Genomic DNA, 56,177 nt, shown 5'->3' on the forward strand with positions numbered 1-56,177 from the left:
CAACTCCATCCGCCTGTCCGCAGAGGACCTACAGGACGTCATCATAGAGTTTCAAGACTTTGAGCTGAGTGAGGACACCGAGGCCATCGCGGATCGCACCCTGCACCGCCCTGCACTGCTCGACCTCGACTGCGCTTCCCCGGAAATTGAGGCTTTTCACTTCGACCTCGCCGGTGCACGGCGCTTCCTACGCCGGCTCAACACGCGGCTACAGTTCTCTAGCGTCACCAATGATGAGCTAGAAACCCTGCTTAAAGTCACTGACAAGCGCGCCGCAGAGCTCAAGGACAGCTGGCTTTTGGCCCGCAAGGCGGCGCTTGCCTTAGGCACAGACTACAACCGCCGCAAGAACCAAGACTAAAGGCTCGTTTGGCCCTCGGCCACTATTTTCGAAGGCCCGGTCAGCCTAGATCCGCCATCGAAAATATCGACCTGCACTTGGCCGCCTGGGACGTTGACGGTGACGCTTCCGGTTCCAAAGCCGCCGTCGGCAAGCGCGGCGCGAGCTGCAGCAACGGTGCCTGTCCCGCACGAGCGAGTCTCCCCGACCCCGCGCTCGAAGACGCGCATGTGCACCTGCCCCTCCTCCAAGGGGGTAAGAACCTCCACGTTGACGCCTGCAGGGAAGAAGTCTGCATCATAGTCGGGTTGGACAAAGCTCAGTTCTCCCAGACGGCGGGGCGTCAGGCCGGGCACGACGGCAGCCAAGTGCGGGTTGCCCATATCGACGCCCAAGCCGGCGAAGCGCTCGCCCGCCATCGACGCCGTAGAGACACCCGTGACCTTGGCTTCTCCCATTTCCACGCTGACGACGGCGTCATTAGCATCCCACGATTCCACCACGACTGGCTTGGCACCCGCGCGCGTGCCCACGGTAAACGCATCTGAGGACACCAGCCCGCGCGAGCGCAACCAATGAGCGAAGACGCGCGTGCCGTTGCCACACATTTCGGCAACGGAGCCATCGGCGTTGCGATAGTCCATGAACCAGTCATCCTCAGCGATTCCGGGAGCCAGGGCGGAAACCTCGCCCGCCTGCAGGAGCGCGCCCGCGCGCACGACGCGCAAAAGCCCATCTGCACCTATGCCTGCTCGGCGGTCACACAGCAGGGCGACGCGCTCCGGCGCAAGCGGGCGCTCCGCTGCATAATCCTCAACGATAATGAAGTCATTTTCGGTTCCGTGGCCTTTTGCAAATTTCATGCGCGCAATCCTACCCCACGATTTTTAGGGCCTGCGCCGCAGTATCTCCTTGCGCGTCGAGCCAATGAACTCTTCGATCGCGGTTGAACCATGAACGCTGACGCCGCACGTAGCGCCGGGTGCCGTAGATGGTCTGTTCCAGGGCTTCTTCCCAGGTCAGCTCACCGGTGAGGAAGGAAAGAACCTGCGCGTAGCCGATGGCACGCCCGGCGGTGGACTGGGCCACCAGGCCGCGCTCTTGCAGCAAACGCGCCTCATCTTCCAGACCGCGCTCGAACATCTGCCGCGTACGCAGCTCGATACGCGGGTTGAGCCACTCCCCCGTAGTTTTTAGCCCCAGTATGCGCGTACCCCACCGCGGTTCGGCGTCCTTGGGAGGCTGGCTGGCTTGGAAAGGCTTCCCGGTGAGCTCGATGACCTCCAGAGCCCGCACAGTGCGGCGCGGATCATTGTCCTCGATGATCAGCGCGGCGGCAGGGTCTACCGCGGCTAGCTCCGCGTGTAGTTCTGCAGTACCAATCTCACGCCGCCGCTGCTCATACTTCGCCCTGACCTGTGGATCAGTCGGCGGGAACTGCCAGTCATCGATGAGGGATTGGACGTAGAGCATGGACCCGCCAACGAGCAGCGGTACCTTGCCGCGGGCCATGATGTCCTCGACGTCGCGGATGGCGGCTTCTTGGTAGCGCGCCACCGACGCCGGTTCGGTGACATCCCACACGTCGAGCTGATGGTGTGGTATCCCCTCGCGCTCGTCCGGCATCAACTTCGCGGTACCAATGTCCATCCCCCGGTAGAGCTGCATGGAATCGACGTTTACTACCTCGCCGTCGAGCGCGTGCGCCAGGGCCAATCCCAGCGCGGACTTTCCCGAGGCCGTGGGCCCGACCACGGCAATAGGTTTTATCATCTCAAAGCTCCCATCCGGCTACGTAGCGACCCACGCCGAGGGTGGCATCTGCGGCTACAAGCTCCGCACTACGCGGACCCAGCCGCGCAAGCTCCTCCCACAGTTGGGGCTCTTGCACACCCGCGGCCGCAAGCGCATCCTTGTCACAGGGCTCGACATCTCGCCCGGCGCATACCTTTTGGCACCAGTGGTGGGTGTGTACTGCGCCTTCGACAAGCGCAAGCGGCGCCCGCTGTGTCAACCCGGCACTACCGTCAACGACGACGACGGTGAGCGTATCCTCGCGCGGCACCCCCAGGTTCGCGCGCGATTCCTCGACGCCCAGTCCTGGCACGAAGCTTAAAACGTAGCGCGCCAAAAGCTCCGGCAGGAAGATCCCCGCGCCCACGCTAAGCGACGCCGCCCCCCACGCCCGGAAACTCCCCTCAAGGCCCGTGCGCCAACGCTTATCCCGCGAGCCCACAATATCCACTTTCTCGATACCCGCCTTCATGGCCGAACGCGCGCACTGTACGGCAGCTTCGAGCAGGATGCGGCTGGGGGCGTCCGCAGGGGAAAGCTCGCGGACGAGGGCGGGGCTGGAGGGCATCACCAATATTCTTCTCATTGATTGACCATCTTAGCCGCGGGGAAGGAACATAATTAAAAGTTCCTCCTCCGCGAGCAAGTGGTTCGCGGTAGGGTAAAGAGTCGAATGTGACGTAATCATTGGCAGCCGTGTCGCGCGGCGTATGTGTATTTTATAAGGACGGTTCAAGATGACCCCCATCCCCAGCCCAGGTGCAATGCCCAAGAAGGGTCCGCGCCAGAGCGCCCAGTCTGCGATAGTCTCCACTCCTGCTCGCAGCAATCCAGCTGATTGGGGCCGCGTGGCCGAAGACGGAACCGTGTACGTCACGGGTTCCGAGGGAGAGCGCAAGATCGGACAGTGGCAGGCTGGCACGCCGGCCGAGGGTTTGGCGCACTATGGATCCCGCTATGACGATCTCGCCACGGAAGTCGAGCTTTTGGAGGCTCGCCTCAAAGCGCACCCTGCGGAGGCGGAATCGATCAAGGCCAGCGCCAAGGAGCTGCAACTAGGCCTCCCTGAGGCGGCAGTCATCGGTGACATTGCGGCTTTGGATACTCGCCTTTTAGACATCATCGAGCACTCCGTTAAGGCCGGAGAAGTCGCGGCACAGCAGCGCCAAGAGCGGCGCGCCGAGGCAATCGCGGCCAAGGAGAAGCTCGCCAACGAGGCGGAGGCCATTGCGGCAGAATCCACCGAATGGCGCGCGGCCGGCGATCGCATCCGTGAGATTCTTGAGGAATGGAAGCAGATCAAGGGCATCGATCGCAAGAGCGATGACGCGCTGTGGAAGCGCTACTCGCGTGCCCGTGATTCCTTCAATCGTCGGCGCGGCGCACACTTTGCCGAACTTGATCGCAACCGGGCCACGGCGCGGAAGAAGAAGGAAGACCTCGTCGAGCGAGCACGCGCGCTCCAGGAATCCACGGATTGGGCCGAGACCGCCCGTGCATACCGCGATCTTATGACCGAATGGAAGGCAGCCGGGCGCGCCCCCCGCGAGGTCGATGACAAGCTGTGGGCCGCATTCCGGGCCGCCCAAGATCACTTCTTCGATGCCCGCAACGCCGTCAACGATGAGCGCGACAAGGAATTTGCCTCCAACGCGGCAGCCAAGGACGCGCTTATCGCTGAATATGATGCGCAAATTGATCCTGCGCATTCGATCGATGCAGCAAAAGCCAAGCTACGTGAGTTGCAGGAAAAGTGGGAAGAGATTGGTTTCGTCCCGCGCGCCCAGGTTCGCGAGTACGAGGCTAAGATCGAGGCCCTAGAAAAGCGCGTCTCCGCGGCAGAAGAGCAGCAGTGGCGCCGCACGGATCCTGAGGCGCAGGCTCGTGCCGCCCAGTTCCAGGCCAAGGTCGATGACTTCCTGGCCCAAGCGCAAGCCGCTGAGGCGAAGGGAGACTCTTCACGGGCCGCCTCCCTGCGTGCGCAGGCTGAGCAATGGCAAGAATTCGCTGACGTGGCTGCACGCGCAATTAACGACAACTAAGTGCAACTGGTGCAAATAGCGCCGCCCCCTCTAGGGGCGGCGGAGCCGGGCGATTGCATCCGCACTTTTGTATTTTGCGCGAACTTGGCAGCCCAAGAAGCATGTGGCGACGCGGCGGCATCAACCACCACCCACCGCGTGCTTCAGGGTCTGCGCGGATCGAGCGAGTATCGCGGATACTTATTCGGGGTCGTTGCCCACCCTCCCACCCTCGGGGAAGTGTCTTCTCTGGGATTCGTTTCCGTTCCCGCAGCCGCTCCTTCGCCGGAGTTGGACTGCGAAGGATTCATCAATATCTCCTTGCCGCTCAAGGAAGACACTTCCACCGCAGAGATCGAGCTTGTCTTTGCTCCTGAATATTTGCCCTTGCCCGGTGAAGAATTCGACCCAGATGCGCGCGAGCTTGCGCTGTGGATGGCGCGCACAGCCCTAGATCTCGTGCGCCGTCTTGGACGCGACATAGCCCAGGTGGGTCTTCTGCACCCGCCAGACCTCTCACCCCAGAAGGACGCGCTAGCGGGCGTATACGCGGAGCTGGGCTTCGAACTGCGACATAGCGAGCAGCAGCTGGTCAGTGAGATTGCCTCGAACCCAGTCACCCCACTCATCACACCGGGGCTGAGCGCGCAGGTATGGCCGGACTATGATATTCCCGAGCGCTACCTCGACGATGTCACGCGCCTCCTTACCCTCGCCACCGCAGACTCTCATCACGGAAAACTGACGGTCGCGCCCCAGCCCTGGGACCGCGAACGCTTGGCTCAGGCACGCTCTCGCATCCGCGTCCGCCGCGCGCACACTCTCTTGGCCGCTGTGCTCGACTCCGATGGGCAAGTCCTAGCTTTGACCGAGCTGGCGCGCCAAGAAGATGCCGATCCCCAAGTATGCGAGTGGACGCTGACCGTGAGCGACCGCTCTTATCGCGGCCGTGGGCTGGCCATGTTGGCCAAGCTAGTCGCACTCCACAAAGTAAACGCCTATTGGCCACACGTGCGCCGCGCCTACTTCTCCCTAGCGGCCGAGGATAAGGCCATGGCAGCCATCTACGCTCACCTTGGGGCAAAAGTCATCTCCCAGGCCTCGGCGTGGGAGAAGAAGTTGCGCTAGCTAGTCTTGGTGTCGGTGGCGGGCTGCGGCTTGGCGGCGCCTATCGTCGACAAGCAGGGGATTCTCCTCGGCGGGGGCGTTAAATGCCACCTCGGACTGCAGGCGCGCTACGGAATCGAGTTCCCCAGCCGCCGCGCGAGCTCGCGCTTCCGCCTCCTGCTGAGCTGGGCTGCGACGCAGCGCGACCAGGCTATAGGCCAAGAAAGCAGCGCCGCTTGCCACCACCGCCAGCCACATGCCGATACCAGGGCCGTCACCAGTGGATCCGCGGAACCAGAAACCCCACAGCGAGATGAAGAAGGCTACCGTCACCATCATCCACGCCACTAGACCAAGGTTGGTGCGGTGAGTAAGAAGGGTGAGGGGGGTGAGGATACCCAGGCCAAGAAGCCGCAACCACGCCGCAACAACTTCCATCAGCGAGATTTTGACCCCTTCGCTGCCTACCCCAAGGAGCAATGCCTCCCAACCGTGGGCTGAGCCCGCGTAGGGAAGAACCAGCGAGAGGTAGAAGGCCACCGCCGCAACCGCCAAGGTGATCGATTGATTGCGCAAATCCATCTTCTTGGCGGCCTGACGCTCGGCCTCGTGGGCACTCTTTTCACTCATAAAGCACTACCCTACTCCGTGCAGCAACCCGAGCCGGTGGCAGCGGAAGCCCGTATCGTGGGCAGGCCAAGCCCCACGCCGACGGGCGCGGTCGTGGGTGTCTTCCCCGCGGCCGACATATCTCCGGCCTTGGTGCGCCTATGCCCGGTTATTCCCGAGTCGGCGACGAGGAAGAAGGAACCCGCGTCGGTGACGCGCGTGTGCACTACGTCTCCCGGGCGAATCTCCCCCGCCATCTCCTTCCCCTCCACGGTCGCGGGTGCGAAGTGGACCAGCCTGCCATCGCGAGCGCGACCACTGAGGCGGTGGGTCTCATCGTTCTTGCGGCCGCCCTCGGACTGCACAAGCAGCTCTACGTCGGTGCCGATGAGGCGGGAGTTCTCCTCCGCCTGAATACGATCCTGCAGGGCCACTAGGCGCTCGAAACGCTCTTGAACCACCGCTTTGGGTACCTGCTCTGCCATATCTGCGGCAGGCGTGCCCGGACGCGGCGAATACTGGAAAGTATAGGCGGAGGCGAAACGAGCGCGCTCAACTACATCGAGCGTAGCCTGGAAGTCTTCCTCCGTCTCGCCCGGGAATCCGACGATGATGTCCGTGGTAATGGCGGCGTGCGGCATCTTCTCCCGAACTTCCTCGAGGATCCCTAGGAACTTGCGCGAACGATAGGAACGGCGCATTTCCTTAAGAACCCTGTCGGATCCGGATTGCAGGGGCATATGCAGCTGGGGACATACCGCGGGAGTCTCGGCCATTGCCTCGATGACATCCGAGCTAAACTCTGCCGGGTGCGGGGAGGTAAAACGCAGCCGCTCCAGGCCTTCAATCTGGCCAACTGCACGCAAGAGCTTGGAGAAGGCAAACTTGTCTCGTGGCAGATCCGGATCGGCAAAGTTCACGCCATAGGCATTGACGTTTTGACCCAGCAGCGTGATTTCGGAAACCCCCTGCTCCACGAGAGCTTGCACCTCAGCCAAGATGTCGCCGGGGCGGCGGTCCTCTTCCTTGCCGCGCAGGGAAGGAACGATGCAGAAGGTGCACGTATTATTGCAGCCTACCGACACAGAGACCCATCCTGCGTAGGCCGATTCACGCTTGGCGGGCAACACCGAGGGGAAGGCTTCGAGGGAATCGACGATCTCGACTTGGGCCTCATTGTTGTGGCGGGCTCGCTCGAGAAGCGCCGGCAGCGCCCCCATGTTGTGGGTGCCGAATACGGCGTCGACCCACGGGGCGTTATCTAGAACAGTGTCCTTGTCCTTTTGCGCCAAGCAGCCGCCGACGGCGATCTGCATGCCGGGGTGATTGTCCTTGACCTTCTTTAAGGCGCCCAGGGTGCCGTAGAGCCTTTTGTCAGCATTGTCGCGGACGGCGCAGGTATTAAAGACCACGAGGTCTGGGTCCGAGTCCTTGGCCGCGCTGTAGCCGGCCTGCTCTAAGAGGCCGGAGATTCGCTCGGAGTCGTGGACATTCATCTGACAGCCAAAGGTTCGCACCTCATAGGTGCGAGGTGCTGATGGGGTATTTGACGCGCTCACGCTTGGCCATTCTAACGGCCAGATCTTTCAACTCATAACACCCTTCCTTCCGCCTCAATGCGCGTATGGTTTTGCACCAGCAAGCGATTTATCTATAGAGTAATAGAAAGGTGCTTTGCCTCCCCACGGCTCAATCATCGACACTTAAGGACCTTAGAGATAAATCACTGGTCAACGACCACTTTATTTATAAGGTTCGGATTGTTATTCATCCGTTACCGGAACTAGCGCCGTAGCAGCTCGAAAGTCACCTACTATCCCAATATGTTTCAGTTCACAATAGACAAGGACATGTGAAATGAATGATTCTGTGCTCAACCCCGCTGGTGACGCAGCGGTCGGCACTCCGATGATAAAGATTGAGGGCGTCAATAAGTACTTTGATGACTTCCATGCTCTCACCGACATCAACTTGGAGATCGGACACGGGGAAGTCGTAGTCGTTCTTGGTCCTTCGGGCTCCGGCAAGTCAACACTCTGCCGAACCATCAACCGCCTCGAGACCGTCGAGGAAGGCACCATTTCGATCGACAACAAGATTCTGCCCGAGGAGGGAAACCAGCTGGCGAAGCTCCGGGCGGATGTCGGAATGGTTTTCCAGCAATTCAATCTCTTTCCTCACCTGAGCATCAAAGAGAATGTCACTCTCGGCCCCATCAAGGTACGCAAGATGAAGAAGGCCGAGGCCGACAAGCTGGCTATGCAATTGCTTGATCGCGTCGGCATCGCCACCCAGGCGGAGAAGTACCCGGCGCAGCTTTCGGGCGGCCAGCAGCAGCGTGTGGCCATCGCCCGCGCGCTGGCCATGAGGCCCAAGGTCATGCTTTTCGACGAACCCACTTCGGCCCTCGACCCTGAAATGGTCAACGAGGTCCTCGACGTCATGACTGACCTGGCAAAGGAAGGCATGACGATGGTCGTGGTCACCCACGAGATGGGCTTCGCCCGCAAGGCCGCGGACCGAATCCTGTTCATGGCTGATGGCGAGATCGTCGAGGATACCGACCCCGAGTCCTTCTTCAACAATCCTCAGTCCAGCCGTGCCAAGGATTTCTTGGGCAAGATCTTGCATCACTAAGACCTCCAGTCGAATTTCCTCCCTCCAGCTCATCCAACCCACTCATCAAGGAGAAAATCTCATGTCTCGTTCTTTCACTCGCATCGCCGCCACCGTCGCCGCCCTTGCTGCTACCGGCTCAGTCCTCGTAGCCTGCGGTTCTTCCGACGACGGAGAGGGCCTGCTCTCCAAAATCGAATCCGGCTCCGTGACCATCGGTACGAAGTTTGACCAGCCCGGCCTCGGCCTGCGCGAGGGTGACGGCAAAATGACCGGCCTCGACGTCGACGTCGCCACTTACGTGGTCAATCAGATCGCCAAGGACAAGGGCTGGGCAGAGCCCACCATCGAGTGGCGTGAGTCGCCCTCGGCTCAGCGCGAGACCCTCATCCAAAACGGTGAGGTCGATATCATCGCGGCTACCTATTCCATCAACGCCTCGCGTGCGGAGAAGGTCAACTTCGGTGGCCCTTACCTGCTCACCCACCAAGCGTTGCTGGTCTCCAAGGACAACACTGACATCACCGGCCTAGATGGACTCGACGGCAAGATCCTCTGTTCGGTCACCGGTTCCACCCCGGCTCAGAAGGTCAAGGAATCACTCCCCACCGTGCAGCTGCAGGAGTATGACACCTATTCTTCCTGTGTCGAGGCACTCGGCCAGGGCAATGTCGATGCTCTGACCACAGACGCCACCATCCTCAACGGCTACTCGGCTCAGAACGAGGGCAAGTTCAAGCTCGTCGAGCTGGAAAAGGACGGCGCTCCCTTCACAGATGAGTACTACGGCATTGGCCTGAAGAAGGACGATACCGAGGCCACCGACGCCATCAACAAGGCCCTCGAGGAAATGCAGACCTCGGGCGAGTTCGACGAAATCGTCTCCGCCAACCTTGGCGATGGCGGCGGAATTGAGCCAGGCAAGGTCGGCGACCTCTCCTTCATCAAGTCCTAAAAGCGCCGGCAGGGAGAAATCCGCTGAATGCGGCTCCCTGCCTTAACCGTTTTCTACACCTCACCCGCAAAGGAAAATCATGAGTTCAATGTGGACTCAGCTGGGCCCGGCCCTCTGGCCGGCTTTCTGGCTGACTATTCAGCTCACCCTTTGGTCCGCCCTCGGCTCCATGGTGTTGGGCACCATTCTCGCGGCGATGCGTGTTTCCCCCGTCTCGGTTCTGCGCTGGTTCGCCACCACCTACATCACGATCCTGCGCAACACTCCGTTGACACTGGTCATCCTCTTCTGCTCTTTCGGCCTCTATCAGAATCTAGGTTTGGCTCTGGCCAGCCGCGATTCAGCCACCTTCCTGGTTGATAACAACTTCCGCCTCGCTATCTTGGGCTTCATCGCCTATACCTCGGCCTTCGTGGCGGAGTCGCTACGCTCTGGTATCAACACAGTCGATTTTGGCCAGGCCGAGGCTGCGCGTTCGTTGGGGCTGACGTTTAATCAAACTTTCGGCAAAATCGTCTTCCCTCAAGCCCTTCGCGCGGCAATCGTGCCGCTGGGCAATACCCTTATTGCTTTGACCAAGAACACCACCATCGCTTCTGTCATCGGCGTCGCGGAAGCCTCGCTGCTGATGAAGTCCACCATCGAGATGCATGCCAGCCAGCTATTTATCATCTTCTTCATCTTCGCGCTCGGCTTCATCATCTTGACCCTGCCGATGGGACTTGGCCTAGGCAAGCTATCTGAGAAACTGGCGGTGCAGAAATAATGTCTGTACGCGCAACAGTCCTCTATGACGCGCCCGGCCCCAAGGGACGGCGCAACAACCGGATCTATACCGCGATAGTTTCCCTCATTCTCTTAGCTATCTTCGGGTGGATAATAGCCACTCTTAACAGCCGCGGCCAGTTTGCTAGCGACCTGTGGACTCCCTTCCTCAAGGCTCAGACATGGACGACCTACCTGCTGCCTGGCCTGAAGGGAACGCTGTTTTCGGCCATCGCTTCAATCTTCTTGGCCATCGTCTTCGGTGTCCTCTTCGGATTGGGACGCCTGAGCGAGAACATTTTCGTTCGCAAGTTCTGTGGGGTAATAGTGGAGTTCTTCCGCGCCATCCCCGTGCTGCTTCTGATGATCTTTGCCTATCAGCTCTTCGCCATCTACAACATGGTGCCCTCTCGGCACCTGGCGTTTAGTGCGGTAGTCTTGGCCCTGACCCTCTACAACGGCTCAGTTATCGCAGAAATCCTGCGCTCGGGAATTCGTTCTCTGCCCAAGGGGCAGACCGAAGCTGCTCGGGCGCTGGGACTTACCCACCGCCAGACCATGGTTAAGATTCTCCTGCCGCAGGCCGTTGCCGCCATGTTGCCCGCTCTGATTTCACAGATGGTCATCGCGCTGAAGGATTCGGCCCTGGGCTATCAGATTGGCTACGTCGAGGTTGTTCGCTCCGGCATCCAATCTGCTTCCTTCAACCAGAACTACCTCGCCTCTTTGACCGTGGTGGCAATCATCATGATCGTCATCAACTGGGGTCTTACCGTCCTCGCAGAACGCATCGAACGCCAGCTACGAGCCGGGCGAGCGCGTAAGAACATCGTGGCCAAGGTTCCGCAGCATCCTTCCCAGGGACTCGAAACCAAGGACCAGGTCAACGCTGACTGGCACGCCCCTGGTTACAAAGAAATCCGCAACCCTAACGAGTAATCACCCTCGCCAACAACGGCCTGCGCCTCCATTCACGTGGCGCGGGCCGTTTAGTCGTCCTCGAGCTGCGATATCCGTTCCTCGAGAGCTTCCCTTGCAATACGCAGAGAGGCCACCTGTGAGTAGCCGCGCCGAGCAAGAACCCCCACCACGCGGCGCAGCTGCTTGTCGAAGTCGCCCCGATCCGCCGGCACCGCCTTAATACTGCGGGCTTTCTTGAACGCGAGAACGCGGGCCTGCTCCTCCTCGGATTCCTCAGAGACCTGGGAAAGAGCCGTGCTGCGTTCCTCAGCGCCTATCCCCTTCTGCTGTAGCTCGCGGTCGAGGACCCACCTTGACTTCCCGCGGGCTGCATGGCGTTGGCGGACCCATTCTTTGGCAAAACTCTCATCATCGACCAAACCGAGGCGAACTAGGTCCGCGATGACCTCCGCGACTATCTCTGGGTCGAAGTCGAGAGCAAGGAGACGGGTCTTAAGCTCGTGGCGTGAACGCGCTCGGTGGTCGAGCAAAAGCAGCGCACGGTTGCGCACCTTAGCCATTGCGGCGTCTTTTTCATGATCAAAAAGCTCGCCGCCGCCCGCACCAGATTCATATTCTTCCAGGGCATGGCGCAAAGCGGCGAGCTTATCGCGTGGAGCAGTGCTCATTTAATCATCATCGAAGTCAACGTTGGGAACCAGATCCACCGCGTCATCCGTGAGGGGATCATCCGCGCCCGGGACATCCATGGCAACGGAATCATCGGCCGGAACGGCACCACCAACGCCCAGCTTCTCGAAGATCTTGCGCTCGATCTCATCCGCCAAGGCCTTGTTGTCCTTCAGGAAGTTGCGCGCCTTTTCCTTGCCTTGCCCCAACTGGTCACCCTCGTAGGTAAACCAAGAGCCGGATTTCTTAATGAAGCCGTTTTCCACACCGAGGTCGATGATGGAGGACTCACGCGAAATGCCCTCGCCATACATGATGTCGAACTCGGCGATCTTGAAAGGCGGCGATACCTTGTTCTTAACAACCTTGAGCTTGGTCCGGTTGCCTATGGCGTCTTGGCCGTCCTTGAGTGTTTGAATGCGGCGAATATCGCAGCGCACCGACGCGTAGAACTTCAGCGCCTTGCCGCCTGTGGTGGTCTCGGGAGAACCGAACATGACGCCGATCTTCTCACGCAGCTGGTTGATGAAAATCGCGGTAGTGCCAGAGTTATAGAGCGCGCCCGTCATCTTGCGCAGGGCCTGAGACATCAAACGGGCCTGCAAACCGACGTGGCTATCTCCCATCTCGCCCTCAATTTCCGCCTTTGGAGTTAGAGCAGCAACCGAGTCAATGACGATAATATCGATGGCGCCGGAACGCACCAGCATATCGGCGATCTCCAAAGCCTGCTCACCCGTGTCCGGCTGAGAGACGAGCAAGTTGTCGGTGTCTACGCCCAGCAACCGGGCGTACCCCGGATCGAGTGCGTGCTCGGCATCGATAAAAGCGGCAATGCCCCCTGCCTTCTGAGCCGAAGCAATGGCATGCAAGGCAACGGTGGTCTTACCCGAAGACTCTGGACCATAGATCTCCACGATGCGACCGCGGGGGAAGCCTCCGATGCCAAGAGCGATGTCGATAGCGGTATTTCCAGAGGAAATGACCTGGATGGGAGGGCGGTTGTCATCCCCCAAACGCATGACCGCACCCTTGCCAAAGTCCTTTTCAATCATAGACATGGCGGCATCCAAGGCCTTCTTGCGATCATCGCCCTTGGTTGCGGCCGAAACGGACTTCTTCTTTGTAGCCATGCTGTATACCTATCTTGTCTCTACCGGTACTTCTTAATTATTAACGTGAACTTTTAGACTGCGGGAGCAACCTCACGGTTCCCCCGCTCCCACCGCCAGCGCCGGGGAGCGGAAAGCCCACCGGCCACCCGCGGTGAGGAACAATGATCATCCTAAAGTCCACCGTGACACCACCGCCCATATTACACACACCTGTTCGAATCGCGACACCCTAGCTACCCGGCCTGTCGAGCCCAAGGCGCCTCTCGGGAGGAATCTGAAAGTCCTCACACAGCCCTTCCCACACTCGACCCGGATCGATCCCACGTTCGATGAGCGCATCTGGGGTATCTCCCAGCTTGGCCAGAACGTGCGAGTGGCTAATCCACTTTCCTTTCGCGTCACCGAACTCATCAACGACGAGCTGGTGGTATTCCGTCAAACGCATGACCGTCATTCTACCTTTCCACCTCCCCACCCCCGTTCGACCTTGTTGAACACGGTTCAAAACCCCTCTTTTGCAGTACTTATCACCTCCTCTGCTACTCTATGGCACATGAAAAAGAACTCGACTGCTTCCACCATCGCCTATGTCGCGGTGTTTACAGCACTCATCATTGTCTTCGCCTTTGTCTCTATCCCTAGCCCCACTGCGGGCGTCCCCATCGTCATGCAGAATGCCGTCATCGTCCTCGCCGGCCTAGTGCTTGGCGGCCGCCGAGGTCTATATGTCGGCCTGCTCTTCCTGTTGCTCGGTCTTGTCGGCCTGCCGGTTCTAGCTGGCGGCCGCAGCGCGCTTTCTGCTCTGGCTGGCCCAACCGTCGGATACATCGTCGGCTATGCCATTGCGCCCTTCGTCGCCGGTATCATCGCCTACCGCGCGCCGCGCCGCAACAAGGGCGCGCTCATCGGATTCCTAATTCTTGCCGCCCTCGCAGGACTCGCCACCCAGTACCTCTGCGGCTCTATCGGACTGGTATTCCGCAACGGAATCGATTTCGGCGCTGCACTTATGGCGCAGATTCCCTTCCTCGTCCCTGATTTCATCAAGATCGCGGTTATGGTCGCCATCGCTGCAGCCGTGCACGCTGCCTTCCCCGATCTCATGGGACGCACCAGCAAGCAACAACCCCTGCCTGCTCAGAACGTCTAAACCGCCATGCCTAGCATAGAGTTTCGGGACCTCAGTGTCAGCTTCTATGACACTCCCGTCCTCACTGACATCAATCTTGTCCTGAGCGAACAGCGCATCGGGATCATCGGCGCCAACGGCGGCGGCAAGTCCACGCTCACAAGGCTCATTAACGGGCTGGGTGAACCTACCAAGGGCCAAGTCCTCGTGGATGGGGTCGACGTCGCCAAGCATGGCAAGGATATCCGCAAGAAGGTCGGCTTCGTCTTCTCAGACGCCGAAAATCAGATTGTCATGCCTAATGTGAAGGATGACGTGGCTTTTTCGCTGCGGCGCCTCAAATTGCCAAAGGAAGAGGTATCCGCGCGCGTGGATGCAGCTCTGCAGCGTTTCGGCCTCAGCGCGCTCGCCGAGCAGTCCCCTCACACTCTCTCCGGCGGACAGAAACAGCTCCTGGCGCTCGCCGCAGTGCTCGTCATTGACCCTGTCCTCATCATCGCTGATGAGCCCACCACTCTTCTCGATCTTCGCAACCGCGATAGGATTCGGCGAGAGTTCGCGGACTTAAATCAGCAACTCATCGTGGTGACGCACGATCTCGAGTTTCTCTCCGACTTCGATCGCGTTGTGTGCATAGACCAGCATCGCATCGCTGCCGATGGTGCGCCTGACGAGGTCACTTCCTTCTACCGCGATCTCATGGCGAGTCGCCCTCTGCAAGGAAACTAATATGCCGCACTCCATCCCCTTAGGCTTTTATGTAGACGCCGATACCTTCATCCACCGCGTGCCCGCCGGTCTGAAGTTCGTGGTACTCGTAGTCTTCATCGTCTCCACCACGGCCTTCGCATCCACCATTGCCTCCGCCGCCGCCTGTGCCGCCGTAGTACTCCTTTTCTACCCCCTAGCTAAGATTCCCCCGCCCATCGCTTTGGCCCAGTTGGCGCCCCCGCTGGTTATTCTTGTCCCCCTCGCCGCATTCCAGTGGTGGCAAAGTGATGCCACTACCGCCGCGGTCATGTTCTTTAGGGTCTATGCAGCGATCATTGCCGCCGTATTGCTCACCTTGACCACGACGGTTGCCGCGATGATGGACGCATTCGAGAGGTTCTTCGCACCCCTAGGCCGCTTGGGGTTGCCCGTGGAAAACATCAGCTTGGCGATGTCCCTTACGATCCGGCTCCTGCCGCTCATGCTCGGCACTGTCACGGAAGTCCTAGAAGCTCGCAAGGCACGGGGAGCCGGCGCCTCTCTGCTGGCTTTCGGAACCCCGGTCATCATTCGCTCCATCCGCAGGGCCCGCGCCATGGGCGAGGCCCTCCAAGCCCGCGGTGTGGGCGACTAAAGCAAGCACTCTCCTAGCTCCTTGTTCTCGAGGCAGGAGAAAACCCTGGCGCTTAGCTCCTCGACTTCCCTTAATACTTTCGGGAGGTAGTGGAAGCTAAGCGCCAGGGTTTTGGGTTATGAAACGAGGCCTTAGGCCTTATTCACCACGCAGCTCGCGCAGGCGGGCCTGCACTGCGTCATCGTTGACGGCGCTAGGCTGTGCCGCCGCATCCGCTGCGGAGTCAGCAGCCTTCGCGCCTTCGATGGCTTCCTTCGCACCGGACTGGACTTCCTTCGTGCCGGAGTTCATCTCCGCACGAATCTGCTCGAGGCGAGAGTGCCCAGCCATCTGGACGCCGGCCTGCTGGATCTCGTGCATGCGGTTGGAAACGGAGTTTTCAGCCAGTTCGGCTTGGCCGAGAGCCTTGGTGTAGCGGCGCTCAATCTTGTCCCGCACCGCATCAAGCGACGGGGAGTTGCCGTTAGCCGTGAGCTCATTCATGGAGCTGAGGGACTCAGAGACCTTCTCCTGCATCTTGGCCTGCTCAAGCTGCGAAAGGAGCTTCGAGCGCTCGTTGACCTTCTCACGCAGGGCCATGCCGTTGCGCTCAACAGCCTTCTTGGCCTGTTCAGCCTGCTGCAGGGACTGATCGTGGAGCTTCTTGGTGTCTTCCACGGACTGCTCTGCGGTGACCAGCTGCGCAGCGAAGGCCTCAGCCGCGTTCTCGTACTCCACGGCCTTGTTCTCATCGCCGCCGGCGCGAGCCTTATCTGCCAACTCGAGTGCCTGGCGGGTATTGCCCTGCAGCTTCTCGATCTCGCTGAGACGACGGTTGAGCTGCATCTCTAGCTGGCGCTGATTACCGATGACGGCAGCCGCTTGCTGGGAGAGCTCCTGGTGCTGACGCTGCGCCTCCTCGATGGCTTGCTCGATTTGGATCTTGGGATCCGCGTTCTCTTCGATCTTGGAATCGAAGAGGGCCATCAAGTACTTCCACGCCTTTACAAATGGATTCGCCATGGTGGTTTAGGCCTTCCTAAGGTTGTTCTCTAAATTCTTGTTTCTACTTCTTGTTTCTACGGTGTACATACTAGCCGAGCATAGGCACTAACGCCGCACTTCCTCGGCACAAAGGCGACCAAAGCACGCCACGGCACAGGAATTAAACCCCACCGCGTTCATTGGCGTCCTTAGAACCCTTTTAAGCCTCGGAGGCGGCGGGAGCAGTCGAAGCCAGCTCCTCATCCATGGAGGGCAGAGCCATAAAACCCGCAGCCTCAATCAGGACGTCTGCGACGCTGACCTCGAGTGCGTGGCACACGGCGGCAAGGAGCTCGGAAGAGACTTCCTTGCGTCCACGTTCTAGCTCCGAGAGGTACCCCGGCGACACGCGCGCAACGGCGGCGAGCTCCCTAAGGGTGACGCCCTTGTCAGCGCGGAAAGCGCGCAAGGTAAGTCCCAAGGCCTGGCGGAGCAGGGGCTCAGGAGTACGACGGGTGGTGACGGCACCAGGCACTTGCGCCTGGCCGGCGTTTGAAGGCTTCTCAAGAAGTGCTGTTGTAGTGTTCATCGTTAGTTTAAACGCCCCGGGCTCGCTGATTGTTCCCCGCGGCCGGAACTATTTTGGGAAGACTACTTCGCTAATGCTTCAAGCAGCAGGCGCAGGCACTCTTCCACAGCCCCTTGGCGAACCTGCGCGCGGTCGCCGCTGAAGTGCTTTTCGAAGGCGTGTGCGTCGACCCGCCCAGTCCCGCGATCATAGTGAGCAAGGCCGATGAAAACAGTGCCCGCCGGCTTGCCCTCTTGCAGACCGGGGCCTGCCACTCCCGTCAAGGAGAGCGCCCAATCAGAGCAAATCTCCGTGAGTGCGGCCTGAGACATGGCCAAGGCGGTGGCCGCAGAGACAACCCCCTGCTTGTTCAATTGAGCGACAGGGACACGGAGAAAGTGCGCTTTAACCTCAGTGGCGTAGGTGACAAGGCCACCTCTCAACACGGCTGAAGCCCCAGGCACACAAGCCACCGTAGCGGCGGCAAGCCCGGCGGTCAGCGATTCACAAAAGCCGAGCGTCTCCCCTCTCGCAGACAGGGACGCAATTACCCGCTCGCTGAGCGCAACGCCCTCCTCGGCGTGCGGAGTCATCGGTTCTCTTTCCTGCCTGCGATGAGATACTGCACGCCGGTCACCACCGTGACGGCAACGGCGAGGAGCATGACAATGAGTGTGGGGATACCCATCCAGCCGGGCAGCGGGCACAGGTAGAGAGCTACGGCCAGAGCCTGCAGAACGGTCTTGAGCTTTCCGCCCTGGGAGGCTGGAACAACCTTGCCCTGACGCAGCAGCGCCATCCTCCATACGGTGATTCCAAACTCGCGGATTAAGATGACCACAGTAATCCACACCGGCAATACGTCAGTGATGTTCAGGCACACCAAGGCTGTGGTCATGAGCGCCTTATCGGCGATGGGGTCAGCGATCTTTCCAAAGTTGGTCACGAGACCGCGCGCGCGGGCAATGTCGCCGTCGAGCTTGTCTGTCACCATCAACGCTGCGAATACCCCGAAAGCCCACCAGTCATAACCGGCAAGCACCATCCACGCAAAAACGGGGATGAAAAGAATGCGCAAGCTAGTCAGGAAGTTAGGCAAGTTCCAATTGGAGACTTCCGGGTTTAGGTCCGAAGTCTGACTGCGCTTACGTTCAGATCGATTCACGCCCCATATCCTACCCTCAACCCTTGCGGGCACTGCGCGAAGCTCCAGCTGAGCCTAAAATGACGAAATGAGCATCTTCGCCGTCACCTACGATTATCGGCCCAATAACCCCCTCATCGCCGAAAATGGTGCAGCCCACCTGGAGTTTCTGCGAGGACTAAGCCACGCCGGCCAGCTCATCTCGGCCGGACCTTTCAGTGATTCGCAGGGCGGGGAACTTCTGCTGCTGCGGCTGTCTAGCACGAACACTGGCGTGAGTTCCGCCATTGCGTTGCTCGATGTGGACCCCTACTTTCGGGCTGGTTGCCTAAGAGCGCGCACTTTCCGCCAGTGGGATCCCTCACCGAGCCTGTAGAAAGATCGCGCCCCTGCACCGCAGCTACACGCGACTGCCAGGGCACGCCACGAGTGGCTTTAAGGCAGCTCGCCCTTGGGAACCTCGGTGGCAAGACCAACCAAGTCACCGTGGCGGTTACGCACGATCTTGTGACCCTCCTCGTCCCAGTCATAGTGATTGTGGTGGACGCGAATGCCGCCCTGAGCCTCATCACGTTTGTTCTTGACAATGGAGGCGAGCACGGTGACCACGAGGACTCCCACGATGATAAGTAGCGAGAGCATGGTGGGAATCTCCGGGATGCCGGGAACGTTGTCGCCGCCGTTGATAAAGGGAAGGTTGTTCTCGTGCAGAGCGTGGAAGAGCAGCTTCACGCCGATGAAGCCTAGGATGATTCCCAGACCATAGGGCAGGTAGACAAGACGATCGAGCAGGCCGTCGAGCAGGAAGTACATCTGGCGCAGACCCATCAAGGAGAAGGCATTCGTGGTGAATACGAGGAATGCTTCCGAGGTGATGCCGTAGATGGCGGGGATGGAGTCGAATGCAAACATGACGTCGACAAGCCCGATGGAAACGAGCGCGATAAACAGCGGCGTGAAGCCCAGCTTGCCCTTCTTCTTGCCGGACTCCTCGCGGTGCATGAGCCTATCGCCGTGGTAGCGCGGGGTAACGTGAACCACCTTGCGAAGCCACTTGATGATCAGCATGTCGTTGGGGTCGGTCTCTGGGGCATCCCGAACCTCATCGATGATGAGCTTGATGGCGGTATAGAGAAGGAATACCGCGAAGATGTAGAAGACATCGGACCAGGCGGCGATGATCGCGGCGCCCATCAAGATGAACACGAGGCGGCAAACTAGCGCGAGGACGATGCCTATAAGCAAGACCTTTTGCTGGAACTTGCGGGGAATCTTGAACGCTCCCATGATGAGGGCGAAGACGAAGAGGTTGTCAACGGAAAGAGCCTTTTCCGTAACATAACCGGTGTAGTACTGCATGGCGTGCTCTTGGTCCCAGATGATCCAGACCCCGAGGCCGAATAGCAATGCCAGGCCCACGTAGAAGGCAGTCCAGAACCCCGATTCCTTCAGCGAAGGCTCGTGCGGCGTACGCACGTGAGAATAAAAATCAAATATGAAGAATCCGAGGATTACCACCAAGGTGACAATCCAGATCCATAAAGGCACACCCATGTTAGAGTCCCTCCGGTCGTAGTAATAACGGTGTGACCGGAGGTCTCTCCCACCCAGTAGAACTGGGCCGGCGCGACCGGGAACCTCTAAGGATTGCCGTGTTGACGATCAGCGCCGTAGAACGGGGTACTCCCCTCCAAGACTTTCCCCACTCTACACTAAGCCCCGCGCTCGCTTGTGAGGCGGCGAACTAAAACGCTCCGGCGGAAGGGTTGTACGTGGCCGCGACGTTGCGCGTCTCGGGGCTTCCTCCGTTGATAACGGTGGTTTCTTCGCCTTCCGAGCCGGAACCTTGCGTACCGAGGTCCGCGTCCGTCTGCGAGTCTTCCAAGGCCAATTCCTCTTGCATCTCCTTTGGCGCATCCGCTGGGTCTGCGCCCTTAATCATCCAAATAATTGTATCCAATTCTTCCGGCTTCACTAGGACCTCGCGAGCCTTCGAGCCCTCCGAGGGGCCCACGACGCCGCGGGACTCCATAAGATCCATCAAGCGCCCAGCCTTGGCGAAACCAATACGCAGCTTACGCTGCAGCATTGAGGTCGAGCCCAACTGCGAGGTGACGACAAGCTCGACGGCCTCGAGCAGATCGTCGAGGTCCTTTCCAATGTCATCGTCGATCTCTCGCTTGGCCTCGGACTTCTTTTCCTCGGTAACGCCCTCAGCGTAGTTGGGCTCGCCCTGCTCCTTCGCGGCGTCGACCACGGCCTGTACCTCGTCATCGGAGACGAAGGCACCCTGCATGCGTACGGGGCGTCCACCCTGCGGAATGAACAGGCCATCTCCCATGCCGATGAGTTTCTCGGCACCGCCCTGGTCGAGGATGACGCGGGAGTCTGTCAAGGAGGACGTCGCAAAGGCGAGCCGCGAGGGAACATTGGTCTTGATGAGGCCTGTGACGACGTCGACTGACGGGCGCTGCGTGGCAAGAACAAGGTGGATGCCTGCCGCACGCGCCTTCTGCGTGATGCGGACGATGGACTCCTCGATCTCTTTCGGGGCGGTCATCATGAGATCCGCAAGCTCGTCGACGACGCACACGATGAACGGATAGGGCCGCATGACACGCTCGGAACCGGCCGGCGCGGTGATCTCCCCGGAGGAGACCTTACGGTTGTAGTCCTTGATGTGGCGAACGCGCGCAGACTTCATATCCATGTAGCGCTGCTCCATCTCCTCTACCAACCACTGCAAAGCCGCTGCGGCCTTCTTCGGCTGGGTGATGATCGGCGTTATCAGGTGTGGGATTCCCTCATAGGGAGTCAGCTCGACCATCTTGGGATCAACCAGGATAAGCCGCACGTCCTCCGGGGTGGCGCGGGTGAGCAGCGAGACCAGCATGGAGTTCACAAAAGCGGACTTACCGGAACCGGTGGCACCCGCAACGAGCAGGTGGGGCATCTTCTGCACGGAGGCAGAAATGAACTCTCCCTCGATGTCTTTGCCCAGGCCAATGAGCATCGGGTCATGGTCAGCTCTCGTGGCTGGGGCTTCCAGAACCTCACGCAGGCGCACCATTTCACGGTCGGCATTGGGCACCTCAATTCCCACTGCGGACTTGCCCGGAATCGGCGTGAGCAGGCGGACATTCTCAGTGGCCACCGCATAGGCAAGGTTCGACTGCAGGTTAGTAATCTTGGAGACCTTTACGCCTGGCCCCAGCTCTATCTCATAGCGGGTGACTGTCGGGCCGCGACTAAAGCCGGTGACGTGGGCATCGACCTTAAACTCCTCGAATACCTCGGTAATAGCCTCAATGATGCGGTCATTAGCCTCTGTGCGGGCCTTAGCAGGCTTTCCCGCGGTGAGAAGATCGGTGGTGGGGACGGCATAGGAACTGCGATCGCTATCGATCAACGCCGGCACACTGGGCGCGCTCGGAGCCGGTGCCGCGTCTTCCGCAACGGTGGCGCCCGTGGCTGCATCTTTCCCGGAACGAGCCCGGAAGAGCTCACGAGCCTGTTGATGCGCAGCCGAAACAGCATCGCTGGCGGCCTTGATAGGCGCGCTCTGCTGTGCCGCCACTGCTGCTGCCGATCCGCCCGCGACAGCCCCGGCGACGCCGGCAGCACCAGCCGCAGCCACATCGCCGATGGCGCTAGACGCACCCGCACGGCGGGTGTCTATGACCTCAGTGTGCTCGGAAGCTTCGGGGACAGCGCAACGCCCACTGCTAACCGGTGGTGCGTCAACAACAGGGATCTCGTCCGTATCCGCTGCCATGGGATGGGCGTAACCAGGGGCTTGAGCGCTGGGATCCGGCGAGGACTTCACTACTGCATCTTCTGCGACCGGGTCGAAGCCATAAGCAGTTTCTTCCGCAGCTGCGAGAGCGGAGGCCTTCTGAGCACGGCTAGGAGCCCCACGCTCACTCGACGATTCCTCAAAAGCAGTGGGACGCCGATTAGCGCGCGGAGTGGCCTGCGCCCTTGCTCGGCGTGGCTCACGCTCGCGGCCATGCGCGATGTCATCAATATCATCAGAGACAAAGCCATAAAGATCATCGTCTTGCGCAGCCAAACCGTCTTCCGCGTCTTCGGAGCCACCGCGCCCATTGCCAAGCTGTGAAAACAGACGGGAAAGCTCGGACTTGGCCACATCATAGGCCTCGCGAACCGTGTTGCCGGTGACCTGCAGGGCTCCATAAACAATGACCAGAATGAGCAAAGGCACCGCCACATAAGGGCTAAATGCTGTGGCCAAGAGCGTTCCTATGGCAAAACCAATCGCGCCGCCTGCCTCACCCGCTGAGAGAGCCCCGCGCGGATTCCATACCAATGCCGGTTGCCCCGCGAAGATATGGATAAGACCAAGCATGGCGACCACGATGATGACTGTGCCCACGACAACGCGCGGGGGAACATGCAAGGTGGTGCCTTTGCCTCCACCGCTCCACATCAGCCAGGTGGCCAAGGCAACCAATGCAACCGGCAGCACCCAAGCCGCAGCGCCGATCAGATACTTGGTGGCCAGAGTGATAAATACGCCTACCGCACCGGCGACGTTGAACCACACCGCGCACGCCAAAACGATCGCTAGGCCGATGAGCACAAGCGCCACGGTGTCAGGTTTGCCCAGCTTGATGCTGCGCGCTGGACCAGTACTCCGCTTCGCTCCAGCCCCCTCCCCCTGGGCTGCAGACATAACCTCAGTTTCGGTTTCAGTCTCGCCGCCGCGGTCCCGGGCCTTGGTGACCTTGCTTCGCTTGTTTGACACTCCGCGTTGAGAAATTTCTTCCGACTCCCTTACATTGTTCACGTCTTCTTCGAGGTCATAAAGATTATCTTCCTCTAAACCCTCGCTGCCTTCGCTGTCACCACTGGGTTTGAGGCTGGCTATCCCCTGCCCCAAGCCGCGTGCCATACCGCCGATACCGCGCGAGGTGGCACCAAAAATCGCACCGATGCCCTTGCCGACGGCGTGGAAAGCACTGCCGGTGCGCTCGCCCGAGGTTTCTGCGGCGCGATGCGGAGAGCTAAAGACCAGGGTCTCGTTGGCACGGGTCCCTGAAGTGCTGCGCCCCGAGGGACGCGAGCGGTTGGCCTTGCGGCCCGATGAGGCCTTGGCGCGAGTCGTGCGCGACTTACCTTGCCGGGAACCGCGCGACGGGGCATTTTTGACAGACATGAGTACTACTTTAACCGCTTAAGTACCTCTAGTCACACGCGCCACACGGGCCACTTGTGAAAAACTTAGGGACATGTCGGCTAAAGACCCCACAGCAACGTCAACCCTAAAGACTTGATATTTTAATCGCTGTGGCGTCTCCCTCCACTTTAATGTGCACCGGGATACGCCCATAGGCCCACAACAGCAGCTCCGGGGCCGTGCCGAATACGCGCACCACGGCCTCCCCATGCTCTGAAACGCGGTGGTGATTGGCGGCGACTGCACGCGGGAAACCTGTGGGATAGAGAACTACAGGCTGGGTAGACTTTGCCAGCATGCGCGGGGCAAAAAGCCGCAGAGACCCATAGAGCTTGTCCTGTGCCGCACGGGAGAACTCCCTCTCGGATTCCATGCCATTGGCGCGGCGCACGTCCTCAAGATGCACGAAGTGTTCCGCAGTGTTCATCTGGGAATCAAAAAGCCGGGCAGGACTGAACTTTCCTGGGCCTGCTCCCCAGTCATCAACAAGCGCGTCGTAGTCCCGCTGGCGCTGTTTGTCCATGGCGCGCTCCAGGTGAGCATGCAAGGCGGGAATAAACATTCCAAGTGCTGCGGTGGGTTGATTCTCACGCACCAACAGATGGGCTGCAAGGTCACGGGTGGTCCACCCCTCACACAGAGTCGGAGCGTCCGGTCCAAGCTGATGAAATAGCGCGACGAGGCGGGCGCGCTCCGCAGAAGAAAACGACATGTCCCCAGCATAGCTAGATGCTGGGGGACACAATGCCTAGGCCGTGTGGGCCACGAGCGAATCCTAGTTACAGGGACTCGCGCGAAGCTTCCACATCATCATCATCTGTAACGATGTTGCCGGAAGCGGTAGGCACGATGGTCGGAAGGATGACCGGCTCGCGCTTGTACTTCGAATCCATGAGCTTGGATACCTTACGGCGCAGCTTCTGGACCATGCGGTAGGTGTCGTTTTCACCTTCGGCGGCGAGATCGTTCATGGTGTGCTCGACGATCTCCGCGACCTCTGGGACAACTCCGCGATCATCATCAGCAAAGCCAGTGGTGGAGATGGCCGGGTGCTCCATGAGGCGCATCGTACGGTTGTCGATGACACAGGTGATGGAGACTACGCCACCTGCACCGAGGTTGGTGCGGTCAGCCAGCGTATCGGCGTCAACGTCACCCATGGACACACCATCGACATAGAGGTTGCCCACCGGGATCTGACCGACGACCTCTGCCCTGCCGTTGCGCAAATCAACGACAACGCCGTTCTGCGCCAGCACAACGCGATCCCGGCGAACACCGGTGGAAATAGCGAGCTCCTTGTTGGCACGCAGGTGGCGCCACTCGCCGTGCACAGGCATGGCGTTCTTCGGACGAGCGGCGTTGTAGAGGAACAACAGTTCTCCACCATAACCGTGACCAGAAGAGTGAACGCGTGCTTCCTTGTTGGTGATGACCTCAGCACCGATCTGGGAAAGCATGTTCATCACGCCGTAGATTGCCTCTTCATTGCCCGGAATGAGCGAGGAGGAGAATACGATGAGGTCACCATCGCGCACGGTAATCTGCCGGTGTTCGCGGCGTGCCATGCGGGAAAGAGCAGCCATAGGCTCGCCCTGGGTACCGGTGGTAATAAGGACCGTCTTATGCGGAGCCATCTTGGAAGCTTCTTCGATGGGGATGATGGTTCCGCGCGGAACCTTCAAAAAGCCCATCTTCTCGGCGATCTCCATGTTGCGCATCATCGAGCGACCATTGAAAGCAACCTTGCGGCCGTTGGCCACAGCTGCATCAACCGCAGCCTGGACGCGGTAGACGTTAGAAGCAAAGGACGCGATAATAACTCGCTGCTTCGCGCCAGCCACCAAGCGCTTGAAGGTGGCGGGAATATCAGCCTCCGAAGCCGAGACGCCGGGGATATTGGCGTTGGTCGAATCACAAAGCATGAGATCCACGCCCTCATCGCCATAGCGAGACAGCGCGGGAAGATCCGTAGGACGGTGATCCAGCGGGGTCTGATCCAGCTTGATATCGCCCGTGTGGATGATGTTGCCGGCAGGGGTGCCCAGCATGATGCCCAAAGCATCCGGAATGGAGTGGTTAACAGCCCAGAAACGAACACGGAAGGGGCCATAAGTCACATCGGACTTCTCATTGACCTCGACGAACTTCGGCTTCTGGCGGTGCTCTTTACACTTGGCAGCGATAAGTGCGATGGTAAAGCGCGAGGCCACAACGGGGATGTCCGGGCGCAGCTTGAGCAGCCACGGAATGGCGCCAATGTGATCCTCGTGCGCGTGGGTGACAACGAGGGCCTTAATCTTGTCCAGCTTCTTTTCGATGGGGCCGAAGTCAGGCAGGATGAGGTCCACGCCCGGCTCACCGGAAGACGGGAAGAGGACACCACAGTCGATGATGAGCAGATCATCGCCGTATTCGAAGACCGTCATGTTGCGGCCGATCTCCGAAATGCCGCCTAGGGCATAGATGCGCAGTGCGTCATTCGGCTGCTTAGGAGGCTCGGGCAAACGCTTAGTCAGATCCGCGCCCTGCATCGACTTCGGCACGTTGCGGCGCCCACGGTTATTTCCGTTGTTGTTACCACGATTGTTGTTGCGGTTGCTGTTTCCGCCACCCTGCTGGAAATTATGCGAGTTAGCGTTGCCGCCGCGACCGCGTCCACGGCCACCGCGCGAACGGCTCTTGCGGTTTCCACCGTGCTCCCCATCCTGGGAGGACTCGGAGGAACGGCGTTTGCTCTCGGCGCCCTCATGAGAGGAAGATTCTTGCTGGTTCTGCGGCTCCGCCGAAACGGGAGCCTGGAAAACCGGCGAAGCCGCCTCATTGGAGGCGGTCTCAGTTTCCGTGGGCGGACCAGCCTTGCGGGTCACCTTACGGGAACGGTTACGGGGTTCAGTCATTCTTGAAGGACTCCAGCCTTTTTCATATCTATGCGGAGTTCCTCGATCTGCGTGGCATCTGGTGCGACGACCGGCAGACGCGGATCTCCTACTTCGATGCCCTGCAGACGCAGGGCAGCCTTTGCGAGTGTTGCTCCGCCCAACCGTGCCTGGGCATGGATAAGCGGGGTCAAAGTATTGGCGTTGATCTCTCGAGCGCGGGCAAGATCACCTTGCTCGAATGCATCGTAGAGATCTACGAGGGCGCGGGGTGCTGCGTGGCCAACAACGGAGATAAAGCCCGAAGCCCCAAGGCTGAGCCAAGGGAGGTTTAAGGGATCGTCTCCGGAGAACCATGCAAGTCCCGTCTCCCGGATAAGTTGTGCGGCAGCACCAAGATCGCCTTTGGCGTCCTTTACTGCCTGGATATTAGGCACTTCAGCCAGCTTGCGGATTGTATCCGAAGCGATGGCGATGCCCGAGCGGCCAGGGATGTCATAGAGGCAAATGGGTGCGTCTACCGACTGCGCGATTGCTGTGAAGTGGGCGTACACGCCCGCCTGAGATGGCTTGGAGTAGTAGGGGCTGACCAGCAACAAGCTATCGGCGCCGGCGGCCACGGAGGCCTGCGCGAGGGCGATAGAAGTCGCAGTGTTATTGGTTCCCGCGCCGGCGCAGAGCTTGGCGCGATCTCCTACTTCTTCCTTAACAGCCTTGAGCAAAGCCAGCTTCTCTTCGACGGTCGTGGTCGGGGATTCCCCGGTAGTTCCGGCAAGGATGAGAGAATCGATGCCGTTGTCGACGAGATGAGCTGCTAGGCGGCGCCCTGCTTCCACGTCGAGCGCGCCATCACGGTCAAACGGAGTGACCATGGCTACGCCGACGTGGCCGAAGGTCTCGACGCCCGTCTTCGCTGTCATACCTGTGCTCATAGCGGTTAAGATTACCAGCTTCACAGATTTTAATCCGCATCGAGGTTAGTGTTGGCGCAATTATCGCGTCCACTCCATCCCTCACAGTGCAACTGCAGGCTTATGCGTAGGGACTCGATGCCATTTCGGAACCGTCGGGCAGGGCGGTGATGTGGAAGTCGTCGAAAAGCACCGGCGATTGTTCCTGGAGCAACTTGAGGCAGGCAATGGCAAGCCCCCGCATCTCTTCGTCCGCCTGTTCCGTGGCGCGAGCACCGATGAAATGGCGCCACGCGCGGTAGTTACCGGTGACCACAATGCGGGTCTCTGTCGCATTGGGGAGCACCGCGCGCGCGGCCTGCCGAGCCTGCTTCTTGCGCAGCAGCGCGTTGGCCTCCTCCAGCCGGCCTTCCAGTGAGGAAAGGATCTCATCATAAGCGAAGCGGGATTCGTCGATGGCCTGCATGAAAAGCCGCGTCAGCTCCTCATCACGCGCGATGAGTTCCGGCACGACTACCCGCGTCTCATCTGGGTGCACATAGCGCTGAGATAGCTGCGAGAAGGAAAAATGCCGATGCCGAACCAGCTCGTGGCTGGCTGAGCGCGACAGCCCCGTGATATAAACCGTGGCCGTAGAATGCTCCAGCAGCGCGTCGTGGCCCACCTCTAAGATATGGCGCAGGTATGCCTTGTTACTCGCGGTCCGCGGGTTGGGTTTGTTGAAGGACTCGTAGCAGGCCCTCCCAGCGAACTCGACCAGAGCCTCGGCATCGGAGGCCGTTTCATCCGCGGTCCAGTCAACACCGTGAGGGGGACGGAACTCTGTGGCGGCAATGAGTTGTACCGCCAGTGTCGTAGCTTGTGCCATGCGCTTAGAGGTCCAGGTAGTTCTCGAGACCAACCACGAGGCCGGGGTGTTGGGAAATCTTGCGCACGCCCTCTAAGACTCCGGGGGTAAAGGAGGAACGGTCATAAGAGTCTTGGCGGATGGTCAGGGACTGGCCTTGAGCGCCGAAGATAACCTCCTCATGCGCCACCATTCCGCGCGTTCTGACCGCGTGGACCGGAATTCCGTCGACGTCTGCTCCCCTAGCCCCCGGCAAGGATTGCTCTGTGGCATCGGGCATGGCGCCCAAACCAGCGGCTTTACGGGCCGCGGCAATTCCTTGTGCGGTGTGAATTGCGGTCCCCGACGGCGCATCAAGTTTAGCCGGGTGGTGAAACTCAACTACCTCGGCGGTTTCGAAGAACTTGGCGGCCTGGCGCGCAAATACCATGGTCAGCACCGCAGAGATGGCAAAATTGGGCGCAATGAGCACGTGTCCGGCACCAGGAGCTGCGGTCCACTTTTCCACCTGCGCTAGTTTCTCTTCATCGAAGCCGGTGGTTCCTACCACGCAGTGAATCCCGTGCTTGATACAGAACTCGAGGTTTCCCATCACCGCGGCCGGCTGGGTGAAATCCACGATGACCTGGGCCTCGTTATCTACCACAACCTGCAGATCTTCTCCCCGGCCAACCTCTGCGACTAAGTCCAGATCGGCGGCGGCGTTCACGCCCTCCACTATTGCTTGGCCTACCCGGCCGTGTGCGCCGAGGACTCCTACCTTGATGGTCATGACTTTTTACTCCTTTAACGCGTTGAGAACGATTCCATGCACTCGCTCCAGTCTAACGCGCCACTTGTTCGCCGTTGTCTAAAGTCTCAACCCCCGCCGCGGCCGTCGCAACAATCTAGCCGGTGGCTTTACAACAGCACCGTTCCTACCATCACCGCGCTCAGCAACGCGCACACCACCGTCAAGGGGGCGAATACTGCGACGAAACGCGCTCCCCAAGCCCCATAGTGCATAGCGATGAGCTTCAGGTCGACCATGGGCCCCACCACGAGAAATACTAGGAGGGCCACTGGTGAAATCATGCTAAACGACGCCGCCATGAAGATGCACGCCAGCACCAGGTTGTTCTCCATCGCCTGCGTGACACTCGCGGGGATGACCACTTTGAGCAAAGCCGCAATCATGGCTCCTATCACGAGAAATCCTCCCGCCGAGGCAAACTCTCTGGTCACATGCTCACAGAACCCGCGCCAACGACCACCTGCCTCGTGCTCGTGATGATGGCAATCATCGGGCTGGTGCCCGGAGTGCTCATCTTGCAGGCCATGCTTGGCGGATTTCCCTCGGCTCGTGTGACTCAACAACTGCCACAAGGCTCCAACCAAACATGCAGCAAATAAGCCTGCACCCAAGCGCGCCCACACCATCTGTGGTGCAGCGGGAAACGCGACCGCGGTGGCAACCAAAACTATGGGGTTGATGGTGGGACTGGCCAACATGAAAGAGAGCGCAGCAGCCGGAGGAACACCTCTATTGATCAAGGACTTCACCACCGGCACGGTGGAGCACTCGCATCCCGGTACTAGAGCACCCGCCCCGGCAAGACCTGGAATCAAGGCAGCTCGCGGGAGCCTGCACATGCGAAGAAACGCCGTCTCCGGTACGAAGAGTGCGATCCCTGCCGAAAGGGTGACGCCTAGAACAAGAAAGGGAGCGGCTTGAAAAACAATAGCCACGGTCAACGTAGCCCAGGCTTCCACCCTTCCTTGAAGGTGGACAGGAGCACCGATGGAAAGCAACACGCCGCAGCCAAGTAGGCATACCACCATGCTCCACACCGCGATCTGCCACAGGCGAGCTCGGATCTCGGCAAAAGATTCGCGCTCGGACACTGAGAAGTGCTGGTGCTTAATACTCATAGGGATCTCCCGGCACGTCTGCGCTCTCAATTCTGCTCACCGCAAGGACGGGATGCTCGGTGGAGACATCCTGACCGTGGCATAAACGGTGTACCATTCATCTTCTTTGAGGCCTTGGCCGATTCCCGGAGACCAATGCAACAGGTCCAGATCCGCAAAATAGGCTACGGCATCGGCGGCACAGCATGGCATTGTAAAGCGGGCCAGGCGCCAGTTCTCACCCTCTGCAACGGCAAAACCCATCACTGCCACTTCGGCGCCGATGGTGATCTCCGGCTCTAGGCGTGAACGTGCATTTAGCTCCCGCATTCCACCTGGTTTAGTCCCGGGCGCAAAGCCGGGAATGTACCACCAGCCGGAAGCGGGGCCAGCGACTGTTGCCTCGCCATCGAAGCTCCCAATTGCCCAGGCTCCGCGATCCAAATCAATGCCAGAGGCACGAGGAGAATAAAGGCAATCTTAGGTAGGCGCAGACGCGCGGACGAGCCTATGACCGCTGTGGCGAGAACTAGGCCCGCGAGAATGAGGAGCCAGAAGAAGCGCGGGTTGACATAGGCGCTGAACTTCCCGGTCAGGGCCAAATAGAATACCGCGATGGCGAAGAGTCCAACGACACAAGACAGTGCCCTGCGCACTGCTATCTTCATTGAGCCTCCACGATGGACGAAGCACACTATAGTCCATCCTGGCCACGATGCGCCTTCGCTAAAGAGAAGCAGCCCTTCGCACCGAAATGAAACTGGTGTGAAGGGCTGCTTCTTAGCAGTGTGAGTCCTTTTAAAGACTAGTCCTCTTCGACGGGGACGAGGGAGATCTTCCCGCGGTTGTCGATGTCTGCGATTTCGACCTGCACCTTGTCGCCGACGTTGATGACGTCTTCGACCTTTTCAATGCGCTCGTCCCCACCCAGCTTGGAGATGTGGATGAGTCCATCGCGAGACGGGGTCAGGGACACAAATGCGCCGAAAGGAACGGTCTTAACAACCGTGCCTAGGTAGCGCTCCCCGACCTTGGGCAGCTGCGGATTGGCAATGGCGTTGACCTTGTCCAGAGCCTGGTCTGCGGCGTCACCGGTGATAGCGGAGACGTAGACGGTTCCGTCATCATCGATGGAGATATCAGCACCAGTTTCATCCGTGATGGTGTTGATGGTCTTGCCCTTCGGGCCGATGAGCTCACCGATCTTGGAGATCGGAATCTTGACCGAGGTGATCTTCGGGGCGAGTGAGGACATCTCATCCGGGCCTTCGATGATCTCAGCCATGGTCTCCAGGATGGTGTTACGCGCATCGCGGGCCTGCTCGAGTGCGTCTGCCAAGACGCGGGAAGGAATACCGTCAAGCTTGGTATCGAGCTGCAGGGCGGTAATGAACTCGGACGTACCAGCGACTTTGAAGTCCATGTCACCGAAGGCATCCTCGGCGCCGAGGATATCCGTCAACGCGACAAATTTCTCCTTGCCCTCGACCTCGCCGGAGACGAGACCCATGGCGATGCCCGCTACGGGAGCCTTCAGCGGCACACCAGCGTTGTAGAGGGACAGGGTCGAGGCACAGACGGAACCCATGGAGGTAGAACCGTTAGAGCTAAGTGCCTCAGAAACCTGGCGGATGGCGTAGGGGAAGTCCTCACGGGAGGGAATGACCGGCAAGAGCGCGCGCTCAGCAAGCGCTCCGTGGCCGATTTCGCGCCGCTTCGGGGAACCGACACGGCCGGTCTCGCCCGTAGAGTACGGCGGGAAGTTGTAGTGGTGAATGTAGCGCTTGCTCAGCTCTGGGGTCAGCGAATCGATCTGCTGCTCCATCTTGAGCATGTCCAGGGTAGTAATACCCAGGATTTGGGTTTCGCCACGCTCGAAGAGCGAAGAACCGTGTGCGCGCGGGACAAGATCCACCTCGACGGAAAGATCACGGATGTCGGTGACGCCACGGCCATCGATGCGGAAGCCCTCTGTGAGGATCTTATGACGGACAATGTCCTTCATGACGGCGTTATAAGCAGCACGGATCTGCTTGGAAGCATCAGCAACGTCGAAGCGGCCGATGAGCTTCTCTTCAACCTGCACCATGTGCTCATTGGTAGCCTCGTCGCGCTCCTGCTTGCCAGGAATGGTCAGCAGCTTCTCGAGCTGCTTAGCAGCGGCCTTGTGCACGGCTGCGAAGACGTCCTCGCCATATGCCGGGAAGAGCGGGAACTTCTGGACATCCTTGGCGGCACGCTCAGCCAGCCCAGCCTGGGCCTCACAAAGGGTCTTGATGAAAGGCTTTGCAGCCTCAATTCCCTCCGCAACGGTGGACTCCTGCGGTGCAGGAGCGCCTTCCTTGATGCGCTCAGCAACGTGGACGCCGGCACCGGCCTCCACCATCATGATGGCAACGTCTTCCTTGCGACCCTTCTTCACCATGCGTCCGGCAACAACCATCTCGAACAAAGCGCGCTCGTGCTGCTCTTCGTTGGGGAAAGCCACCCACTGACCCTTGGGGTGCTTGTCATCAGCCAAGAGAGCCAGACGTACACCTCCTACTGCGCCGGAGACTGGAAGCCCCGAGAGCTGGGTTGCGGCAGAGGCGCCATTGATAGCGACAACGTCGTAGTACTCCTGAGGAGCCATGGAAAGCACGGTGATAATGACCTGCACCTCGTTGCGCAGACCCTTAACAAATGTGGGGCGCAACGGGCGGTCAATGAGGCGACACGCCAAAATGGCGGCGGTGGAGGGACGACCCTCACGGCGGAAGAAAGAGCCGGGGATCTTGCCTGCGGCGTACATACGCTCTTCCACGTCCACGGTCAGGGGGAAGAAGTCAAAGCCCTCGCGGGGCTGGTTGGAGGCCGTGGTGGTGGCCAGCAACATCGTGTCATCGTCGAGATAGGTGGTGACGGAACCATCCGCTTGGCGGGCAAGCTGCCCGGTTTCGAAACGAATGGTGCGGGTACCAAAGTCGCCATTATCAATGGTGGCGATTGCTTCGGTGATACCGAAGTCTTCATCTACATTGAACTCAACGGCGTTTTTAGCGCTCATTAAATGCATTTCTCCTTGAGTATGTGTGGCGATCGTCGGTGCCGCCAGATTTTGTCTATGACAATGCTGCACAATTCTAACAGGTTTCCTGCGGTTTCGATGACTCGGCTGGGAAAACAGAAAAACCTCACCTCCCAACTCCCCGGCAAGCGGCTCTTCCTCCTAAGAAGGAAAGCGCGCGTAACTGGGAAGATACGGAAAGTGAGGTTCTACCTCGCCGAGTAATACCCTCGGCTTAAGACTCGATACTGCGGGGACTAGCGGCGCAGACCCAAGCGAGCAATGAGGTCGCGGTAGCGGTCAACGTTGTTGGCTGCCAGGTACTTCAGCAGTCCACGACGGCGACCAACCATCAGCAACAGACCACGACGGGAGTGGTGATCGTGCTTGTGGGACTTCAGGTGCTCGGTCAGGGTGTTGATGCGATCCGTCAACAGTGCAACCTGTGCCTCGGGGGATCCGGTATCGGTCTCGTGCAGGCCAAATTCCTTGAGGATTTCTGCCTTGCGCTCAGTGGTCAATGCCATGAGTAAATCTCCTAATTATATTTCAGTCCACATGAAATTCCCGCGCTTTAAAGCGCCGCCGCAACTGCTGTGGACCGCAGTAGCTAAGCCGAGGGGAGATTCTACCGGAAGATGATGGGCTTTCCAAAACAGAGCTTCTCAGGCCTGGAAGTACTCTTCGAGGGTGTCAACGAAGGTTGCGACAAAGCGCGGGACATCTACTTCAATTGCCACATGCGCGGTTTTTAGTGGGTCTGCTAAGCGCGTTTCATCGCCAATGGTGCGGCCGCGAGTAGGCCCTGTGGTATCGCATTTAAGGTTGGTATCAAAGACAGTTACTAGAGAAGGGTCCGCCGCGACGGCGACCGCCAGAGGATCATGTAATCCGCAGCCACCGAGGTGGGGCGATGTCGTGGCATAGGCACGAATGTAGTAGTTCGCCATCTCTGCATACGCACGCCCAGCGGCGGTCTCCGTCCGCCTCCACCGCGCGGTGTCATTGGCCCGCAAGAGGGTCTGCAGCGTGACGTCGAGGCCCACCATCGTGATATTGCCGCCCTGCCGGAATACGGCATCGCTCGCCTCCGGATCTTGGGAGACATTCGCCTCTGCCCAAGCACTCACGTTGCCCGGCACGGTCAGGGCTCCGCCCATCATGACGATTCGAGCCTGGCGCGCGAACTCCGGGCTGGAGCTCATCGCCGCAGCAATCGTCGTTGAAGGCCCCGTGGGGATCACGGTGAGATCCTCGCCATAGCGTGCAAAGGAAGAAACCAAAAAGTCTACCGCCGTTGCCTCGGCCGGCCCGCGCCGCGGTGCAGGTATCTCCACCTGCCCCAGCCCGTTGGCGCCGTGGATAAATGCGGAAATAGGCTGCACCCGAAAGCCTGGCCGCTCTGAACCTAGGAAAACGGGGACTTCGGGTGCACCAAGCAGCTCGAGCAGGGCAAGCGTATTGCGCACTCCCTGCTCCACCGTGACATTGCCATAGGTACTGGTAACGCCGATGAGCTCCAGATTGGGATGGGCCAAGGCATAGGCCAGGGCCAATGCGTCATCGATACCGGTATCGAGATCCAAGATGACTTTCATGAGGACTCAACCGGTGAGACCCGCAAGAAGTACTCGTCGAGGGCCCATCCCCGCTCCTGCGCGTCACGGGCAAGAACCTTCCGCGCGGCCGATACGTCCCGCGCCATTGCTGCCAGCAGCTCATCGACCGAGTTGAACTTGACCATGTCCCTGAGGTGATCAACGAACTTCACTGTGGCCTCATGTCCGTAGAGATCGGCCTCACGGTCGAGGACAAAGGACTCGATGGAGCGTTCCTCATCGCCAAAGGTAGGGTTGGTGCCCACCGAGATTGCCGCCGCATAGGCCCGTCCCGGCTCCATGTTTCCTTGGACCGGCGCTGCGCAGGGCTCGATAATAAACCAGCCCGCGTAGACTCCATCCGCCGGAATGGCGGTGGTATCGGGGAAGTACTGGTTGGCGGTGGGAAATCCAAGTTCGCGGCCTCCTCGACCAGCGCCACGCACCACCGGCCCGGTGACGGTAAAGTGCCTGCCCAGCGCCCAGTTGGCGCTGCGGATATCACCTGCGACCAAGGCGGCGCGGATGTTGGTCGAACAGATGTTGACCCCGCCGTCGTTAAGCAGGGCGATAATATCCACGCTAAACCCATACTCTTTCCCGAGCTGCGCCATAACCTGCGCCGTGCCTGCCGCATCAGCGCCGAAGCTGAAGTTCTCCCCCACTACGACGTGGCGCGCATGCAAGGCGTTGACCACCATGGTCTCCACGTACTGCCGGGCATCGAGGCCGACGAGCTCCTTGGTGAAATCAATCACGAGGACCGCCTGGATGCCCATCTGCTCCGCCAATTGCAGGCGGCGCTCAAAGCTAATGACCGATACCGGAGCGCGCTCAGGCAAAAACACTGAAACCGGGTGGGGATCGAAGGTAACCATGACCGGCACGAGGTGTTCTGCCTTCGCATGCGCGACCGTGGCCTTAATCAGCTGCTGATGTCCGCGATGGAGGCCATCAAAGACGCCTATCGTCACCGCCGTCGCGCCGAGATCGGCGGGGATGTCCTCGATTCCGTACCAAATATCCACGGGCTCTATGTTAGAGCACGCGCGGGGGTGACATAGACTGCAGGGCATGACTGACGCTCTCGCCTCCTCCGGACTACTCATCGTGGACAAGCCAGCCGGGTTGACATCGCACGACGTCGTCGGGCGTGTGCGCCGCTACTTTCACACCAAGAAGGTAGGTCACGCGGGCACGCTCGACCCCATGGCAACAGGGGTCTTGGTGCTGGGGATCGAGCGCGGTACCAAATTCCTGGCGCACCTTGTCGCCTCGACAAAGTCTTATGACGCCACCATCCGGCTGGGCTTTGCCACCCATACGGACGACGCGGAGGGTGAGAAGACCTGGGGGCACAGCGCCGACGAGGTCGCAGATGCCGCGGTGGCTGCCGCAATTGCACGCCTGACCGGTGACATCATGCAACGCCCCGCAGCGGTCTCCGCCATCAAGATTGATGGACGCCGCGCCCACGAGCGTGTTCGCTCGGGCGAGGAAGTGGAGATTCCCGCGCGCCCCGTGACCGTCAGTGCTTTCGACGTGCTTGATTCGCGGCGCACGGAGGGCTTCCTCGATCTCGACGTCTCAGTGCGCTGTTCCTCGGGCACCTACATCCGCTCCCTCGCGCGCGACCTCGGTGAGAACCTCGGAGTGGGCGGGCACCTCACTGCACTTCGACGCACCACCGTCGGTCCTTTCGGCCTCGAGAACGCCCGGACATTAAAGGAACTTGAGGCCAATCCGCACCTGTCGCTTAGTCTCGACGAGGCCCTTACCTCCTGCTACGCCGTCGTCGATGTCACCGCAGAAGAAGCCGCAGCCCTGGCGATGGGCAAGTGGCTGGAACCCCGTGGCCTGAAAGGTATTCACGCCGCCGTTAGCCCGGATGGCCGCGCCGTTGCCCTGATTCAGGAGAAGGGCAAACGCCTGGCCACCGTCTTTGTAGCACGGCCCTCAACGCTCTAGTCAGGGACTTCCGGCTGGCCTTCCTGCGGTATTTCTTCAGACCACGCCTAGAGGGCTCAATTTAGCGGGCGAAGTCAGCAATGGTCGGCACCACGGTAGAGACAATCACGTAGCCATCCCGGATGGTCCAGCGCCCGTTGATGAGCGGCACCGGGGTGGGACGGGCAAGAATATAGGCGATGAGAGTTCCGTCTTCGCGCAGATCTATCTCTGCCTGGTCAAAATCAAGCCAGCGATGCGTCAATGGGAACCAGGCCTTATACGTGGCTTCCTTGGCGCAAAAGAGCAAGCGGTCAGAGCAGCTAACCCCTGCCTCTCGCAGCCGGCCCAGCTGCTCTAATTCCCCGGCACGTGCGATCATGGTCAGCACGTTTTCCGGCAGCGGCTCCGCAGGTTCGGCATCCAATCCCATCGAGCGAATCTCACGCGAGGGTGCTACCACGGCCGCGCGCAAGCCATCCGTATGAGTCATGGAACCCACGAAGCCACGTGGCCACAAGGGCATGCCGCGCTCGCCCCGCAATATCAGCTCACCGACGGAACTACCGAGCTCGTGCAGCGCCTGGTGGGCACACCACCGCGCGTCCCCGAACTCCGCCTTGCGGCTATCAACCGCCTGGGAAACTAGGGATTGCTCACGCGGATCCAGCTGCGAGAAGTTGAGGAGATCCGAATACTCCGGCTGCGTTCGCACGTAGCAATAGCGCGCAGAATCTGGGAACAAGTTCGGCTCTATCATCTAATTCGCCTCCTGCGTACTCAAGACCGGATAGGGCCAAGGTTGGATGTCTCCATGGGCCTGCCATTCCCGGGGATATCCCAGGGAGACCTCAATATGCTCCACCCCGTCCACAGTAAGCACGGAGGGCATATGGAGATGCCCATAGATCACCGCTTGGGCGTGGTAGCGCCGCGGCCAGGAGCGAGTATGGCGAGTCCCGCACCACAGCGCGATCTCAGCCCAGCGCATGCGCAGCGTCGGTTCTTGGACAAGGGGCCAGTGGTTGATAAGGATGGTCGGCCCCTCAACCCGCGAAAGGCGCTTTATCGAATAGGCCAAGCGGTCCCAGCACCACGCACGGATGTCAACAAAAGGCGCTATGGCGAACTCATCGGTCATGATGATCTGCTTGGCCTTGGCATTCTCAATGGCCTGCTCAACCGTGGTGCCCGCGGGACGGAAACTGTAGTCGTAGAGGGTAAACAGCGGCACTATTGTCACTCCAGCGAAGACCGGATAAGGATCTTCCGGGGTTATCACGCCTATCTCACGGCAGCCTTCTACCAGCTCGGTATACTTCTCGCGGCCTTGGAATCGGTCTTGGGAACGCGAGAATAGCTCGTGATTGCCCGGCACCCAGATAACCTGGGCGTAGCGCCGTTGCAGCTCGTGGAGAATCCGCAGTACCAACTCCGTGCGCTCGGCCACGTCTCCGGCGACGATGAGCCAGTCCGCAGGATCGGGCGGCACTAGCTCGTCGATCCTCCCGCCGTTAATCTTTACCGCAGCGTGGAGATCTGAGACTGCCCAAAGCGTTGCCATGGCTGCCATCCTTTCTCTACTGCTTAGTTTCTACCACAGCCCATTTCATTGACTGGAAGCGGAGGACCACCGCTATCATGCGGAAGGCAATGAATGCTCCGAGCCCGCACCACACTCCCGCCAGTCCGGCATCGAGCAAATAGGCCAGCCAGACTCCGGGGAGGAATCCGCACACCACGGAGGCGATGGTTATTGTGCGCAGAAAAGCGGCGTCTCCGGCGCCAAGCAAAACCCCATCCAAGGCGAAGACCACTCCCCCGCAGGCGATCATGGCCACCATGATGAGCCAGGGAGTAGCCATGGCATCGAGCACCGAGGTATCAGTACTAAACAAACGCGGAATGGCGCCTGATCCCATAAAAATGCCTATGTCCAGCAGCAGAGAGAAAGCCGTGGAGTAGGCCACGACGCGCAGGCCTACCCCGCGCGCCTTCTTGATGGAGCCAGCCCCCAGCGCGGCTCCTGTGAGGCTTTGGGCCGCGATCGCCAAGGCGTCGAGTACGAGGCTCAAGAAGTTCCACAGCTGCATCATAATCTGGTGTGCCGCTAGGGATGAGGTTCCAAAGCGCGCGGCCACTGCCGCCGCTGACAAGAACGCCACTTGGAAGCTCGCCGAGCGCAAAATAAGGTCGCGCCCCAAGACAAGCTGCCGCTTGACGACGTCCATTCGAAAACGCCAGCTCCCCTTGTGCTCGCGGGCCAGCTCCACCAGAAAGGCCACTGCGATGATTCCCATCCCCAAGACCGTGGCCCATGCAGATCCCGCCAACCCCCACCAGTGCACGAAAAGCGGAACTGCGGCCGCACCCGGAATGAGCCCAGCAAGCGTAAAAAGCAGCGGCTTCGTAGTATTTTGTACTCCGCGCATCCAGCCATTTCCCGCCATCTCAACGAGAGTAAGGGGAATGGCGAAGGCCGCGATGCGCATCCATAGGGCGGCGCCCTCCGCGGTAGTGGGGTTGCCCGTTAACAGCTGCGCGAAGAAGCCCGCGCCAATCCAGATGATCGCGGCCAAGAGCAGACCGACGCCGAGTGCAATATAGGTGGCCTGAACTCCTTCGGCGACGGCTTCTTGCCGCCTTCCCGCTCCATAAAGGCGGGCCGAGCGCGCAGTTGTGCCATAGGAAAGAAAAGTCAGCTGGGTGGTCACAACGGAGTGTACAGTCGCTGCCGCAGCGAGGGAAGCCAAGTCCTGGGAGCCCAGTTGACGGCCAACAATAGCAGTATCAAAAAGGAGATAAAGCGGCATAGCCGCGAGGACTCCCAAGGCAGGGACTGCCAAGCGGAACACGTCCCAAGCACGAACCGTGCCAGCCGCTACCTCACCTCTATCCGCGTGCACGTCATCGGAGCCCGGCTGCCGGCGCCTTATCAAGACATGACCTCAACTAGTTGCGCCACCGCCTCACTGGCCGTTCCGTGCGCGGTATAACCCGCCGCAGGAAGGTGCCCTCCACCTCCCATACGCAGGGCAATTTCTGCGCAGTTGATGGTGGAAGATCGCAAGGAAACGGCCCAGACCTGAGGCGCCATTTCCTTGAACACCACACCCATATCTGTTCCTTCGAGCGCACGGACGAAGTCGACCAAGGACTCTACAGCGGAGTCCGTGTGCCCACCGATATCATCCAGGCTTGCCACCAGAATACCTAAGCTATGTGCACCGGCCTGCTCAATGGACAGGCTTTGGAAAACGCGTCCCAGCATTTGAATATCTTCCACAGTGGTGGAATCGAGCAAGTCGACAGCAATCTGCTTGGTGTCCAGGCCGTAGCGCATCAAGCGTGCGGCCAGCGTGTGCATGCTAGGACGGCCCCAGCGGAAGCTGCCTGTATCCGTGACCAGCCCCGCATACAGGCAGTGTGCAATAGCACGATCTACCTGCAGCGACATCTTGTCCATCACGTCAATCAAGACCACTGTGGTGGACTCACAGGCTACGTCTACGAGGTTGACTGAGCCAAACCCCTCGTTGGAGGCGTGATGATCGATGCACAAGAGCCGACCCTCCTCGCGGGCGCGCTCCAGCCCCGGTGCCAGGTAGCCGGTGCGATCTAGCGCGCCGCAATCTACAGTGACATAAAGGTCGAAGCCCAGCGGCAACTCCTGCGTCAGCTCGATCTCCTCGGACTTGGGAATGCTCAAAAGGTTGCCGGAAATCTCGCGGTCCTGACCGATGAGCGCACGCACTTCCTTCCCACGCTGGCGCAAGCCCAACATGAGCGCCGTTGCCGAACCAATGGCATCGGCATCGGGGCGCACGTGCGTGACCACGCAGATGCTGCCGGCATCCACCAGCGCGTTGACCGCGCCGGCATAGTCGGTGCGCGACACCTAGCTTTCTTCCTTCGTGGAGTCCTTATAAGGATCTGCCTCCCCCGCAGGCTGGGCATTTTCCTTCAGCTTGGCCAATTCCTCGTCGCGCGCGCGGGCGCGTGCCAAGAGCTGCTCCATGTGCGCGGATGACTCCGGCACAGTGTCAAGCTCAAAGCTCAGCGTGGGAGTAAAACGAACCGAGAGCTGGTCTCCTACGATCTTGCGCAGCTGACCACGGGCACGATGTAGCGCCTCTGCGGCTTGGGCATAGTCTGGCTCCTGGCCAATCTCCTTGCCGCGGACCGTGTAATACACCGTCGCATCATGGAGGTCACCCGTTACTCGGGTATCCGTGATGGTTACTAACTCCAGGCGCCGGTCCTTGACCTCGCGCTCAATGGCTACGGCAACTATTTCCTGGATTCTCTTCGACATTCGTGCAGCACGTGCGTGGTCTGCCATGGTGTCCACCTTCCTCTGCGACTCCATACGTCGCGTGGTCTTTCCGAGCAGTCTCACTTTCACCCGGCAATCGAGCTGGGCAGATTATCGGGAAAGCGTACGCTAATTTTCTCCGCCAATCCTAGTGCAGACTTCGTGCTCGCACCTAAATAGTGCCACCTTTATCTGTCACCTTAGTGTCATCTATGTGACATCGGACGTCAAAAAAGGGTCGGCCCCTTCCCCGCACCTGAGTGTGGAAAAGGGCCCGACCCTTTGTATCCGCCGAAACTAGAGGACTCTAGTCGCGGGGAACCTCGACCTCTTCGTAGGCCTGGACGCGGTCGCCCACCTGGATATCCGGGTAGGACAAGACCATGCCGCACTCGTAGCCGGCAGACATCTCGTTGACGTCGTCCTTCTCGTGGCGCAGGGACTCGATCTTCGCGTCGTTGACAATGACATTGCCATCGCGCACGATACGGACCTTGCCGTTGCGCTTGATCTTTCCATCGGTGACCATGCAGCCTGCGATGGTTCCAATGGAAGAGGACTTGAACAGGGCACGGATCTCGGCCTCGCCGGTCTCGCGCTCCTCGTAGATTGGCTTGAGCATGCCCTTGAGAGCCTGCTCGACTTCTTCGATGGCTCGGTAGATGACGGTGTAGTAACGAATATCTACGCCCTCATTGTGCGCTTCCTCCGTAGCTTTGCCCTCTGCACGGACGTTGAACGCGATAATAACGGCGTCGGAAGCAGCGGCCAGCGAAACGTTGGTCTGGGTAACGGCACCCACACCACGGTCGATGATGTTGAGCTGCACCTCGTCGTCGATCTTGATGTCCAACAACGCGTCCTCGAGAGCCTCGACGGAGCCAGCGTTGTCGCCCTTGAGGATAAGGTTGAGCGTCGAAGTCTCCTTCAACACCGCATCCAGATCCTCGAGGGAGACGCGCTTGCGCGTCTTGGCCTGCATGGCGGAACGCTTACGGGCATCACGCTGCGCGGCAATCTGACGCGCCACGCGGTCATCCTCCACAACCAAGAGGTTGTCGCCAGCGCCGGGGACACCGTTAAGGCCCTGGACCTGCACTGGACGGGAAGGACCAGCTTCTTCGACGTCATGCCCGAACTCGTCAAGCATGCGGCGCACACGGCCGTGTGCATCGCCGACGACGATGGAGTCGCCGACGCGCAAGGTACCGCGCTGGACGATGACGGTTGCGACAGGGCCGCGTCCGCGGTCGAGGTGGGCCTCGATCGCCACGCCCTGGGCATCCATGTCTGGGTTAGCAGTCAGCTCCAGAGCGGCATCAGCCGTAAGGATAACTGCCTCGAGCAGATCATCGATGTGCGTACCGGCCTTGGCAGAAATGTCGACGAACATGGTGTCGCCGCCGTACTCCTCCGGAATGAGCCCGTACTCCGTGAGCTGGCCACGGATCTTCTCCGGCTGAGCCTCCGGCTTATCGATCTTGTTGACCGCGACGACGACAGGAATACCGGCCGCCTTGGCGTGGTTGATTGCCTCAACGGTCTGTGGCATGACGCCGTCATCGGCTGCGACAACCAAGATAGCCAAGTCCGTGGACTTAGCACCGCGGGCACGCATGGCGGTAAAGGCCTCGTGACCAGGGGTATCCAGGAAGGTAATCGTCCGCGGGCCATCCTCGAGATCGACGGTGGTCTGGTAAGCACCGATGCCCTGGGTGATGCCTCCGGCCTCACCCGCGCGCTCGTTGGTCTTACGGATGGAGTCGAGCAAGCGGGTTTTACCGTGGTCAACGTGGCCCATGACGGTAACGACAGGAGGACGCTTTTCAAGCTCCTCGTCGCCGCCCTCGTCCTCACCGAACTGCAGATCGAAGGACTCGAGCAGCTCGCGGTCCTCGTCCTCGGGGGAGACGACTTCAACCTGGTAGTTGATCTCGGCACCAAGCAACTGCAAAGTTTCCTCGGACACGGAGGCGGTAGCGGTGACCATCTCACCCAGGTTAAACAGAGCCTGCACCAATGCTGCGGGATCCGCACCGATCTTCTCAGCGAAGTCGGAGAGCGAAGCGCCGCGACGCAGACGCACGCTGGCGCCCTTGCCATCGGGCAAACGAACGCCACCTACGACGTTCGGTGCCTGCATTGCCTCGTACTCATTACGCTTTTGACGCTTGGACTTCTTGCCCCTGCGCGGTGCGCCACCTGGACGCCCGAATGCACCAGCAGTGCCGCCGCGCCGTCCGCCACGACCGCCTCCGCCGCCACCGGCACGGAATCCGCCTGGTGCACCGCCTGGACGTGCGCCCTGGCCGGTTCCACCTTGGCCACCGCGGCCACGACCGCGGCCTCCACCGGCGCCAGCTGCCTTAGCCGGCATAGCGCCTGGGGTGGGATGGGAAGGCATCATCGCGGGCGATGGTCGACGGCCTCCTGCTGGACGCTCCGTGCGGTGTCCGCCATCGGAATGCCCTCCGTGGCCCTTGTTAGCACCACGGTTGCCTTCGCCCGGCTTCGTACCGCGCTGGCCCTTGGTGCCGCCAGGACGAGGCCCCGGACGACTCGAGCCGCCGCCGGTAGAGAACGGGTTATTCGCTACACGCCGAGTGCCACCAGGCTTCGGCATCGAACGAGGGGTGACACTGCTGGGGCTTGGACGATCGCCGGACTTCTCCAGCTTCTCATCGTGGCGAGACTTATGCGCAGGCTTCGGTGCGCCGGGCTTTGCCGCCTTGGCGCCGTGCGGCTTCGGTGCCCCCGGTTTCGCAGCTGCGGCAGGCTTGGCTCCACCACGCAGTGCAGCAGGCTTAGCAGCTTCGGACTTGGAGGCCTCTACCTTGGATGCCTCAGGCTTTGCGTCGGCGGACTTTGCAGTCGCAGCCTTTTCTGCTGCCGGCTTCGCTGGCGCCTTATGGCCCGGCTTAGGAGCAGCAGACTTAGCTGCACCCGGCTTGGGGGCAGCAGGCTTATGAGCGCCTGGCTTGGCAGCCTTGGCGCCCTTGTCGGCGGGCTTGGACCCACCTTGTGCTTCATAGTGTGCACGCATCTTCTTGACCACCGGGGGTTCGATGGTCGAGGATGCGGTCTTGACGAACTCGCCTTGCTCCTTGAGCGCGGCGAGGAGTTCCTTGCTGGTTACTCCGAGCTGTTTTGCTAGCTCGTGAACACGTAACTTTCCGGGCACTTGTCTCCTCTGGTTGTTTCCTAGAGACCAAGACCGCGGGAAGTGGCCTGACCTCTAGTTATTTGCGTATGACTTTCATCGCTGATGCTTCATCGTTGTGCGCTCATCAGTGTTCGGTCTTCCTTTTAACTATGGATCGGACGGGCAATTTGCCCGCCGACTGCATCTATCTGGATTGTTCCTCCAGATACTCACGTACGTGGCCTGTGTCCACGTGGGTAGACATTCGGAGTGCACGCCCGAAGGCATTCTTGCGCTCCGCCAGCTCTAAGGCAGAAAGATCCGGTTTAAACCAAGCTCCCCTGCCGGGCAGCCGGCGAAGCGGATCCGCCAGTATTCGGCGCCCTTGTGGGTCTGCGCTATCCGCAACAACCCGCAATAGCTCCGAATCTGGATACCGGCGACGCGTGGCGATACACGTCCGAAGCCGTTGTCCTTGAGACATTCAACTCCTTCAAGCTGGTGCGGTAGAACAACTACCGCGCCTGCCACGTCAACCGTATTCTGCAATTGGGCCGTATGTTAGTCTACGCGAAACTTGCGCGAATGATTAATCTGCTCGCTTCGCGCGCGCCGCCAGCCCGCAGGTACCCCCAATTATTCTTGGGACTCGACCTGATCAGCGTCGGAATGAATGTCGATCTTCCAACCCGTCAGTCGCGCCGCCAGGCGGGCGTTCTGGCCTTCCTTGCCAATGGCCAGAGAAAGCTGGTAGTCCGGCACCGTCACGCGTGCTACCTGCGCCTCAGGATCAACGATCTCTACCTTGACGACCTTAGAAGGCGCGAGAGCATTACCAACATATGCGGCCGGATCCTCGGCGAAGTCAATGATGTCAATCTTCTCGCCGCCTAGCTCACGCATGATGTTGTGCACACGCTGACCACGGGGGCCGATGCAGGCACCCTTGGCATTCAGCCCCTTGGCGTGCCCGACGACGGAAACCTTGGAACGGTGACCCGCTTCCCTAGCAATAGAAATGAGCTCAACCGAGCCTTCCTCGACCTCAGGAATTTCCAACTCGAAAAGCCCGCGAACAAACTCCGGGTGGGTTCGCGACAGGCTTATCTGCAGCTTGGCTCCGTTGCGGTTGACACCAACCACGTAAGCCTTGACGCGGTCGCCGTGCTTGAGCTTTTCGCCAGGGATCTGCTCGGCCGGCAGAAGCACTGCATCTTGGGAGTCGAGCTCCGTGCCCAGCTGCACTACGACAATGCCCTTTTCATTAGCGTAGACATCACGCTGGACTACGCCGGATACTACTTTTCCAGTCAGCTCCGAGTAAGAGTCATAGGCGCGCTCGGCCTCGGCCTCGCGCAGCTTGCGCAAGATGGCATCGCGGACGGCCTGGGCTCCTACGCGCCCGAAGTTATCTGGGGTGTCATCGTACTCAGTGACAACCTCACCCGACTCGGGATCCAGCTCGGAGACAATGACAGTGACCTCACCCGTACCTGCATCAATGTCCACGCGGGATTTGGAGTTCTCAGCTTTACCATCCATGCTTTCAGCGCGGTAATCAAGGTAGGAGTACAAAAGAGCTCCGGCGATGGCCTCGAGCAGCTGCTTGACGCGCACACCGCGCTCAGCCTGAATGGTACGCAGTGCTTCAAGATCAATATTCACTTGTTAATCCTCTCGGGTTACCGAGTTCTCCTCGGCGAATTCAAACGTTGCTTGTGCGGCTTCCTTCTCCCACTCGGGGGGAAGCGCAAACTCAATTTCTACCACCGCATGGTCTATGTTTTCCAATCGCTCGATGGAGAAAACCGCGTTCTTGCCCTCGCTGCTAATCAGAGCAACGCGCTTCTCGGCTGGATCCAGAGCGCCGATGCGTACGAGCTGCCTTTTACCCGCCATGTTGAGAGCAACCTTGCGCCCACGATTACGACGCCAATGCCGGGCGGCTTGGAGGGGAAGGCCAACTCCCGGAGTCGACACCTCCAGGGTATAGCCTGCACCGAAGTCCAGGAGCCCCTCCTCTTCCTGCGCGTCGAAGAAAGCAGAAATCTCTTGGGAGACCTTTTCAATAACGTCGGAATCGGGCGGAGTATCGCCATCGATGTGCACTACAACCTTCGACTTCTTTCCTGCCCTGGTGACCTTGATGTCTTCCACGTCAAGATCACGGTGTCCCAGGATCGGGGACAATAACTGCGTCAGTTGCTCTGAGTTAGGGAAAGCCATGTGAACTAGAGTACGTGCAACGGGTACAGTCTCTTGCGTGAACCCCCGAGTATTAGCCGCTGTTTCCCTCTTGACTTTGCCCCTTCTTACCGGATGCCAGCTTGTGGATTCCACGGTGGATTACTTCGGCCCTCGCCCGGATGAGAACCTGGAGAAGCTTGCGCATCGCGCCCAAGAGGACTCTCTTGCACTGGCGGGCATAGATGCCGAGGCCGCCAGCGTACGCGCGCGCCAGGCAGATGAGCTTTATTCGGAGATTTCGCGTTTGTGCGGAACCATCGACGGCGTCGCTCCCCGCTCTTGTGCGGTGGAGAAGCCCACCGCACCTAGTGCTGTTCCTCCGGGCGATTCCCCTGCGACAGAAATCCTTCAATCGGCGGCTGATCTTTCGATAGCAGGTTTGGGCACAGTTCATGTCGAGTCGCGTCCACTGGTCGTGGAACAGGCAATAGAACTCGAACAACAGGTTTCCATGTCCAAAGCCAGCTCCGCATCTTCTTCACAGGAAGCAGAAGCGGCCGAACCGGATGCCAAAGAATCTCTGCCTGCCTTACCCGGCTTCAAGAAGGGGATGGACCCGGCGGTTTCTGATGGCGCCACCGATCTGCTGAACTGGGAGTACATGCAATTGTTCGCCCTTGATTTCGCTCGTTCCTACGCCGACTCGGGCTTGCTAAACACCATAGACAGCCGTCTCCGCGATCATGAGGAACGCATCCGCGCGCTGCAAGGCGCGCTAGCACCCTTGGGACCTGTGCCGCAGCCTGCTCTCGCTTACCAGCCCGCAGCCGAGACTCTGCCCACTAATGCCGAGGAAGCACAAGCCTTTGTGGAAAGTCTTGCCGCTTCTGACTCACAGAAGTGGGCCTCGGCCGCCAGCACCCAGGCGGAGAAGCTTAAATCGGAGGATTCGCTCGCCGATTGGCGCTCCTGGCTCATCGCCGTGGCCGCGCAGTCTCGCTCTTACTAGCCGTGTCCCCCGCCGCTTGTATGCTCAGCTAGATGAAGTCTCAAACAATCCGCCGCTTTAGGTGGTTGTCCCTCTTGCTCCTCATTCTCGGCGCCGCTGCACTGACTTTGGGCGGAGTGGACCAGCCGGAATCTGGAACCTCTACCCTGCCCAAAGGCGCCGAATCCACCACGGTGGCGCAGTTGCAGGAAAAGGCCGCACAAGAGGACTCCGATGCTTCCTCTGCGCAGGCTGCGTTGGTATTTTTCAGCTCCGAGCAGCAACTCGATCTGGCATCAATGGCTCAACGCGCAGCTGAGCTGGGCGGACCTCTTATCCCCAGCGACGACGGCACAGCGGCCTTGATTCCCGTCGAGGTTCCTGCCGGCACTGCCACGGACAATGCGGTGGCAGTTGCTAATCTGCGCGAATCCGCCGCGCAAGATCTCCCCGCAGAGGTTAACTCGCAGGTGACAGGTCCCGCCGCGATTCAGGCCGATTTAGCCAATGTTTTTGAAGGCGCAAACTTCTTGTTGCTTTCCGTCACTGCGGCAATCGTGGCCATCTTGCTTATCATCACTTACCGCTCCCCCGTTTTGTGGATCCTGCCGCTGGCCGTCATCGGCGTGGCTGATCGCGTGGCCGCTACCCTCTTCACCTATGTTCTCGATGCCTTCGGCCTGTCCTGGAATGAGTCTACCGCCGGCATCCTATCGGTGTTGGTCTTCGGCGCTGGCACGAATTATGCACTCTTGCTCATCTCCCGCTACCGCGAAGAACTCACCCGCCACGAGGACAGGTTTGGCGCCATGGCGCGCTCATGGCTTCCCACCCTCACAACCGTGTCTGCCTCCGCCGGAACCGTCATCCTCGGCGTGGCCTGCCTGCTCTGGTCCTCCGTTCCCGTAACTCAGGGATTAGGCGCTGCAGCCATGGTGGGCATCGCCATCGCCTGGGTCTTCGCGCTCTTCGTCCTTCCGGGCGTGCTCGTCACATTCGGACGCTGGATCTTCTGGCCGCGCCGCCCCGAGGCCGGGCACAAGCTCAGCCATGGATTCTGGGACCGGGTGGGAGGCGTCGTCGCCAAGCGCCCGAAACAGATCGTGGCCTGCTCCATCGTTGCCCTAGGTATCTGCTCACTGGGATGCCTTCAAATCAACACCGGCATCACCGAGGCAGACCAGTTCATCGACACCCCCGAATCCATCTCCGCCGCAAGCGAACTCGAGGAGGCCTTCCCCCAACAATCCGCGACGCCGCCGATCCTTGCCACACGCGACGCCTCCGCTACCGAAGCCGAGCTTGCGTCCCTCGGCGCCACCGCGACCGCACGCCCTGGTAACCCGGAAGGATGGACCTTACTCCAAGTCTCCGGCGCCGACATCGACGAACTGCGCACAGCATTTTCCGGTAGCGATGTCCTGGTGGGCGGCCCCGAGGCAGAACTCATGGATGAGGAGGCCGCTGCCGCCAGTGACCGCGAGATTATCTTTCCCCTCATCTTGCTGCTGATTCTGGGCGCGCTCATCATCATGCTGCGCAGCCTGCTCGCACCGCTCATCATGGTGGCTTCAGTCTTGCTGACTAATCTCGCGGCACTGGGACTGGGCTGGTGGCTGTCTCATTATGTGTTTGGCTTCGACGCCTTGGCCTCCACCACTCCGCTCTACGCCTTCGTATTCCTCGTAGCACTGGGCATTGACTACACCATCTTCCTCATCACTCGCGCCCGTGAAAACGCCCGCGACATGGGCACTCGAAAAGGAATACTCACGTCATTGTCCGCTACCGGTGGCGTCATCACCTCCGCGGGCGTGCTCCTGGCAGCGGTCTTTGCCGCGCTGGGAGTCTTGCCGCTGGTGGTGCTCGCGCAGCTGGGGATCACCGTGTTTGTCGGGGTCTTGCTCGACACCCTCATCGTGCGCACCCTGCTCGTTCCAGCACTCGTTGAACTGCTGGGAGAAAAGTTCTGGTGGCCCGCCCGCGGCTTCACGCCAGCTGAAAGCCGGCCAGCTTAAAGTCAGAGACCTTTTAGGCCGCGTGCATTGTATTCTCCCCGTGGCCGGCCTTAGGTTGAGCACTCGTGACGGAGAGTCCGTCCGCATTCGACGACGGAGAGTCCGTCCGTATGTCAGCGAACAAAGCAACCCAAGCTAGAAGGAGATTATCGCAATGACTTCCCGCGCAGCACTCTTTTCCTTGTCCGCAGCCGCAGCCATGAGCACCGCCGTACTTGCCGCCCCCAGCGCGGGTGCCGCGCCTGCAGGTGCCTGGGAACAGGTCGCCGCCTGCGAATCCGGCGGGGATTGGAGCATCAACACGGGCAATGGCTACTACGGCGGCCTGCAATTCGACGCCCAGACGTGGAACGGATACGGCGGACAGGCTTATGCCCCCACCGCTGACCAAGCCACGCCGGAGCAGCAAATTGCGGTAGCCGAGCAAGTCCTCGCCGTCCAAGGGGCGGGAGCCTGGCCCAACTGCGGCGGCCCGGTGGCGGGCTAGCCGCGCACCAACTCGAGGAGCCGGGAGACGATCTCACTGGCGGGGACCTCGAGAGTCTCCCCGCCGCGGATGCGCAGCTCGATGATGCCATCGGCAAAAGCGCGTCCCAAGATGGCTACGAAAGGCATGCCCAACAACTCGGCATCCTTGAACTTAACGCCCGGCGAAACCTTCGCACGATCGTCGAAAAGCACCTCTAGGCCTGCTGCGTCGAGCTCCTCAACGAGCTTGGCGCCGGCCTCGAGTGCTGCGGCGTCCTTGTTGGCCACCGCAACGTGGACCTGGTAGGGCGCGATTTCCACCGGCCAGCGCAGACCCTTGTCGTCGTGGCGCTGCTCGGCCAGCACAGCAAGCATGCGGGTAATGCCTATGCCATAGGAACCCATGGTGGGCGTTGCCCGCTTACCATTCTCATCGAGGATTTGCACGTCGAAAGCCTCGGTGTACTTGCGGCCTAGCTGGAAAATGTGGCCCAGCTCAATGCCGCGCTCTAGGGTCAAGGTGCCCTCGCCGTCCGGAGCGGGGTCGCCTTCCTTGACCTCAGCGGCCTCAATGTAGTGGTCCACCTCGAAATCACGTCCAGCCACAAGGCCAACGACGTGGCGATTGGGAGCGTCCGCACCGGTGATCCAGGAGGACCCCTTGACTACCCGCGGATCGGCATAGACCGTGACGCCATTGGCGTTGAGGGAACGAGGTCCCACATATCCCTTGGCCAGGAAGCGATTCTTGGCAAAGTCTTCCTCACTAGCCAGCTCGAACTCCGCAGGCTCAAGCGCGGCCTCGAGGCGCTTTTCATCCAAAGCCCTATCCCCCGGTAATAGCACGCCTGCCAGCTCCCACTCGGCATCCGGGCGGGCGTCACGGATCTTGACAACCATGCACTTGAGCGTGTCCGCACCGGTGACAGCATGGCCAGCGACCTCGATGTTTTCCGCATGTGCCCAATCCACCAGCGAATCGATGGTGGGAGCATCCGGCGTTTGATACTCCACTGCGGCGGGCTGCCCCTCGATGGGTACCTCAGCCGGGGCTGGGGTGATAACGGCCTCGACGTTGGCTGCATAATCGCTGTTCGTTGCGCGAACGAAAGTGTCCTCGCCGACCTCGGAGACGGCAAGAAATTCCTCGGAGGCGGAGCCGCCCATTGCACCGGAGGTGGCCTTGCAGATGGCGTAGTCGATCTCGAGGCGGTTAAAAATGTTTTGATAGGCGCGACGGTGGCGCGCATAGGCCTCATCGAGGCCGGCATCAGTCATGTCGAAGGAGTAGGAATCCTTCATGATGAACTCACGGCCACGCAGCACACCGGCGCGAGGGCGCTCCTCGTCGCGGTACTTGGTCTGAATTTGGTACAGCGTGACGGGAAAATCCTTGTAGGAGGAGTACATATCCTTGACCGCGCTGGCAAACATTTCCTCGTGGGTGGGCCCGAGCAACATGTCTGTCCCACGACGGTCCTTAAGGCGGAAGAGGTTGTTTCCATATTCCGTCCAGCGGTTCGAGGTTTCATAGGGCTCGCGGGGCAAAAGAGCGGGGAAAAGCATTTCTTGTCCGCCGATCGCGTTCATTTCTTCTCTTACGATTTCCTCAATCTTGCGCAGGGTCCGCAATCCCAGCGGCAGCCAGGTGTAGACTCCGGGCGCCGCACGACGGACGTACCCGGCGCGGACGAGGAGCTTGTGGCTGGGGACTTCGGCATCAGCCGGGTCCTCACGAAGGGTGCGAAGAAAAAGCTGCGAAAGACGTGTAATCATGCAGAGAAATATACCCCGCTACCCTAGATACATGCTCATCATCCTTCCTCCTTCCGAAACCAAGTCGCCGGGAGGCGACCACCCGCCGCTCGATTTCTCCAGCTTGTCCTATCCTGAGCTCACCTCCATACGCGAGGATATTGCACGAGACCTGCGCCGTTTAAACGTGGATGAGGCACTCAGCGTCCTCAAAATCTCGCAGAAGCTGCGCCCAGAAGCTGAGGCAAATAGGCACCTGTTATCTACCCCCACCACGCCGGCGCTTCTGCGTTATACCGGGGTGCTCTATGAGGCGCTAGATGCGCCAAGCCTGCCAGAGAATGCTTGGGCGCGTTTGGCTATCGGCTCTGCGCTCTTCGGGGTTGTGGGTGCCCGGGATCTTATCCCCCACTACCGTCTCTCCGGCGGCACCAAGCTCCCCACTTCTGACGGCCACCTTCCCACGATGAAGGCCCGCTGGGGAACCGCCATAACGGATGCCTTAAAAGATTCTGCAGAGTTGATCGTGGATCTGCGCTCCGGCACCTACCAACAACTGGGCAAGGTGCCCAGCGCGGTGACCGTGCGGGTGGAGACGGTGCAGCCTGATGGTTCCCGCAAGGTGGTCAGTCACTTCAACAAGCACTACAAGGGGCAGTTGGCCCGTGTCCTTGCTATGAGCCCTAATGATGCTTTCCGTCTTGAAGACGTTGCCGCCATAGCCCGCAGCGCCGGAATGGAAGTCGAAGAACACGCGGAGGGGCGCAATGTGCTCAACCTCGTGGTCTAGGCGGGGCTGCGGGTGAGGGTTTCGATGTAGCGCAGGCTATTGCGCGGCAACAGGCATTCGGTGGCAATGCGGATGCCCTTGGCCACGCGCCGCTCATCGCGCGCGGTATAAAGCTTGGCGACGACGCGGTCACGCAGATCCCAGGGCGAAATGGTGTTGATGTAGATCTTGGTTCCTCCCTCGAATCCTGCCAGGGTGGAGATGCGCAACTTAATCATCACGCGCCACGGCTGCGGGAGCTCGACATCAGCGGGGCGGTGATGCCACTCCTCGTTACACGGGACATCGGCACCCACCGCAGCATGCGCGGCGTGGATGAGGTCACTGACCCCTGTTAACTCGGCGTTCGTGTGCAGCCACGGCTCACAGGTCTTCGCCTTTGAGAAGATCTCGAGGGTGGGATAGCGGTGCCCGAATCCTGCCAGCAATACGGCGTGGTCATTCTCGGCGATAACCAGATTCTGCTTCGCCGCGTAGTCCACGGCCCACTCGTTGTACATGTTGGGGTAGCGGCGTTGCAGCTCTACCTCCCTATGGGAGGCCATGCCGCGATCATCAATAGCGACAACCTGCTTGTGCAGGTGATCGAAGGAGGCGCCGGCAGCCGCAAGCCAATTTTGGAAGGCCACCACATAGTCGGCGTAACGGTTTCTTTCGTAGAGGTCCCGGATAGCGTCTGCGGTGAAGGCGGTAAAGAGGGCGTGTTCCTCGGGGCTGAGGGTTCCTGAGGAAGCGAGCTGCGAGTCATCGGTGGCGCCATTGATAAAGTGCCGCGCCGCGATGATGACATCGTGCCCGCCAGCAAAGAACCCGGCGGCTTGCTCTAGAAGCTTATCTTCCGGGGCATCGCCAAGCTTAGCCGCAGCCCGCTTGGTGCGGATGGTCTTAAGTACATGCTCGCGGCCCGCGGGATCAGCAAGATAAGACTCCATGCGCTGGCGAGTTTCCTCATCCATCTCGAAGCCATAGTTCTCACGCCAGTAGTCATAAGAGACGATCTCGAAGAGGTTAGGCACTCGTCGAAAGGAAGGAACTGATTGCTCGTACTCCTCAATCGGAACTCCGCGCAGGATTCCCCCAGATGGCAAGATGCGGGCTTTCTCTGGGGGCGTGTCAAGTTCACGCCCGTCACAAAAAGCGCAGCGGTAGTGAAAGTCATCCTCTGACAAAGGTGCTGGGTGAACCGCAGGGACAGAAAAGGGCCGACTGCCCCGGCCGGGAACTGTCCAGACCTCAGTGCCGGAAAAGGGATTGACTTGCTTGATGGTGCCATCCGCCATGGTTTGGATGGGCTCCATGCGGCTAAAGAGTGCTTCGCTCATGTTCCTTAGATTAACGGCATGCCTAGTGGGGTGGCTAGCGCAGCGCCTCTCACGGTGCATCCTCCCCACCCTTGCTTTGGTCTCAGGACAATCCCTGAGCGCTCATACCTCGGTATGAGCCGAAGAAATGGTCCCGGGGCACGATTTCTTTTCAGGCGAAAGCTAGCACGATGGAGAGCATGCTTAAAGTCGATAAACTAACAAAGCGCTACGGCCGCACGATTGCCGTCTCAGATCTCAGCTTCCATGCCCCCGATGGCGCCGTCACCGGTTTCCTCGGGCCCAACGGAGCCGGGAAGTCCACGACGATGCGCTGCATGCTCGGCCTCGACAAGATTGATGGCGGCAGCGTTCTCGTTGACGGCAAGCCCCTGCGTGCCACCGTGCACCCGGCAAGCCTGGTGGGCGCCGTCCTCGATGCCGGCTGGTACCACCCCGGTCGCACTGCCCGCGGGCATCTGAGAGTCACGGCTGCATCGGCGGGGATAGCCTCTTCCCGTGTGGACGAGGTTCTAGAGACGGTTGGGCTGACCCCCGCCGCCCACAGGCGCGTAGGCGGCTTCTCCCTTGGTATCAAGCAGCGCCTCGGATTGGCCTCTGCCCTGCTGGGAGATCCCCACAACCTCATCCTGGATGAGCCGGTCAACGGCCTCGATCCGGAGGGCGTGCATTGGATGCGCGAGGTCATGCGCTCTGCTGCGGAGGAAGGAAAGTGCGTTCTCGTCTCCTCACATCTTCTCTCAGAGATGCAGGTCGTGGCAGACCGGCTCGTGGTCATCGGGCAGGGCTCGCTGTTGGGCGAGTATTCCATGGACGAGTTCCTTGCCCAAGGTAAGAGGACGATTCAGGTGCACAGCGATGATGATGCCACCTTGTATTCACTGTTGCAGGGCTTGGGTGCTGAGGTAACCCGCACCCCACAAGGCCTGGTCCTACCTGTCGGTTCCCATGTGCCCGACTCCCTCGCTGTCTCGCGCACCTGCCGCGATGCGGACATCCTCATCCACTCGCTGCAGGAATCCACGCCCTCCCTGGAGGAGAACTTCTTGCAGCTGACCGAGACCGCCGCGGTTTATCGCGCCGACAAGTAACTTGCTTCCGCCCCCACTCATTCACCGTTGAGTCCATGCTCTCCACATCCTTAAGGAATTTCTTGTGCTTTCTGCCCTAAAATCAGAGCTGCTACGCCTGCTCACGCTGCGCTCCACACTCGTTTATGCAGTCTTATTGACCGGTACTCTCTATGGCCCTCCCGTGCTGATTGTCGCGCTTGACTCCGGTTCCGAATCCCCCACCTATACCGCCGCTGACCTGGGACAGTTCTCGGTTATCTTCATGATCGTCGCTATCGTATTCGCGGGTGCCTCCACGGCTGGGGAGATCCGCCGCGGCAGCCTAGGGGTTACATTCCTCACCCAGCGTTCACGCTGGGTGTCCTATCTCGCCCGCGCTGTCGTGGTCTGTCTCTTTGTCGCACTCAACTTCATCGTCGGCATGGCGCTAGCTTTGGGCGTATTCAAGGTGGGATCGGCGCAGGTCGATCTTTCCGGCGGCGGCGTGGCCTACTTAGCACTCAACTTGCTCTCATTGCTTTCCTTCGTGCTTATCACCATGGGCCTGGCCGCAGTAACGCGGTCCACCGCCGCAGCCATCGCCCTGCCTTTGGCCTGGCTACTCTTCATCGAAAGCCTCTTTGCTTCGGTGCCTATCAAGGCCTTCCAGGAGGTTGCCCAGTGGCTGCCACTGGTGAACTGGTCCTACCTCTTTGGCACGGTCTATCCCCCCGCAGCCAGCGAATTCATCACCCACGGCGCGGGTCCTGCCATCGCCGCGGTCAGCGTCTCCACCGCCATTTTCCTTGGCGGTGGGTGGTACTCTCACGTCGCACGAGACATCCCTGCCTAAGCGCTTCGTGTCTCAGAGCCCATACCTAGAATGTGGAGAATGATGAAAACCCTTGGCCGTTGGTTGCGCGATCACCGCACGCTGCTTACCGATTCCGTGCTTTCCTTCTTCATCATCGGCTATGGCTTCACCGTCAATACCTCCACCGCCCAATTCCGCGTCCAAGCAGTCATCTATGCCTTTCGCGCAGGACTCGTCACCGGGGAAGAACTGCCTCCGCAGTAGCTTCCGCACAGAATCTTCCATCAGAGGCTTCCCCCGCTGCTGCTCCGGGTTCGTGATTCCTTAACTACTATCGCTATTAGTAGTTAAGGTTGACGCTCAGTATCGAATCAAGCTCTGCGTCGAATGAAAGTGAACCCAATTCGCTAGGAGGCTGCGATGGGCTGGGTAGATAATGCCATCTGGTGGCACGTATATCCCTTGGGGTTTTGCGGTGCGCCGATTCGGGAGCCGGACGAATCCGCACACGGGCCGCGATTATTGCGCCTTGTTAATTGGCTCGATTACGCCGTAGAACTCGGGGCTTCGGGGCTGTTGCTTGGACCGGTGTTTGCCTCACACACCCATGGCTACGATAGCCTCGACCAGTTCCACCTAGATAGGCGTTTAGGCAGTGATGACAACCTCGCGGAGCTCATCACGCAGTGCCATGCGCGTGGCTTGCGCATCATCTTTGATGGGGTTTTTAGCCACGCCTCCGCGCAGCACCCAGCCCTCCTGCGGGCGTTGCAGCAAGGTCCTGACAGCCCTGAGGCAGCGCTTTTCGACGTCGATTGGCAAGCCCCAGGCGGGCCTCAGCCCCGAGTGTTCGAGGGCCACGCGGATCTCGTGCGCTTCAACCACGAGACGAAGGAGACTGAAAACTATGTCACGGAGGTCATGTGTCATTGGCTCGACCGCGGAAT

57 protein-coding genes (2 of these 57 cut by a window edge) are annotated in these 56,177 nt (G+C 59.9%); 20 read left to right on the top strand and 37 right to left on the bottom strand.

Annotated elements, in window-relative coordinates:
* Positions 1 to 361, top strand: partial view of a hypothetical protein gene (locus tag B2696_RS06960; protein ID WP_075729965.1) — the 3' portion only. It extends 200 nt beyond the left edge of the window; the window shows 361 of its 561 coding nt (coding positions 201-561); the start codon falls outside the window, past its left edge; its stop codon occupies positions 359 to 361.
* Here B2696_RS06960 and dapF read toward each other — a convergent pair.
* From dapF to B2696_RS06975, 3 genes are read right to left on the bottom strand one after another with little or no spacing between them, the layout of a single operon-like run.
* Positions 358 to 1,203, bottom strand: coding sequence for a diaminopimelate epimerase (dapF, locus tag B2696_RS06965; RefSeq protein ID WP_276622873.1), 846 nt, complete (start codon positions 1,201 to 1,203; stop codon positions 358 to 360). The genes B2696_RS06960 and dapF overlap by 4 nt on opposite strands.
* 10 nt (positions 1,204 to 1,213) lie before the next feature.
* A complete protein-coding gene (miaA, locus tag B2696_RS06970) occupies positions 1,214 to 2,113 on the bottom strand; it encodes a tRNA (adenosine(37)-N6)-dimethylallyltransferase MiaA (protein ID WP_276622876.1) in 900 nt (299 codons plus the stop codon).
* Position 2,114: 1 nt separating this feature from the next.
* Positions 2,115 to 2,702 (bottom strand): hypothetical protein, encoded by a 588-nt coding sequence (locus tag B2696_RS06975; RefSeq protein ID WP_307722791.1) that lies wholly within the window; start codon positions 2,700 to 2,702, stop codon positions 2,115 to 2,117.
* Positions 2,703 to 2,871: 169 nt separating this feature from the next.
* On the opposite strand from B2696_RS06975, the gene B2696_RS06980 reads away from it, so the two are divergent.
* On the top strand, positions 2,872 to 4,176 hold the full coding sequence (locus B2696_RS06980) for a DUF349 domain-containing protein (protein ID WP_286954675.1): 1,305 nt from the start codon (positions 2,872 to 2,874) through the stop codon (positions 4,174 to 4,176).
* An 84-nt stretch (positions 4,177 to 4,260) separates the two neighbouring features.
* Positions 4,261 to 5,283: a GNAT family N-acetyltransferase gene (locus tag B2696_RS06985; protein ID WP_286954677.1), complete on the top strand. Its 1,023-nt coding sequence runs from the start codon at positions 4,261 to 4,263 to the stop codon at positions 5,281 to 5,283.
* Here the strand turns inward: B2696_RS06985 and B2696_RS06990 are convergent, their stop codons facing one another.
* A complete protein-coding gene (locus B2696_RS06990) occupies positions 5,284 to 5,892 on the bottom strand; it encodes a hypothetical protein (protein ID WP_075729971.1) in 609 nt (202 codons plus the stop codon).
* A gap of 11 nt (positions 5,893 to 5,903) precedes the next feature.
* Positions 5,904 to 7,388, bottom strand: coding sequence for a tRNA (N6-isopentenyl adenosine(37)-C2)-methylthiotransferase MiaB (gene miaB, locus B2696_RS06995; protein WP_312954910.1), 1,485 nt, complete (start codon positions 7,386 to 7,388; stop codon positions 5,904 to 5,906).
* Between the two features lie 391 nt (positions 7,389 to 7,779).
* Between miaB and gluA the strand changes: the two genes are divergently transcribed.
* The 4 genes from gluA (at position 7,780) to B2696_RS07015 (ending at position 11,146) form a co-directional block, all read left to right on the top strand.
* A complete protein-coding gene (gluA, locus tag B2696_RS07000) occupies positions 7,780 to 8,508 on the top strand; it encodes a glutamate ABC transporter ATP-binding protein GluA (RefSeq protein ID WP_286954742.1) in 729 nt (242 codons plus the stop codon).
* Positions 8,509 to 8,569: 61 nt separating this feature from the next.
* Entirely contained in the window at positions 8,570 to 9,442 is an 873-nt protein-coding gene (locus tag B2696_RS07005) for a glutamate ABC transporter substrate-binding protein (protein WP_286954681.1), read from the top strand.
* A gap of 79 nt (positions 9,443 to 9,521) precedes the next feature.
* Entirely contained in the window at positions 9,522 to 10,208 is a 687-nt protein-coding gene (locus tag B2696_RS07010) for an amino acid ABC transporter permease (RefSeq protein ID WP_075729974.1), read from the top strand.
* Positions 10,208 to 11,146, top strand: a complete 939-nt coding sequence (locus B2696_RS07015) for an amino acid ABC transporter permease (protein WP_075729975.1) — start codon at positions 10,208 to 10,210, stop codon at positions 11,144 to 11,146. The genes B2696_RS07010 and B2696_RS07015 overlap by 1 nt, the downstream gene beginning before the upstream one ends.
* Before the next feature lie 50 nt (positions 11,147 to 11,196).
* Here B2696_RS07015 and recX read toward each other — a convergent pair whose 3' ends face one another.
* From recX to B2696_RS07030, 3 genes are all read right to left on the bottom strand, one after another.
* Entirely contained in the window at positions 11,197 to 11,796 is a 600-nt protein-coding gene (gene recX, locus B2696_RS07020; RefSeq protein WP_286954684.1) for a recombination regulator RecX, read from the bottom strand.
* Positions 11,797 to 12,930 carry a recombinase RecA gene (recA, locus tag B2696_RS07025; RefSeq protein ID WP_286954686.1) on the bottom strand — a complete coding sequence of 378 codons (1,134 nt, stop codon included), beginning with the start codon at positions 12,928 to 12,930 and terminating at the stop codon, positions 11,797 to 11,799.
* Between the two features lie 211 nt (positions 12,931 to 13,141).
* Positions 13,142 to 13,357, bottom strand: a complete 216-nt coding sequence (locus B2696_RS07030; RefSeq protein WP_276622891.1) for a DUF3046 domain-containing protein — start codon at positions 13,355 to 13,357, stop codon at positions 13,142 to 13,144.
* Positions 13,358 to 13,465: 108 nt separating this feature from the next.
* Here B2696_RS07030 and B2696_RS07035 point away from each other — a divergent pair, with 108 nt between their 5' ends.
* Genes B2696_RS07035 through B2696_RS07045 form a run of 3 tightly spaced genes read left to right on the top strand, consistent with a single transcriptional unit; the run spans position 13,466 to position 15,386 of the window.
* On the top strand, positions 13,466 to 14,062 hold the full coding sequence (locus tag B2696_RS07035) for a biotin transporter BioY (protein ID WP_276622893.1): 597 nt from the start codon (positions 13,466 to 13,468) through the stop codon (positions 14,060 to 14,062).
* A 6-nt stretch (positions 14,063 to 14,068) separates the two neighbouring features.
* Positions 14,069 to 14,770: an energy-coupling factor ABC transporter ATP-binding protein gene (locus B2696_RS07040; protein WP_276622894.1), complete on the top strand. Its 702-nt coding sequence runs from the start codon at positions 14,069 to 14,071 to the stop codon at positions 14,768 to 14,770.
* A gap of 1 nt (position 14,771) precedes the next feature.
* A complete protein-coding gene (locus B2696_RS07045; RefSeq protein WP_286954690.1) occupies positions 14,772 to 15,386 on the top strand; it encodes an energy-coupling factor transporter transmembrane component T family protein in 615 nt (204 codons plus the stop codon).
* A gap of 138 nt (positions 15,387 to 15,524) precedes the next feature.
* Here the strand turns inward: B2696_RS07045 and B2696_RS07050 are convergent, their stop codons facing one another.
* The 4 genes from B2696_RS07050 to pgsA all read right to left on the bottom strand — a co-directional run bounded on the left by B2696_RS07050 (position 15,525) and on the right by pgsA (position 18,082).
* On the bottom strand, positions 15,525 to 16,388 hold the full coding sequence (locus B2696_RS07050; protein ID WP_075729981.1) for a PspA/IM30 family protein: 864 nt from the start codon (positions 16,386 to 16,388) through the stop codon (positions 15,525 to 15,527).
* Between the two features lie 181 nt (positions 16,389 to 16,569).
* Entirely contained in the window at positions 16,570 to 16,938 is a 369-nt protein-coding gene (locus B2696_RS07055) for a helix-turn-helix domain-containing protein (protein WP_075729982.1), read from the bottom strand.
* Positions 16,939 to 17,000: 62 nt separating this feature from the next.
* Positions 17,001 to 17,510 carry a CinA family protein gene (locus tag B2696_RS07060; protein ID WP_286954693.1) on the bottom strand — a complete coding sequence of 170 codons (510 nt, stop codon included), beginning with the start codon at positions 17,508 to 17,510 and terminating at the stop codon, positions 17,001 to 17,003.
* On the bottom strand, positions 17,507 to 18,082 hold the full coding sequence (pgsA, locus tag B2696_RS07065) for a CDP-diacylglycerol--glycerol-3-phosphate 3-phosphatidyltransferase (RefSeq protein WP_075729984.1): 576 nt from the start codon (positions 18,080 to 18,082) through the stop codon (positions 17,507 to 17,509). Before pgsA ends, B2696_RS07060 begins: the two co-directional genes overlap by 4 nt.
* A gap of 67 nt (positions 18,083 to 18,149) precedes the next feature.
* Here pgsA and B2696_RS07070 point away from each other — a divergent pair, with 67 nt between their 5' ends.
* Complete coding sequence (locus tag B2696_RS07070) at positions 18,150 to 18,437, top strand: YciI family protein (protein WP_075729985.1); 288 nt, start codon at positions 18,150 to 18,152, stop codon at positions 18,435 to 18,437.
* 59 nt (positions 18,438 to 18,496) lie between these two features.
* Here B2696_RS07070 and B2696_RS07075 read toward each other — a convergent pair whose 3' ends face one another.
* From B2696_RS07075 to B2696_RS07140, 14 genes are all read right to left on the bottom strand, one after another.
* The gene (locus tag B2696_RS07075; protein ID WP_286954696.1) at positions 18,497 to 19,615 is read right to left on the bottom strand and encodes a TerC family protein; all 1,119 of its coding nucleotides are present in this window, start codon (positions 19,613 to 19,615) and stop codon (positions 18,497 to 18,499) included.
* Positions 19,616 to 19,805: 190 nt separating this feature from the next.
* Positions 19,806 to 23,240 carry an FtsK/SpoIIIE family DNA translocase gene (locus tag B2696_RS07080; protein WP_286954698.1) on the bottom strand — a complete coding sequence of 1,145 codons (3,435 nt, stop codon included), beginning with the start codon at positions 23,238 to 23,240 and terminating at the stop codon, positions 19,806 to 19,808.
* Between the two features lie 106 nt (positions 23,241 to 23,346).
* Positions 23,347 to 23,973: a TIGR03085 family metal-binding protein gene (locus B2696_RS07085; protein ID WP_286954700.1), complete on the bottom strand. Its 627-nt coding sequence runs from the start codon at positions 23,971 to 23,973 to the stop codon at positions 23,347 to 23,349.
* Positions 23,974 to 24,040: 67 nt separating this feature from the next.
* Complete coding sequence (locus B2696_RS07090; protein ID WP_286954702.1) at positions 24,041 to 26,161, bottom strand: ribonuclease J; 2,121 nt, start codon at positions 26,159 to 26,161, stop codon at positions 24,041 to 24,043.
* A complete protein-coding gene (gene dapA / locus B2696_RS07095) occupies positions 26,158 to 27,072 on the bottom strand; it encodes a 4-hydroxy-tetrahydrodipicolinate synthase (protein WP_075729988.1) in 915 nt (304 codons plus the stop codon). The genes B2696_RS07090 and dapA overlap by 4 nt, the downstream gene beginning before the upstream one ends.
* A gap of 100 nt (positions 27,073 to 27,172) precedes the next feature.
* Positions 27,173 to 27,919: an FAD-dependent thymidylate synthase gene (gene thyX, locus B2696_RS07100; RefSeq protein ID WP_075729989.1), complete on the bottom strand. Its 747-nt coding sequence runs from the start codon at positions 27,917 to 27,919 to the stop codon at positions 27,173 to 27,175.
* 4 nt (positions 27,920 to 27,923) lie between these two features.
* Entirely contained in the window at positions 27,924 to 28,670 is a 747-nt protein-coding gene (dapB, locus tag B2696_RS07105; protein ID WP_286954706.1) for a 4-hydroxy-tetrahydrodipicolinate reductase, read from the bottom strand.
* Between the two features lie 128 nt (positions 28,671 to 28,798).
* Entirely contained in the window at positions 28,799 to 29,809 is a 1,011-nt protein-coding gene (locus B2696_RS07110; RefSeq protein WP_286954708.1) for a permease, read from the bottom strand.
* A 36-nt stretch (positions 29,810 to 29,845) separates the two neighbouring features.
* Complete coding sequence (locus B2696_RS07115) at positions 29,846 to 30,118, bottom strand: hypothetical protein (RefSeq protein ID WP_286954710.1); 273 nt, start codon at positions 30,116 to 30,118, stop codon at positions 29,846 to 29,848.
* The gene (locus B2696_RS07120) at positions 30,106 to 30,456 is read right to left on the bottom strand and encodes a hypothetical protein (protein WP_286954712.1); all 351 of its coding nucleotides are present in this window, start codon (positions 30,454 to 30,456) and stop codon (positions 30,106 to 30,108) included. The genes B2696_RS07115 and B2696_RS07120 overlap by 13 nt, the downstream gene beginning before the upstream one ends.
* A gap of 137 nt (positions 30,457 to 30,593) precedes the next feature.
* On the bottom strand, positions 30,594 to 32,834 hold the full coding sequence (locus B2696_RS07125) for a polyribonucleotide nucleotidyltransferase (RefSeq protein WP_075729992.1): 2,241 nt from the start codon (positions 32,832 to 32,834) through the stop codon (positions 30,594 to 30,596).
* A 257-nt stretch (positions 32,835 to 33,091) separates the two neighbouring features.
* Positions 33,092 to 33,361: a 30S ribosomal protein S15 gene (rpsO, locus tag B2696_RS07130; protein WP_075729993.1), complete on the bottom strand. Its 270-nt coding sequence runs from the start codon at positions 33,359 to 33,361 to the stop codon at positions 33,092 to 33,094.
* Positions 33,362 to 33,499: 138 nt separating this feature from the next.
* Positions 33,500 to 34,432 (bottom strand): nucleoside hydrolase, encoded by a 933-nt coding sequence (locus tag B2696_RS07135; protein ID WP_286954716.1) that lies wholly within the window; start codon positions 34,430 to 34,432, stop codon positions 33,500 to 33,502.
* Positions 34,429 to 35,508 (bottom strand): bifunctional riboflavin kinase/FAD synthetase, encoded by a 1,080-nt coding sequence (locus tag B2696_RS07140; RefSeq protein WP_376778847.1) that lies wholly within the window; start codon positions 35,506 to 35,508, stop codon positions 34,429 to 34,431. The genes B2696_RS07135 and B2696_RS07140 overlap by 4 nt, the downstream gene beginning before the upstream one ends.
* Between B2696_RS07140 and truB the strand changes: the two genes are divergently transcribed.
* Positions 35,507 to 36,400: a tRNA pseudouridine(55) synthase TruB gene (gene truB, locus B2696_RS07145; protein WP_286954717.1), complete on the top strand. Its 894-nt coding sequence runs from the start codon at positions 35,507 to 35,509 to the stop codon at positions 36,398 to 36,400. The genes B2696_RS07140 and truB overlap by 2 nt on opposite strands.
* A 61-nt stretch (positions 36,401 to 36,461) precedes the next feature.
* Here the strand turns inward: truB and B2696_RS07150 are convergent, their stop codons facing one another.
* The 9 genes from B2696_RS07150 to rimP all read right to left on the bottom strand — a co-directional run bounded on the left by B2696_RS07150 (position 36,462) and on the right by rimP (position 46,062).
* On the bottom strand, positions 36,462 to 37,139 hold the full coding sequence (locus B2696_RS07150) for a 4'-phosphopantetheinyl transferase family protein (protein WP_286954718.1): 678 nt from the start codon (positions 37,137 to 37,139) through the stop codon (positions 36,462 to 36,464).
* The gene (locus B2696_RS07155; RefSeq protein ID WP_286954719.1) at positions 37,140 to 37,943 is read right to left on the bottom strand and encodes a metallophosphoesterase family protein; all 804 of its coding nucleotides are present in this window, start codon (positions 37,941 to 37,943) and stop codon (positions 37,140 to 37,142) included.
* 16 nt (positions 37,944 to 37,959) lie between these two features.
* Positions 37,960 to 39,285, bottom strand: a complete 1,326-nt coding sequence (locus B2696_RS07160) for an MATE family efflux transporter (protein WP_276622932.1) — start codon at positions 39,283 to 39,285, stop codon at positions 37,960 to 37,962.
* 29 nt (positions 39,286 to 39,314) lie between these two features.
* Positions 39,315 to 40,277, bottom strand: a complete 963-nt coding sequence (locus tag B2696_RS07165; protein WP_075730000.1) for a DHH family phosphoesterase — start codon at positions 40,275 to 40,277, stop codon at positions 39,315 to 39,317.
* Complete coding sequence (gene rbfA, locus B2696_RS07170; protein WP_075731181.1) at positions 40,278 to 40,721, bottom strand: 30S ribosome-binding factor RbfA; 444 nt, start codon at positions 40,719 to 40,721, stop codon at positions 40,278 to 40,280.
* A gap of 280 nt (positions 40,722 to 41,001) precedes the next feature.
* Positions 41,002 to 43,875, bottom strand: coding sequence for a translation initiation factor IF-2 (infB, locus tag B2696_RS07175; RefSeq protein WP_286954720.1), 2,874 nt, complete (start codon positions 43,873 to 43,875; stop codon positions 41,002 to 41,004).
* A gap of 166 nt (positions 43,876 to 44,041) precedes the next feature.
* Positions 44,042 to 44,320, bottom strand: a complete 279-nt coding sequence (locus B2696_RS07180; RefSeq protein WP_276622914.1) for a YlxR family protein — start codon at positions 44,318 to 44,320, stop codon at positions 44,042 to 44,044.
* A 152-nt stretch (positions 44,321 to 44,472) separates the two neighbouring features.
* A complete protein-coding gene (gene nusA, locus B2696_RS07185; RefSeq protein ID WP_075730003.1) occupies positions 44,473 to 45,501 on the bottom strand; it encodes a transcription termination factor NusA in 1,029 nt (342 codons plus the stop codon).
* Positions 45,502 to 45,504: 3 nt separating this feature from the next.
* Positions 45,505 to 46,062, bottom strand: coding sequence for a ribosome maturation factor RimP (rimP, locus tag B2696_RS07190; protein ID WP_075730004.1), 558 nt, complete (start codon positions 46,060 to 46,062; stop codon positions 45,505 to 45,507).
* A gap of 37 nt (positions 46,063 to 46,099) precedes the next feature.
* On the opposite strand from rimP, the gene B2696_RS07195 reads away from it, so the two are divergent.
* The 3 genes from B2696_RS07195 to B2696_RS07205 all read left to right on the top strand — a co-directional run bounded on the left by B2696_RS07195 (position 46,100) and on the right by B2696_RS07205 (position 49,516).
* Entirely contained in the window at positions 46,100 to 47,032 is a 933-nt protein-coding gene (locus tag B2696_RS07195) for a hypothetical protein (RefSeq protein WP_286954723.1), read from the top strand.
* Between the two features lie 32 nt (positions 47,033 to 47,064).
* A complete protein-coding gene (locus tag B2696_RS07200; RefSeq protein WP_075730006.1) occupies positions 47,065 to 49,029 on the top strand; it encodes an MMPL family transporter in 1,965 nt (654 codons plus the stop codon).
* A 154-nt stretch (positions 49,030 to 49,183) separates the two neighbouring features.
* A complete protein-coding gene (locus tag B2696_RS07205) occupies positions 49,184 to 49,516 on the top strand; it encodes a transglycosylase family protein (protein WP_075730007.1) in 333 nt (110 codons plus the stop codon).
* On the opposite strand, the gene B2696_RS07210 is transcribed toward B2696_RS07205, so the two are convergent.
* Positions 49,513 to 51,273 (bottom strand): proline--tRNA ligase, encoded by a 1,761-nt coding sequence (locus tag B2696_RS07210; protein WP_276622917.1) that lies wholly within the window; start codon positions 51,271 to 51,273, stop codon positions 49,513 to 49,515. The two genes, B2696_RS07205 and B2696_RS07210, sit on opposite strands and share 4 nt — an antisense overlap.
* 31 nt (positions 51,274 to 51,304) lie before the next feature.
* On the opposite strand from B2696_RS07210, the gene yaaA reads away from it, so the two are divergent.
* On the top strand, positions 51,305 to 52,042 hold the full coding sequence (gene yaaA / locus B2696_RS07215; RefSeq protein WP_075730009.1) for a peroxide stress protein YaaA: 738 nt from the start codon (positions 51,305 to 51,307) through the stop codon (positions 52,040 to 52,042).
* Here yaaA and B2696_RS07220 read toward each other — a convergent pair.
* Positions 52,039 to 53,364, bottom strand: a complete 1,326-nt coding sequence (locus B2696_RS07220; RefSeq protein WP_286954727.1) for a DUF4921 family protein — start codon at positions 53,362 to 53,364, stop codon at positions 52,039 to 52,041. The two genes, yaaA and B2696_RS07220, sit on opposite strands and share 4 nt — an antisense overlap.
* Before the next feature lie 179 nt (positions 53,365 to 53,543).
* Here B2696_RS07220 and B2696_RS07225 point away from each other — a divergent pair, with 179 nt between their 5' ends.
* The 4 genes from B2696_RS07225 to B2696_RS07240 form a co-directional block, all read left to right on the top strand.
* Entirely contained in the window at positions 53,544 to 54,455 is a 912-nt protein-coding gene (locus B2696_RS07225) for an ATP-binding cassette domain-containing protein (protein WP_286954729.1), read from the top strand.
* Positions 54,456 to 54,519: 64 nt separating this feature from the next.
* The gene (locus B2696_RS07230; RefSeq protein ID WP_084559169.1) at positions 54,520 to 55,269 is read left to right on the top strand and encodes an ABC transporter permease subunit; all 750 of its coding nucleotides are present in this window, start codon (positions 54,520 to 54,522) and stop codon (positions 55,267 to 55,269) included.
* A gap of 39 nt (positions 55,270 to 55,308) precedes the next feature.
* Positions 55,309 to 55,494, top strand: coding sequence for a hypothetical protein (locus B2696_RS07235; protein ID WP_286954731.1), 186 nt, complete (start codon positions 55,309 to 55,311; stop codon positions 55,492 to 55,494).
* Between the two features lie 156 nt (positions 55,495 to 55,650).
* A protein-coding gene (locus B2696_RS07240; protein ID WP_286954733.1) for an alpha-amylase family protein crosses the window boundary here: on the top strand, positions 55,651 to 56,177 show its 5' portion. Its footprint extends 727 nt past the window's final position; the window shows 527 of its 1,254 coding nt (coding positions 1-527); the start codon lies at positions 55,651 to 55,653; its stop codon lies beyond the right edge, outside the window.

Origin of the sequence: Corynebacterium sp. UBA4397, assembly GCF_002390965.1 — a bacterium.
Lineage (GTDB): Bacteria > Actinomycetota > Actinomycetes > Mycobacteriales > Mycobacteriaceae > Corynebacterium > Corynebacterium flavescens.

Excerpts from the sequence above, each read along its gene's own strand:
- dapF (WP_276622873.1), bottom strand. The coding sequence starts at position 1,203 with ATGAAATTTGCAAAAGGCCACGGAACCGAAAATGACTTCATTATCGTT.
- B2696_RS07225 (WP_286954729.1), top strand. The coding sequence starts at position 53,544 with ATGCTTAAAGTCGATAAACTAACAAAGCGCTACGGCCGCACGATTGCC.
- rbfA (WP_075731181.1), bottom strand. The coding sequence starts at position 40,721 with ATGGCAGACCACGCACGTGCTGCACGAATGTCGAAGAGAATCCAGGAA.
- B2696_RS06980 (WP_286954675.1), top strand. The coding sequence starts at position 2,872 with ATGACCCCCATCCCCAGCCCAGGTGCAATGCCCAAGAAGGGTCCGCGC.
- recX (WP_286954684.1), bottom strand. The coding sequence starts at position 11,796 with ATGAGCACTGCTCCACGCGATAAGCTCGCCGCTTTGCGCCATGCCCTG.
- B2696_RS07055 (WP_075729982.1), bottom strand. The coding sequence starts at position 16,938 with ATGAACACTACAACAGCACTTCTTGAGAAGCCTTCAAACGCCGGCCAG.
- B2696_RS07070 (WP_075729985.1), top strand. The coding sequence starts at position 18,150 with ATGAGCATCTTCGCCGTCACCTACGATTATCGGCCCAATAACCCCCTC.
- recA (WP_286954686.1), bottom strand. The coding sequence starts at position 12,930 with ATGGCTACAAAGAAGAAGTCCGTTTCGGCCGCAACCAAGGGCGATGAT.
- B2696_RS07030 (WP_276622891.1), bottom strand. The coding sequence starts at position 13,357 with ATGCGTTTGACGGAATACCACCAGCTCGTCGTTGATGAGTTCGGTGAC.
- B2696_RS07155 (WP_286954719.1), bottom strand. The coding sequence starts at position 37,943 with ATGGCAACGCTTTGGGCAGTCTCAGATCTCCACGCTGCGGTAAAGATT.
- B2696_RS07085 (WP_286954700.1), bottom strand. The coding sequence starts at position 23,973 with ATGTCGTTTTCTTCTGCGGAGCGCGCCCGCCTCGTCGCGCTATTTCAT.
- B2696_RS07080 (WP_286954698.1), bottom strand. The coding sequence starts at position 23,240 with ATGTCTGTCAAAAATGCCCCGTCGCGCGGTTCCCGGCAAGGTAAGTCG.
- B2696_RS07050 (WP_075729981.1), bottom strand. The coding sequence starts at position 16,388 with ATGGCGAATCCATTTGTAAAGGCGTGGAAGTACTTGATGGCCCTCTTC.
- B2696_RS07150 (WP_286954718.1), bottom strand. The coding sequence starts at position 37,139 with ATGATAGAGCCGAACTTGTTCCCAGATTCTGCGCGCTATTGCTACGTG.
- B2696_RS07140 (WP_376778847.1), bottom strand. The coding sequence starts at position 35,508 with ATGCCCTGCAGTCTATGTCACCCCCGCGCGTGCTCTAACATAGAGCCC.
- B2696_RS07040 (WP_276622894.1), top strand. The coding sequence starts at position 14,069 with ATGCCTAGCATAGAGTTTCGGGACCTCAGTGTCAGCTTCTATGACACT.
- B2696_RS07210 (WP_276622917.1), bottom strand. The coding sequence starts at position 51,273 with ATGATTACACGTCTTTCGCAGCTTTTTCTTCGCACCCTTCGTGAGGAC.
- B2696_RS07135 (WP_286954716.1), bottom strand. The coding sequence starts at position 34,432 with ATGAAAGTCATCTTGGATCTCGATACCGGTATCGATGACGCATTGGCC.
- B2696_RS07090 (WP_286954702.1), bottom strand. The coding sequence starts at position 26,161 with ATGACTGAACCCCGTAACCGTTCCCGTAAGGTGACCCGCAAGGCTGGT.
- B2696_RS06975 (WP_307722791.1), bottom strand. The coding sequence starts at position 2,702 with ATGCCCTCCAGCCCCGCCCTCGTCCGCGAGCTTTCCCCTGCGGACGCC.
- miaA (WP_276622876.1), bottom strand. The coding sequence starts at position 2,113 with ATGATAAAACCTATTGCCGTGGTCGGGCCCACGGCCTCGGGAAAGTCC.
- yaaA (WP_075730009.1), top strand. The coding sequence starts at position 51,305 with ATGCTCATCATCCTTCCTCCTTCCGAAACCAAGTCGCCGGGAGGCGAC.
- B2696_RS07205 (WP_075730007.1), top strand. The coding sequence starts at position 49,184 with ATGACTTCCCGCGCAGCACTCTTTTCCTTGTCCGCAGCCGCAGCCATG.
- rimP (WP_075730004.1), bottom strand. The coding sequence starts at position 46,062 with ATGGCTTTCCCTAACTCAGAGCAACTGACGCAGTTATTGTCCCCGATC.
- B2696_RS07075 (WP_286954696.1), bottom strand. The coding sequence starts at position 19,615 with ATGGGTGTGCCTTTATGGATCTGGATTGTCACCTTGGTGGTAATCCTC.
- dapA (WP_075729988.1), bottom strand. The coding sequence starts at position 27,072 with ATGAGCACAGGTATGACAGCGAAGACGGGCGTCGAGACCTTCGGCCAC.
- B2696_RS07005 (WP_286954681.1), top strand. The coding sequence starts at position 8,570 with ATGTCTCGTTCTTTCACTCGCATCGCCGCCACCGTCGCCGCCCTTGCT.
- B2696_RS07220 (WP_286954727.1), bottom strand. The coding sequence starts at position 53,364 with ATGAGCGAAGCACTCTTTAGCCGCATGGAGCCCATCCAAACCATGGCG.
- truB (WP_286954717.1), top strand. The coding sequence starts at position 35,507 with ATGACTGACGCTCTCGCCTCCTCCGGACTACTCATCGTGGACAAGCCA.
- B2696_RS07115 (WP_286954710.1), bottom strand. The coding sequence starts at position 30,118 with ATGCGGGAGCTAAATGCACGTTCACGCCTAGAGCCGGAGATCACCATC.
- B2696_RS07125 (WP_075729992.1), bottom strand. The coding sequence starts at position 32,834 with ATGAGCGCTAAAAACGCCGTTGAGTTCAATGTAGATGAAGACTTCGGT.
- B2696_RS07010 (WP_075729974.1), top strand. The coding sequence starts at position 9,522 with ATGAGTTCAATGTGGACTCAGCTGGGCCCGGCCCTCTGGCCGGCTTTC.
- B2696_RS07180 (WP_276622914.1), bottom strand. The coding sequence starts at position 44,320 with ATGTCTCAAGGACAACGGCTTCGGACGTGTATCGCCACGCGTCGCCGG.
- B2696_RS07235 (WP_286954731.1), top strand. The coding sequence starts at position 55,309 with ATGATGAAAACCCTTGGCCGTTGGTTGCGCGATCACCGCACGCTGCTT.
- B2696_RS07110 (WP_286954708.1), bottom strand. The coding sequence starts at position 29,809 with ATGAGTATTAAGCACCAGCACTTCTCAGTGTCCGAGCGCGAATCTTTT.
- B2696_RS07035 (WP_276622893.1), top strand. The coding sequence starts at position 13,466 with ATGAAAAAGAACTCGACTGCTTCCACCATCGCCTATGTCGCGGTGTTT.
- B2696_RS07015 (WP_075729975.1), top strand. The coding sequence starts at position 10,208 with ATGTCTGTACGCGCAACAGTCCTCTATGACGCGCCCGGCCCCAAGGGA.
- B2696_RS07060 (WP_286954693.1), bottom strand. The coding sequence starts at position 17,510 with ATGACTCCGCACGCCGAGGAGGGCGTTGCGCTCAGCGAGCGGGTAATT.
- rpsO (WP_075729993.1), bottom strand. The coding sequence starts at position 33,361 with ATGGCATTGACCACTGAGCGCAAGGCAGAAATCCTCAAGGAATTTGGC.
- B2696_RS06990 (WP_075729971.1), bottom strand. The coding sequence starts at position 5,892 with ATGAGTGAAAAGAGTGCCCACGAGGCCGAGCGTCAGGCCGCCAAGAAG.
- gluA (WP_286954742.1), top strand. The coding sequence starts at position 7,780 with ATGATAAAGATTGAGGGCGTCAATAAGTACTTTGATGACTTCCATGCT.
- dapB (WP_286954706.1), bottom strand. The coding sequence starts at position 28,670 with ATGACCATCAAGGTAGGAGTCCTCGGCGCACACGGCCGGGTAGGCCAA.
- B2696_RS07045 (WP_286954690.1), top strand. The coding sequence starts at position 14,772 with ATGCCGCACTCCATCCCCTTAGGCTTTTATGTAGACGCCGATACCTTC.
- B2696_RS07200 (WP_075730006.1), top strand. The coding sequence starts at position 47,065 with ATGAAGTCTCAAACAATCCGCCGCTTTAGGTGGTTGTCCCTCTTGCTC.
- B2696_RS07120 (WP_286954712.1), bottom strand. The coding sequence starts at position 30,456 with ATGAAGATAGCAGTGCGCAGGGCACTGTCTTGTGTCGTTGGACTCTTC.
- thyX (WP_075729989.1), bottom strand. The coding sequence starts at position 27,919 with ATGGCACAAGCTACGACACTGGCGGTACAACTCATTGCCGCCACAGAG.